At 42.1% G+C, this 48,727-nt stretch carries 42 protein-coding genes, 3 pseudogenes and 1 other annotated feature; of the genes and pseudogenes, 28 read left to right on the plus strand and 17 right to left on the minus strand.

Annotated elements, in window-relative coordinates; translation table 11 throughout:
• Nucleotides 1–125 (minus strand): annotated as a pseudogene (locus AACQ83_RS17890) (IS30 family transposase); the annotation flags it as partial.
• A gap of 860 nt (nucleotides 126–985) precedes the next feature.
• On the opposite strand from AACQ83_RS17890, the gene AACQ83_RS17895 reads away from it, so the two are divergent.
• Nucleotides 986–1,759, plus strand: coding sequence for a BPSS1780 family membrane protein (locus AACQ83_RS17895; RefSeq protein ID WP_112878977.1), 774 nt, complete (start codon nucleotides 986–988; stop codon nucleotides 1,757–1,759).
• Nucleotides 1,760–1,876: 117 nt separating this feature from the next.
• Here the strand turns inward: AACQ83_RS17895 and serS are convergent, their stop codons facing one another.
• The 5 genes from serS to lrp form a co-directional block, all read right to left on the minus strand.
• Nucleotides 1,877–3,166, minus strand: coding sequence for a serine--tRNA ligase (serS, locus tag AACQ83_RS17900; protein ID WP_112878978.1), 1,290 nt, complete (start codon nucleotides 3,164–3,166; stop codon nucleotides 1,877–1,879).
• Between the two features lie 230 nt (nucleotides 3,167–3,396).
• The gene (locus tag AACQ83_RS17905) at nucleotides 3,397–4,740 is read right to left on the minus strand and encodes a replication-associated recombination protein A (RefSeq protein ID WP_112878979.1); all 1,344 of its coding nucleotides are present in this window, start codon (nucleotides 4,738–4,740) and stop codon (nucleotides 3,397–3,399) included.
• 7 nt (nucleotides 4,741–4,747) lie between these two features.
• Nucleotides 4,748–5,359 carry an outer membrane lipoprotein chaperone LolA gene (lolA, locus tag AACQ83_RS17910; protein ID WP_112878980.1) on the minus strand — a complete coding sequence of 204 codons (612 nt, stop codon included), beginning with the start codon at nucleotides 5,357–5,359 and terminating at the stop codon, nucleotides 4,748–4,750.
• A gap of 87 nt (nucleotides 5,360–5,446) precedes the next feature.
• Nucleotides 5,447–8,824: a DNA translocase FtsK 4TM domain-containing protein gene (locus AACQ83_RS17915; RefSeq protein WP_112878981.1), complete on the minus strand. Its 3,378-nt coding sequence runs from the start codon at nucleotides 8,822–8,824 to the stop codon at nucleotides 5,447–5,449.
• Nucleotides 8,825–8,954: 130 nt separating this feature from the next.
• Nucleotides 8,955–9,449, minus strand: a complete 495-nt coding sequence (gene lrp, locus AACQ83_RS17920) for a leucine-responsive transcriptional regulator Lrp (protein ID WP_011145896.1) — start codon at nucleotides 9,447–9,449, stop codon at nucleotides 8,955–8,957.
• 498 nt (nucleotides 9,450–9,947) lie between these two features.
• Between lrp and trxB the strand changes: the two genes are divergently transcribed.
• From trxB to infA, 5 genes are all read left to right on the plus strand, one after another.
• Nucleotides 9,948–10,907: a thioredoxin-disulfide reductase gene (trxB, locus tag AACQ83_RS17925; protein ID WP_112878982.1), complete on the plus strand. Its 960-nt coding sequence runs from the start codon at nucleotides 9,948–9,950 to the stop codon at nucleotides 10,905–10,907.
• Between the two features lie 134 nt (nucleotides 10,908–11,041).
• On the plus strand, nucleotides 11,042–12,811 hold the full coding sequence (gene cydD, locus AACQ83_RS17930) for a heme ABC transporter permease/ATP-binding protein CydD (RefSeq protein WP_112878983.1): 1,770 nt from the start codon (nucleotides 11,042–11,044) through the stop codon (nucleotides 12,809–12,811).
• Between the two features lie 2 nt (nucleotides 12,812–12,813).
• Nucleotides 12,814–14,562, plus strand: coding sequence for a heme ABC transporter ATP-binding protein/permease CydC (gene cydC / locus AACQ83_RS17935; RefSeq protein WP_112878984.1), 1,749 nt, complete (start codon nucleotides 12,814–12,816; stop codon nucleotides 14,560–14,562).
• A gap of 6 nt (nucleotides 14,563–14,568) precedes the next feature.
• Nucleotides 14,569–15,261, plus strand: a complete 693-nt coding sequence (gene aat / locus AACQ83_RS17940; protein WP_112879011.1) for a leucyl/phenylalanyl-tRNA--protein transferase — start codon at nucleotides 14,569–14,571, stop codon at nucleotides 15,259–15,261.
• Nucleotides 15,262–15,417: 156 nt separating this feature from the next.
• Nucleotides 15,418–15,636, plus strand: a complete 219-nt coding sequence (gene infA / locus AACQ83_RS17945; protein ID WP_002211347.1) for a translation initiation factor IF-1 — start codon at nucleotides 15,418–15,420, stop codon at nucleotides 15,634–15,636.
• Between the two features lie 84 nt (nucleotides 15,637–15,720).
• Here infA and clpA read toward each other — a convergent pair whose 3' ends face one another.
• Nucleotides 15,721–17,997: an ATP-dependent Clp protease ATP-binding subunit ClpA gene (gene clpA / locus AACQ83_RS17950; RefSeq protein WP_112878985.1), complete on the minus strand. Its 2,277-nt coding sequence runs from the start codon at nucleotides 17,995–17,997 to the stop codon at nucleotides 15,721–15,723.
• A gap of 32 nt (nucleotides 17,998–18,029) precedes the next feature.
• Entirely contained in the window at nucleotides 18,030–18,350 is a 321-nt protein-coding gene (gene clpS, locus AACQ83_RS17955) for an ATP-dependent Clp protease adapter ClpS (RefSeq protein ID WP_112878986.1), read from the minus strand.
• 342 nt (nucleotides 18,351–18,692) lie between these two features.
• On the opposite strand from clpS, the gene cspD reads away from it, so the two are divergent.
• Nucleotides 18,693–18,914: a cold shock-like protein CspD gene (gene cspD, locus AACQ83_RS17960; protein WP_036814644.1), complete on the plus strand. Its 222-nt coding sequence runs from the start codon at nucleotides 18,693–18,695 to the stop codon at nucleotides 18,912–18,914.
• An 80-nt stretch (nucleotides 18,915–18,994) separates the two neighbouring features.
• Here the strand turns inward: cspD and macB are convergent, their stop codons facing one another.
• On the minus strand, nucleotides 18,995–20,938 hold the full coding sequence (gene macB, locus AACQ83_RS17965; protein ID WP_112878987.1) for a macrolide ABC transporter ATP-binding protein/permease MacB: 1,944 nt from the start codon (nucleotides 20,936–20,938) through the stop codon (nucleotides 18,995–18,997).
• On the minus strand, nucleotides 20,938–22,053 hold the full coding sequence (macA, locus tag AACQ83_RS17970) for a macrolide transporter subunit MacA (RefSeq protein WP_112878988.1): 1,116 nt from the start codon (nucleotides 22,051–22,053) through the stop codon (nucleotides 20,938–20,940). Before macA ends, macB begins: the two co-directional genes overlap by 1 nt.
• A gap of 313 nt (nucleotides 22,054–22,366) precedes the next feature.
• Here macA and AACQ83_RS17975 point away from each other — a divergent pair, with 313 nt between their 5' ends.
• The 5 genes from AACQ83_RS17975 to artM all read left to right on the plus strand — a co-directional run bounded on the left by AACQ83_RS17975 (nucleotide 22,367) and on the right by artM (nucleotide 26,454).
• Nucleotides 22,367–23,266, plus strand: coding sequence for a lysine exporter LysO family protein (locus tag AACQ83_RS17975; RefSeq protein WP_112878989.1), 900 nt, complete (start codon nucleotides 22,367–22,369; stop codon nucleotides 23,264–23,266).
• 306 nt (nucleotides 23,267–23,572) lie between these two features.
• Nucleotides 23,573–24,301 carry an arginine ABC transporter ATP-binding protein ArtP gene (gene artP / locus AACQ83_RS17980; protein WP_112878990.1) on the plus strand — a complete coding sequence of 243 codons (729 nt, stop codon included), beginning with the start codon at nucleotides 23,573–23,575 and terminating at the stop codon, nucleotides 24,299–24,301.
• A gap of 19 nt (nucleotides 24,302–24,320) precedes the next feature.
• The gene (gene artJ, locus AACQ83_RS17985; RefSeq protein WP_112878991.1) at nucleotides 24,321–25,055 is read left to right on the plus strand and encodes an arginine ABC transporter substrate-binding protein; all 735 of its coding nucleotides are present in this window, start codon (nucleotides 24,321–24,323) and stop codon (nucleotides 25,053–25,055) included.
• Between the two features lie 14 nt (nucleotides 25,056–25,069).
• Entirely contained in the window at nucleotides 25,070–25,786 is a 717-nt protein-coding gene (gene artQ / locus AACQ83_RS17990) for an arginine ABC transporter permease ArtQ (RefSeq protein WP_112878992.1), read from the plus strand.
• A complete protein-coding gene (gene artM / locus AACQ83_RS17995; protein ID WP_112878993.1) occupies nucleotides 25,786–26,454 on the plus strand; it encodes an arginine ABC transporter permease ArtM in 669 nt (222 codons plus the stop codon). Before artQ ends, artM begins: the two co-directional genes overlap by 1 nt.
• A gap of 52 nt (nucleotides 26,455–26,506) precedes the next feature.
• On the opposite strand, the gene rlmC is transcribed toward artM, so the two are convergent.
• From rlmC to AACQ83_RS18010, 3 genes are all read right to left on the minus strand, one after another.
• On the minus strand, nucleotides 26,507–27,640 hold the full coding sequence (gene rlmC, locus AACQ83_RS18000; protein WP_112878994.1) for a 23S rRNA (uracil(747)-C(5))-methyltransferase RlmC: 1,134 nt from the start codon (nucleotides 27,638–27,640) through the stop codon (nucleotides 26,507–26,509).
• A 24-nt stretch (nucleotides 27,641–27,664) separates the two neighbouring features.
• Nucleotides 27,665–28,177, minus strand: coding sequence for a YbjN domain-containing protein (locus tag AACQ83_RS18005; protein WP_112878995.1), 513 nt, complete (start codon nucleotides 28,175–28,177; stop codon nucleotides 27,665–27,667).
• A gap of 91 nt (nucleotides 28,178–28,268) precedes the next feature.
• Nucleotides 28,269–28,571 (minus strand): YbjC family protein, encoded by a 303-nt coding sequence (locus tag AACQ83_RS18010; RefSeq protein ID WP_112878996.1) that lies wholly within the window; start codon nucleotides 28,569–28,571, stop codon nucleotides 28,269–28,271.
• Nucleotides 28,572–28,761: 190 nt separating this feature from the next.
• On the opposite strand from AACQ83_RS18010, the gene AACQ83_RS18015 reads away from it, so the two are divergent.
• From AACQ83_RS18015 to AACQ83_RS18025, 3 genes are all read left to right on the plus strand, one after another.
• Nucleotides 28,762–29,022, plus strand: a complete 261-nt coding sequence (locus tag AACQ83_RS18015) for a GrxA family glutaredoxin (RefSeq protein ID WP_011145878.1) — start codon at nucleotides 28,762–28,764, stop codon at nucleotides 29,020–29,022.
• Between the two features lie 661 nt (nucleotides 29,023–29,683).
• Entirely contained in the window at nucleotides 29,684–30,292 is a 609-nt protein-coding gene (gene ybjG, locus AACQ83_RS18020; RefSeq protein ID WP_112879012.1) for an undecaprenyl-diphosphate phosphatase, read from the plus strand.
• Between the two features lie 907 nt (nucleotides 30,293–31,199).
• A complete protein-coding gene (locus tag AACQ83_RS18025; protein ID WP_112878997.1) occupies nucleotides 31,200–32,498 on the plus strand; it encodes an HAAAP family serine/threonine permease in 1,299 nt (432 codons plus the stop codon).
• A 77-nt stretch (nucleotides 32,499–32,575) separates the two neighbouring features.
• Here the strand turns inward: AACQ83_RS18025 and AACQ83_RS18030 are convergent, their stop codons facing one another.
• Nucleotides 32,576–33,397, minus strand: a complete 822-nt coding sequence (locus AACQ83_RS18030; protein WP_112878998.1) for a hypothetical protein — start codon at nucleotides 33,395–33,397, stop codon at nucleotides 32,576–32,578.
• A 944-nt stretch (nucleotides 33,398–34,341) separates the two neighbouring features.
• Here AACQ83_RS18030 and AACQ83_RS18035 point away from each other — a divergent pair.
• The 3 genes and pseudogenes from AACQ83_RS18035 to AACQ83_RS18045 all read left to right on the plus strand — a co-directional run.
• Complete coding sequence (locus AACQ83_RS18035; protein WP_112878999.1) at nucleotides 34,342–34,656, plus strand: Cro/Cl family transcriptional regulator; 315 nt, start codon at nucleotides 34,342–34,344, stop codon at nucleotides 34,654–34,656.
• Nucleotides 34,657–35,676: 1,020 nt separating this feature from the next.
• Nucleotides 35,677–36,015 (plus strand): hypothetical protein, encoded by a 339-nt coding sequence (locus AACQ83_RS18040; RefSeq protein ID WP_112879000.1) that lies wholly within the window; start codon nucleotides 35,677–35,679, stop codon nucleotides 36,013–36,015.
• Nucleotides 36,016–36,615: 600 nt separating this feature from the next.
• Nucleotides 36,616–36,888, plus strand: a pseudogene (locus tag AACQ83_RS18045) (helix-turn-helix domain-containing protein); the annotation flags it as partial.
• A 238-nt stretch (nucleotides 36,889–37,126) separates the two neighbouring features.
• Here the strand turns inward: AACQ83_RS18045 and AACQ83_RS18050 are convergent.
• Nucleotides 37,127–38,332 (minus strand): serine hydrolase, encoded by a 1,206-nt coding sequence (locus tag AACQ83_RS18050; protein ID WP_192881042.1) that lies wholly within the window; start codon nucleotides 38,330–38,332, stop codon nucleotides 37,127–37,129.
• A gap of 180 nt (nucleotides 38,333–38,512) precedes the next feature.
• On the opposite strand from AACQ83_RS18050, the gene AACQ83_RS18055 reads away from it, so the two are divergent.
• The gene (locus AACQ83_RS18055) at nucleotides 38,513–39,133 is read left to right on the plus strand and encodes a glutathione S-transferase family protein (RefSeq protein ID WP_112879002.1); all 621 of its coding nucleotides are present in this window, start codon (nucleotides 38,513–38,515) and stop codon (nucleotides 39,131–39,133) included.
• Nucleotides 39,134–39,139: 6 nt separating this feature from the next.
• Here AACQ83_RS18055 and AACQ83_RS18060 read toward each other — a convergent pair whose 3' ends face one another.
• Nucleotides 39,140–39,967: an SDR family oxidoreductase gene (locus tag AACQ83_RS18060; RefSeq protein WP_112879003.1), complete on the minus strand. Its 828-nt coding sequence runs from the start codon at nucleotides 39,965–39,967 to the stop codon at nucleotides 39,140–39,142.
• Between the two features lie 278 nt (nucleotides 39,968–40,245).
• On the opposite strand from AACQ83_RS18060, the gene hisL reads away from it, so the two are divergent.
• The 9 genes and pseudogenes from hisL (at nucleotide 40,246) to hisIE (ending at nucleotide 47,523) form a co-directional block, all read left to right on the plus strand.
• A complete protein-coding gene (gene hisL, locus AACQ83_RS18065) occupies nucleotides 40,246–40,296 on the plus strand; it encodes a his operon leader peptide (RefSeq protein ID WP_112879013.1) in 51 nt (16 codons plus the stop codon).
• Nucleotides 40,272–40,395 (plus strand) — a sequence feature (His leader region). (Overlaps the previous gene by 25 nt.)
• A 26-nt stretch (nucleotides 40,396–40,421) precedes the next feature.
• Nucleotides 40,422–41,321, plus strand: a complete 900-nt coding sequence (gene hisG / locus AACQ83_RS18070) for an ATP phosphoribosyltransferase (RefSeq protein WP_112879004.1) — start codon at nucleotides 40,422–40,424, stop codon at nucleotides 41,319–41,321.
• Nucleotides 41,322–41,327: 6 nt separating this feature from the next.
• Nucleotides 41,328–42,647 (plus strand): annotated as a pseudogene (gene hisD, locus AACQ83_RS18075) (histidinol dehydrogenase); the annotation flags it as partial.
• Nucleotides 42,648–43,751 (plus strand): histidinol-phosphate transaminase, encoded by a 1,104-nt coding sequence (gene hisC / locus AACQ83_RS18080; protein WP_255566990.1) that lies wholly within the window; start codon nucleotides 42,648–42,650, stop codon nucleotides 43,749–43,751.
• Nucleotides 43,751–44,818 carry a bifunctional histidinol-phosphatase/imidazoleglycerol-phosphate dehydratase HisB gene (gene hisB / locus AACQ83_RS18085; protein ID WP_112879005.1) on the plus strand — a complete coding sequence of 356 codons (1,068 nt, stop codon included), beginning with the start codon at nucleotides 43,751–43,753 and terminating at the stop codon, nucleotides 44,816–44,818. The genes hisC and hisB overlap by 1 nt, the downstream gene beginning before the upstream one ends.
• A complete protein-coding gene (hisH, locus tag AACQ83_RS18090; RefSeq protein WP_112879006.1) occupies nucleotides 44,818–45,423 on the plus strand; it encodes an imidazole glycerol phosphate synthase subunit HisH in 606 nt (201 codons plus the stop codon). Before hisB ends, hisH begins: the two co-directional genes overlap by 1 nt.
• A 5-nt stretch (nucleotides 45,424–45,428) precedes the next feature.
• The gene (gene hisA, locus AACQ83_RS18095) at nucleotides 45,429–46,166 is read left to right on the plus strand and encodes a 1-(5-phosphoribosyl)-5-[(5-phosphoribosylamino)methylideneamino]imidazole-4-carboxamide isomerase (protein ID WP_112879007.1); all 738 of its coding nucleotides are present in this window, start codon (nucleotides 45,429–45,431) and stop codon (nucleotides 46,164–46,166) included.
• Entirely contained in the window at nucleotides 46,148–46,924 is a 777-nt protein-coding gene (gene hisF / locus AACQ83_RS18100; protein WP_112879008.1) for an imidazole glycerol phosphate synthase subunit HisF, read from the plus strand. Before hisA ends, hisF begins: the two co-directional genes overlap by 19 nt.
• Nucleotides 46,918–47,523, plus strand: a complete 606-nt coding sequence (gene hisIE / locus AACQ83_RS18105; RefSeq protein ID WP_112879009.1) for a bifunctional phosphoribosyl-AMP cyclohydrolase/phosphoribosyl-ATP diphosphatase HisIE — start codon at nucleotides 46,918–46,920, stop codon at nucleotides 47,521–47,523. The genes hisF and hisIE overlap by 7 nt, the downstream gene beginning before the upstream one ends.
• Nucleotides 47,524–47,584: 61 nt before the next feature.
• Here the strand turns inward: hisIE and AACQ83_RS18110 are convergent, their stop codons facing one another.
• On the minus strand, nucleotides 47,585–47,803 hold the full coding sequence (locus AACQ83_RS18110; protein ID WP_112879010.1) for an integrase core domain-containing protein: 219 nt from the start codon (nucleotides 47,801–47,803) through the stop codon (nucleotides 47,585–47,587).
• Nucleotides 47,804–48,727: the final 924 nt, after the last annotated feature.

The raw sequence follows: 48,727 nt of genomic DNA on the forward strand, positions 1-48,727 counted from the left end.
ACCTGTTCAGGACTTAAGTCTTTCCAAATTAACCGTTTTATCCATTTTTTTACTTCCGGCGTTATTTTCACGGCTTTCTTAGCAAAATGACGACGAGCCAATACCTTCAAATGAGCCTGTTCAGGGCTGTTACTCACAGCATTATTATGTGGCATTGATTATGCCAAACCGCGATATCTTAAATACTCAAAATTAAACTTAATATAAAACAGGCATCAAAAGTGGTAAAAACAACCGTTAAAACCTTATACCGATTAAAATCAGAAGTTAAAACAATGATTTTTAATAACAGGTTTAAAATCGGCCTATCATAAATCTATCGTTGAAAAATGAAAAACAAAAATAGACTTTATTAATGCTTATATCCCATGAAAAAGGATAATAAGGATAATAAGGATAATAAGGATAATAAGGATAATAAGGATATAAATAGTTTAATCAGATAATCTATTTTCCAAAAACAACTATCTTTAATGATGTTTTCAACTACAAAAGTAAATTTTCTCATAAACCAGTTAAATAATCGATGATGAAAAATCGGCATTGAAATATAAATATTAATTAATTTATATGATAGAAACCACAATATATTACAAAGATAGCTTAGTTATTTAGGTAATGAAAAAACCACTTGTTGAAGTTAAAAAACAGACAGCAACGAATTGCTTGAAAATACATCACATCATTAGTTAATTACTCCTATTTAGTGCTTGTTGATTAATAAATTTAATATATTATACTTGCCAGCTTTTTACAGCTGACTGTAACTTTGAAGATGCAGACAGAAAAAGCGATTCAATAAATTACAAGTTAATAATTAAATTGGAAAATACATGGATAATAAGAACCTAAATTTTAATTCCAACGCTATATACCCTATGGATTTCAAGATGCATCGCGACGGCAAGGGAGTGAATCCCCGGGAGCATAGGTAACTATGTGACCGGGGTGAGCGAGTGCAGCCAACAAAGAGGCAACTTGAAAGATGACGGGTATATACAACAATCAAGAGGTATTTATCCTTGGAGGTCAATCCCTCAGTAGCGTCGAAGGTATGGGATGGATTAGTCAAGCATGGGGTCTCGTCAAACGTAAATTAGGTATGTGGATACTACTTAGTATCATTTATTTCATTATCATATCTGGTTTACAGCTTATTCCTTTCCTTGGGATATTTGCAGGGATTTTGGGTTCAGTACTAGCTGGAGGCATTATTGCTCTGTGTGAAAAACAGAGAACTACCGGAGAATTTGAACTAGGGCTGTTATTCAGCGGATTTCAGCAAAACTTTGCGTCACTACTTGGCGTTGGTGCCTTATCATTTGGCATTATGCTTCTTGGTATCATAGCAATGTTTATTCTCGGCGGTAGTGCCATGATTAACATCTTCTTAGCTAGTCAATATGGTGAAGTTCCTACTGAAATATTCCCAAGTGATCTGTCTCCATTACTTCTTGGTGTCTTTATTCTGTTTATCTTCAGCATCATTGCTGCTGCTTTAACCTGGTTTGCACCAGCGTTAATCGTTATTCACAATTTGAAATTTGGTGCTGCCGTATCAATGAGCCTGGAAGCAGTGAAGAAGAATTTATTGCCCGGTTTCCTATTCTTTATTATCTTTGCGTTAATGACGACACTTTCTATAGTGACTTTCGGCTTAGGCTTTTTAGTCACTATACCAATATTTTTCGCCAGCTATTATTCATCTTACCGTAGCATTTTCATCAGTAAGGAGAAGTCATCGACTTTAGTTAACTAAAAGATAAAGATACATTTATTATTTACTGAATTTGGTAATTTTATTTTCAGTAAATTTGTAATTAATAAAATAGACAGCAAAAAGCGCCAAATCTGGCGCTTTTCATTAATACAATAATCAACCAATATATTCCAAACCACCCATATATGGACGCAATACTTCGGGTATTTCAATACGACCATCGGCTTGCTGATAGTTTTCCATAATGGCAACCAGAGTACGGCCAACTGCCAAACCAGAGCCATTCAGGGTATGGAGTAATTGAGTTTTCTTATCTTCTTTGCCACGGAAACGTGCTTGCATACGGCGCGCCTGGAAATCCCACATATTAGAACAGGAAGAGATTTCACGATATGTGTTCTGAGCCGGTAACCACACTTCCAAATCATAAGTTTTACACGCGCTAAAACCCATATCACCGGTACACAATAAAACTTTACGATATGGCAGGTTCAGTAATTGCAGTACTTTCTCTGCATGTCCTGTCAATGCTTCCAATGCATCCATTGATTCATCAGGATGAACAATCTGAACCAACTCAACTTTATCAAACTGGTGCATACGGATCAGGCCACGAGTGTCACGGCCATAAGAACCCGCTTCTGAACGGAAGCAAGGGGTATGAGCGGTCATTTTCAATGGCAATTCATTTTCATCCAGAATGTCACCACGAACCAAGTTGGTTATCGGAACTTCAGCAGTTGGGATCAGCGCGTAATGGCTTTCCGCCTCTTCTTCCAGCGGCTTAGTATGAAAAAGATCTTCACCAAATTTCGGCAATTGACCCGTACCATATAAGGTTTCATGGTTTACCAAATAGGGAACATAAGTTTCCAAATAGCCATGCTGTTCTGTGTGAAGGTTTAGCATAAATTGCGCCAAGGCCCGATGCAGACGGGCAATTTGCCCTTTCATCACCACAAAGCGTGAACCGGTTAGTTTAACCGCAGCGGCAAAGTCCAGACCATTGGTCAATTCACCTAATGAAACATGATCTTGAATTTCAAAATCATATTTACCTGGCTCACCCCAACGGCTCACTTCCAAATTGTCGTTCTCATCTTTACCTACCGGTACAGAGTCATCTGGAATGTTAGGGATACTTAAAGCCAAATCACGGATTTCAGCTTGAAGTTTTTCCAGTTCGGCTTTCGCTGTATCCAACTTTTCACCTAACTGGTTCACTTCCTGACGTAGCGGATCAATATCTTCACCACGGGCTTTTGCTGCACCAATAGCTTTCGATCGGGAATTACGTTCTGCTTGCAGGGTTTCAGTTTCAACTTGTAAAACTTTACGGCGCTCTTCTTGTTTGCGCAGCGTATCCACGTCAAGGGTATAACCCCTGCGAGCCAGTTTTTCGGCGACTGCGTCTAGCTCATTACGCAGTATGTTTGGATCGAGCATGCTAGTCCTGTGCTTGTCGTTATTAAGTTATACCCGTTATCTTTCAAGTTGCCTCTTTGTTGGCTGCACTTACTCACCCCGGTCACATAGTTATCTATGCTCCCAGGGATTCGCTCCCTTGCCGTCGCGATGGATCTTGAAATCCATTGGGTATAGATGATGTGAATAGGCCCACACAAGTTGATGGGCCATAAGATATTTTACCTGCCAACCTTACCGCAACAATAATGTTAGCGATAGCGTTTTATCGGGCTATTTTGATCCTGTTCAGCAAGCCAGGCGAGTTTATCGCCTATTTTACCTTCTAATCCTCGGTTAGCCGGATGATAATAACGAGTTTCCCGCATCTCAGGCGGAAAATAAACTTCACCCGCAGCATAAGCATTAGGTTCGTCATGGGCATAACGATATTCCTCGCCAAGCCCCATCCCTTTCATCAATTTTGTCGGTGCATTGCGCAAATGTGCGGGAACATCATAATCAGGTTTTTCCTTCGCATCAGCCATTGCTGCTTTAAAAGCGGTATAAACAGCGTTACTTTTCGGTGCACAAGCAAGATAAACAATAGCCTGAGCAATCGCCCTTTCACCTTCTGCCGGCCCAACACGGGTAAAACAATCCCATGCAGCAATCGCTACCTGCATTCCTCTAGGATCGGCATTACCAACATCTTCGGAAGCAATAGCCAATAAACGACGGGCAACATATAACGGATCACCACCGGCAGTAATAATTCGAGCATACCAATAAAGCGCAGCGTCAGGTGCAGAACCACGAATAGATTTATGCAGTGCTGAAATCAAATCGTAATAACGATCACCTTTATTATCAAAACGCGCACTTCTCTCTCCACTGACTTCTTTCAATAGCCCCGGTGTCAAAACCCTCAGCCCCTGAGCATCGGTTTCTGCCACATCCGCCATCATTTCAAGCAGATTCAGTGAGCGACGAGCATCACCTGCAACCAGTTCCGCCACCATACGACGGGTGTTTTCGGGCAAAACGATATTCTGTCCACGATAACCACGCTCTTTATCATTCATGGCCTGCTCAAGAACCTGCTCAATCTCTTCTGTTGTCAATGACTTAAGTAGATAGACACGCACTCGTGAAAGTAATGCGGAATTCAGTTCAAAAGAGGGATTTTCTGTCGTCGCACCAATAAAGGTGATCGTGCCATCTTCAATGTGTGGCAGAAAAGCATCCTGTTGGCTTTTGTTAAAACGATGTACTTCATCAACAAACAGGATAGTTCTACGCCCTGAATTCCGGTTCTGACGCGCTTTTTCAATCGATTCACGTATCTCTTTGATACCGGAAGTGACCGCAGATATCCGTTCAACATCAGCCTGAGCATAATGCCCAATAATTTCAGCTAATGTTGTTTTGCCCGTCCCCGGTGGCCCCCATAAAATCATGGAGTGCAGTTGTCCAGCCCGGATAGCCCTTGGCAGAGGTTTTCCTTCAGCGAGTAAATGCCGCTGCCCGATATATTGCTCTAATGTCATCGGCCGCATACGCGCGGCCAATGGCTGAAATTCATTTTGAGAAAAATTGAGTGACAGGTTGTTCACTTAAACCTCACTGGCGCTGATCATCCAGCGTAACGCCTTTCGGTAGCGTAAAACTGAACTTTGCCGCATCCACATGGGTATTTTGCTGCCCTTTTAATTGATAAGCACTCTTTTGTCCATCCTGCTCAATAGCAGAAAATTTTTGGATAGTGCCATCCATCGTAACGGTAATCGAGAAACGTTTCAGATTACCAGTGACATTATTCGGCGTCAGTTCAAAATCATTCCCTTGCTGGCTAATTTTATATTGGGACCAATCTTTAGCATCGTTACGAGTAATTAACATAAACGGCGTGTTACCTGTGGCATCTTTCAACCAATTAGCCGTTACCTGCTCAACAAATGGATTATAAAACCACAATGTTTTACCATCCGATACCAAGACACTTTCATCAGGTGATGTCATATGCCAGTTGAATAGGTTTGGACGTTTCACCCACAATTGCCCCTCGCCTTCCTGAATTGTTGCCCCATCATCACTAGTGACGGTTTGAGTAAAGCTGGCATGAAAACTATTTACTTTACCCAAACGTTCCTGCAAATTCTGGCTGGCATTTGCCCATGCCACATTGATATTCATGCCAACCATTAAACAACCAATCAATATCAGCTTTTTCATGTAAGAGATACCTTTCTCAACGTTATTACTTCTTTCTCAACGTTATTACCTGAGTGATTTACTATCAGAGTTTTCAATATTCAATAATTAGTGCTCATGTGGCGGTGGGGCTAATACTTCACGATTACCATTATGACCCGGAGCACTGACAATCTGTTGTGCCTCCATCTGTTCCACAATACGCGCCGCTCGGTTATAACCAATACGGAATTGACGCTGGACGCCAGAAATCGAAACTCGTCGTTTTTCCGTCACGAATTGAACTGCCTGATCAAACAGGGCATCCAACTCTTCGTCGCTATCAAGACCCAAGCCACCTTCAGCATCATCACCACCACTGAGAATGCTGTCAACATACTCTGGACGACCGCGAGCTTTCCAATCATTAACCACTTTATGAACTTCCTGATCCCGAACAAATGCACCGTGAACACGCACCGGAATCGAGGAGTTTGGCGCCAGATAAAGCATATCCCCCATGCCTAACAAAGATTCAGCGCCGCCTTGATCAAGGATGGTGCGGGAATCAATTTTGCTGGAAACCGTAAAGGCAATACGAGTCGGAATATTGGCTTTAATCAGACCGGTAATAATATCGACAGATGGACGTTGAGTCGCCAGAACCAGATGGATACCAGCAGCTCGAGCTTTCTGCGCTAATCGGGCAATCAGCTCTTCGACTTTTTTGCCGACGGTCATTATTAAGTCAGCAAATTCATCGACCATAACAACAATATACGGTTCTTTTTTCAGCACCGGATGAGTAGCATCCATGCTGTCACCCGGCTTCCAGAATGGATGAGGAATTGGGCGTCCCATCTCTTCTGCCTGCTTAACCTTTTCGTTATAACCCGCCAGATTACGCACACCCAATGCAGACATCAGTTTATAACGGCGTTCCATTTCACCGACACACCAGCGCAGTGCATTAGCAGCATCTTTCATATCGGTAACAACTTCGGTTAACAGATGCGGAATACCTTCATAAACCGACAACTCCAACATTTTCGGGTCAATCATAATAAAGCGGACATCCTCTGGTTTTGCTTTATAGAGGATACTGAGGATCATAGCGTTGACACCAACAGATTTACCCGAACCGGTTGTACCCGCCACCAGCAAGTGCGGCATTTTACCTAAATCAGCGACAACCGGCTGGCCGCCAATATCTTTACCCAACACAATTGTCAGTGGTGACGGATTATCGCGGAATTTTTCACAATCCAATACTTCACGCAAATAGACCGTCTGGCGCTTTTTATTCGGCAATTCCAAGCCAACATAAGGTTTACCCGGAATCACTTCAACAATACGCACAGCGACCGCTGATAGAGAACGTGCTAAATCTCTTGATAAGTTGGAAATACGTGAGGCTTTAACACCCGGAGCTAAATCCAGTTCAAACCGGGTAATCACCGGACCGGGTGAAAAACCCACAACATCAGCTTTAACTCGATAATCACTCAGACGCACTTCAATCAAACGGGACGTTTGCTCAAGGGCAAACATATCAACGGGTTCCTCTTCTGCTAAAGGACTGATTAGCAGATCGAGCGAAGGCATTGGTGTCGTTGGTTTTGGCAACGGTTGATCGTTACGAACTAAAAACGGATGGAATAAGCTATCTTGCTGCGGTTGCTGCGGTTGCTGCGGTTGCTGCGGTTGCTGCGGTTGCTGCGGTTGCTGCGGTTGCTGCGGTTGCTGCGGTTGCTGCGGTTGCTGCGGTTGCTGCGGTTGCTGCACAACATTGTGTACAGGTGCTGGCGCAAAAGCAATTTCTGTGGGTCGTTCTGATTGATTTTCCGGTGCTGATTGAACAGAAGGCATAAATAACGGCTCTGCCGGCTCTTTTTCAACTAAATCTTCAACCGGTGAAAAGTTATTTAAAATCGATAAACTCTCCAGAGCAGAAAGCTCTTTTTTCTCCTGGTGACCTTGCTCCTGATAACGCTTATATTGCGGCTGCTCAACTGTCTGTTTGACAGTCTCTGTCGCTGTTTGAACCCGTTTTTCCACCGAAGGCTCATTTTCCAGCTCAAATAGATTCTGTCTTATCTGAGGCTGGATTGGAGTCTGTTCTTCTGTATCCGCCGTAATACGATAACGCTCGCGCTGTTGTTCAAGAAACTGCTGACTCAGCAACGCTTCTTGCTGTTTATCAGACTCAATATCATCATCCGTTCCACCTACTTGCTGTTTAGCCTCCTCTTCACGCTGTTGTTCTGCAAGACGTTGTGAAGGCACTTTAATGCCATACAATTCACGGCGAGTTGGAATACGAACAGGATTAGGACGAGGTAGTTCTGGCCCGATTCCTTGTTTTACTTGAGAGTTACCCGTTATAACCGTTGCAGCAGTTGACGCTACAACATTTTTTGACTCTGTTTCAGGCATGAAAGTGAAGGTATCACCGCTGTCCTGGCTATTTTCGATGGATTCAAATGTTGGCGTTGCTTCACGATTAAATTCAGATATAGGCTCAAAACGGTACTCAGCAGGCGTTTCAAATACATAACGAACAAGTTCGTCATTATTCTTTTCACTCTCTTCTACTAATGACTGAGGGCGTGCAATATCATCGGATGTATTAACCAGAATTTCAGGTTCAGCATCAATATCAGCCATATTAGTGGTAGGAATATCTATTGGCTGTTCTTGTTCGATTTCTGCTTTCACCGATTCTGGTTCGTCCAGTTCAGCTTTTGCTAATTCTACGGCTGAAGGTGCTGTAAATAGTACATCATCATGATCAATATCAGCCGCTGTAAATTCAGATTCTGTTTTATCATCGGCGGGATCTTCCCTCTCAATAGCCGTTTCACCGTATGGCATATATTCCTGTTCATTACGGCTACGATTGGTAATAAATCCTATTGCTCCCAGAATTACTGCTCCCGTTTTTTCAGCAATGGTTAACCATGACCAACCAGTAAATAACGTCAACCCAATTGCCCAAATACACAGCAAGACCAAAGTTGCACCTAATTCATTAAACCAGGGCAACATCGCACTACTAAACAGACTGCCAATAATACCGCCGGAAGCAAAGTAATGGAGATCGTCAACATTCAGTGCCGCTAATCCACATGAAGTCAAAACGATTGCCAATGCACCAATAACGCGCAAAGCCAACGCAAAGAAATCAACATACTCTCGGTCATCATGTTGCTTAAAAGCAGTCCAGCAACCCAATATCATCACTGGCGGGATGACATAAGCTAGAATGCCAAATGCAGAAAACAGCGTATCGGCCAGCCATGCACCCACACCACCACCCAAATTATGCACTGGCTCATGCCATGCAGTCTGAGACCAACTGGGATCAGAAGGGTTAAAACTGACAAGTGCGACCAGCAGATAAACCGCTAGGATAACAATGACAAGCAACACAGCTTCTAACAGCCTGCGCCCACTACTCAGTCTCTTTAATTTAATATCTTTATCTTCTGTATATTCCTGGCTCAAGAAAGGCTCTCCAGGTTTCCTGTTAATTTAACGGAACAACGCCGAGATAGCTCAGCGTTGAAACTGTATGCATAAACAGGAGTGTACCTAAGTTTTTCCAGTTTTGCACCTGTACATTTTTGGTAAGATTTTAGCGAGTCTTAATGACCAAACGATTGCTCTGCTTAACTTCTTCCATCACAACATATGTGCGGGTGTCATTAACACCTGGCAAACGCAACAAAGTTTCGCCTAGCAACTTACGATAAGCTGACATGTCTGGTACGCGAGTTTTCAATAGATAGTCGAAATCACCGGAAACTAAGTGGCATTCCTGAATCTCTTCCAATTTTTGTACAGCAGCGTTGAATTGTTCAAAAACATCTGGAGCACCACGGTTTAAGGTAATTTCAACAAATACCAGCAAAGATGCATCCAAATAGTGAGGATTCAGCAATGCCGTGTATCCAGTAATAAACCCTTGGCGTTCCAGACGACGAACACGCTCCAGACACGGGGTTGGAGACAAACCTACCCGTTTAGACAGTTCTACATTAGAAATTCGCCCATCTTTCTGTAGCTCATTTAGGATATTACGATCTATGCGATCAAGATCTTTTCCCGGACGTTTTTTATTATCTATCATTTTGTTGATCTCTCTTTATTTTCCTACACCCATAACATTTTCCCCTATCTCTTGAGTTTGAGTTGGAAAAGATGTCTTAAAGTTAAAGCCTCGCTCTATCAGCGTAAAGCAACTCACAGGCCATTTTTTTAATGCTACACTAGAGGGAATTATCCGCATGTCGATTTTTATAGAAACGAATTTAGCGAGGTGGATAATTATCTCTTACAGTGATGTTTTCGCAAATGCACAGCCGATTGTCAAAGTAAATGAGCAAAAATCAGAACAACCTGTGGAACAAATTTTCAGTTAATCGTTTCGATAGTCTATCATTAATTGAAAACGAGCAAATAAAATCCAAACAGCACTAAAAGGACACTTTTCTCAGGTTAAAATCATTGTTAGTTAATATCTATCGGTAAAATCGTTAGTAACATGAGTCTTTTAACTTTTTTTACCCTCCTATTTCTCCTACAATCGTTCGATATTCGATAGGTGATAAATGGAAATGAGGTATTCATGAGCGCCGCCAAACACCACAAACTCATTATTCTTGGCTCCGGTCCAGCAGGCTATACCGCTGCGGTTTATGCTGCCCGAGCAAATTTAAATCCGGTTCTTATTACCGGGGTTGAAAAAGGCGGTCAATTGACTACAACCACCGAGGTCGAAAACTGGCCAGGCGATCCTGAAGATTTGACCGGCCCAGGGTTAATGGAGCGCATGCACCAACATGCTGAAAAATTCCAAACTAAAATCATTTCTGACCATATTCAAAAAGTTGATCTGCAAAACCGGCCTTTACGCCTTTATGGTGATGAACAAGAATATACCTGTGACGCACTGATTATCGCAACAGGTGCTTCTGCCCGTTACTTAGGTTTACCTTCTGAAGAGACATTCAAAGGGCGTGGTATTTCAGCCTGTGCAACTTGTGATGGTTTCTTTTATCGTAACCAGAAAGTCGCCGTTGTTGGCGGTGGTAATACTGCGGTAGAAGAGGCCTTATATCTGGCAAATATTGCAGCGGAAGTTCATCTAATTCATCGCCGTGATACCTTCCGTTCAGAGAAGATCTTGATTAATCGCCTGATGGATAAAGTCAAAAATGGCAATATCATCCTGCACACCGATCGTATTCTGGATGAAGTACTCGGTGATGATATGGGTGTTACCGGTGTTCGCCTACGCGATACCCAAAGTGGCGCTACAGAAGAATTGGCGGTTACCGGCACCTTCATTGCTATCGGCCATACTCCCAATACCACTATCTTTGAAGGCCAATTAGAACTGGATAATGGTTACATCAAAGTTCAATCCGGTTTACAGGGTAACGCCACTCAGACCTCTATTCCCAGTGTATTCGCCGCCGGTGATGTCATGGATCATACCTACCGACAGGCAATTACGTCCGCCGGTACAGGTTGTATGGCAGCCCTTGACGCAGAACGTTTCCTGGATGGGCTAGCCGCTAAATAAATTCTTTTTCTTTCAAGGCGCTATTTCGGTAGCGCTTTTTAACATGTAACATATCAGCAGGATGTTGACACATAGGATATGTCCAGCCTTTTGGTACACCATTACTCTCACCTGTTAAATTAGAATTTTTCCTTATGGACAAAACAAGACAGTATGAATTGGTTCGCTGGCTGAAACAGCAAAGTGCCCCGGCCCAACGCTGGCTCCGCCTGTCCATGTTATTTGGCTTAATCAATGGATTATTGATTATTGCTCAAGCCTGGCTACTGGCCTCAATTCTGCAAGCTTTAATCATGGATAATCTTCCACGCGAGCACATTACGAACGAATTTTGGTTGCTAGCAGCCACCTTTGTGTTACGAGCTATCATCAGTGCCATTCGGGAACGAATCGGTTTTATCTGTGGCAAAGTCGTGCGTCAGAAAATCCGCGCTATGGTATTAGATAAGCTGGAACAACTTGGCCCAATGTGGGTTAAGGGTAAACCAGCCGGTAGCTGGGCAACCATTATTCTTGAGCAGATAGAAGATATGCAGGATTATTATTCCCGCTATCTGCCACAGATGTCTCTCGCCGTCATAATCCCTATTCTTATTCTGATCACCCTATTCCCTGTTAACTGGGCTGCCGGGCTAATTTTATTCGCTACTGCTCCCCTGATCCCGCTATTTATGGCGCTGGTTGGTTTAGGCGCCGCAGACGCTAATCGGCGTAATTTTGTCGCACTAGGGCGGTTAAGCGGTAATTTTCTTGATAGGTTACGTGGGTTAGAAACGTTGCGCTTGTTTTATCGCGGCAAAGTAGAAACACAACAAATCAACGAATCCACCGAAAACTTCCGTTGCAGAACGATGGAAGTGCTGAGATTAGCGTTCCTTTCCTCTGCGGTGCTGGAGTTCTTTGCAGCCATTTCTATTGCCGTTGTCGCTGTTTATTTCGGTTTCTCCTATTTGGGGGAGCTTAATTTTGGCAGTTACGGGATGGGTGTTACCCTGTTTGCCGGTTTTCTGGTGTTAACCCTCGCCCCAGAATTTTTTCAGCCATTACGCGATCTGGGTACTTATTATCACGCTAAAGCACAGGCGATTGGGGCCGCCGAAGCATTAGTGACTTTATTGAGCAGTGATGGTGAATATGCACCTGCCGGTGGTGATAAAACACTTCCCCCCCAAGATCCGTTGACCATCATTGCTAATAATCTGGAAATTTTGGCCCACGACGGCAACCGGCTTGCTGGCCCGTTGAATTTTACTATAGAGAAAAATCAACGGGTGGCATTAATTGGTCAAAGTGGAGCAGGTAAAAGTTCCCTCTTGAATTTACTGTTAGGGTTCCTGCCCTATCGTGGTTCAATACAAATTAATGGCACCGAACTGTGTGAGTTGGATCAACAGAGATGGCGTAATCAACTGAGCTGGGTTGGACAAAATCCACATCTGCCTGAGCAGACTTTGCTTGATAATATTCGTCTGAACCAACCTAATGCCAATCAACAACAAATCCATCAGGTTATGGAACAAGCATACGTCATCGAATTTATTCACGATTTACCCGATAGGCTGAATACCATCATCGGTGATAATGCAGCACGATTATCCGTTGGTCAGGCCCAACGTATCGCTGTTGCCCGTGCCCTATTGAAACCTTGCCGGTTATTATTACTGGATGAGCCTGGCGCCAGCCTGGATGCGCATAGCGAACAACAGGTGATGGAAACACTCAATCAGGCATCTCATCATCAGACGACCCTGTTAGTTACCCATCAATTGGAAGAAACGCTGGAATATGATCAGATTTGGGTCATGGAAAAGGGGTTGATTATTGAACAGGGAGATTACCAGTCGCTAAGCCAATCTCAAGGGGTATTCACCCGCCTGTTATCCCATCGAAGTAAGGAGCTGTAATTATGCGGGTATTGCTTCCTTTTCTGGCGCTCTATCGCCGTCATTGGTTTCTTATCAGTTTAGGCATGGTTCTGACCATTGTTACACTACTCGCCAGCATAAGTTTACTGACCCTCTCTGGCTGGTTCCTTGCAGGCGCAGCACTAGCAGGTCTTGCCGGTTATACATTCAACTATATGCTACCGGCGGCCGGTGTCCGTGGCTCAGCCATTCTTCGAACTGCCGGGCGCTATGCTGAACGGTTGGTTAGCCATGATGCCACTTTCCGGGTATTGGCACATTTACGGGTTTTTGCCTTTCAGAAAATCTTGCCACTTTCACCGGGAGGAATAGCTCGTTTTCGCCAAGGAGAATTATTAAACCGACTAGTTGCTGATGTTGAAACATTGGATCATCTCTATTTACGGGTGATTTCGCCGATATTATCAGCTCTTATCGTTATCATGGTCCTCACTTTCGGCCTTGGCTTTCTGGATCTCACATTAGCCTATATCCTTGGCGGTATTATGCTGGCTCTGTTGATCCTGCTGCCATCAGTATTTTATAACGCAGGTAAATCCGTTGGCCACAATCTGACTATTCTGCGTGGTCAATACCGCACCCAACTCACAGCGGCATTGCAAGGACAAGCCGAATTGATGGTATTCGGTGCTGCTGGCCGTTTCCGCAAGTCAATGGCTGATATTGAGTCACGTTGGTTAAGACGTCAGCAACAGCAAGCGAATCTAACCGGCTTGTCACAGGCAGTTATGATTTTTGCCACCGGTATGACTGTCACATTGATCTTATGGCTGGCAGCTAACGGCGTGGGGGGAAACAAACAACCGGGGGCATTAATCGCACTGTTCGTCTTCTGTTCTCTTGCCGCATTTGAAACTCTGGGTCCCGTCACTGTTGCATTTCAACATCTAGGACAGGTCGTTACCTCTGCAACCCGGGTTTCTCAATTGATGCAACAAGAACCGGAAGTAACCTTTCCTACATCAGGGCCGGAAAGTTCAGCTCAAGCCAGTATTGATATCAAAAATATCAGTTTCACTTATCCTGATCAGCCAATGGCCGTCCTGAAAAATGTTTCTCTCTGCTTGAAAGCAGGGGAACATGTCGCGCTGTTAGGCAAAACCGGTTGTGGTAAATCTACCTTGCTACAATTATTGACCCGGGCCTGGGATATTGATTCAGGCTCAATCTGTCTGAATCAGCATTCTATTACTGCTTATGACGAATCAACTCTGCGCAGTATGATATCGGTTGTTTCACAACGTGTTCATGTGTTCAGTCATACTTTACGACAGAATTTATTACTGGCAAAACCAAATGCAACCGATAATGAACTAGAAATTGTGCTGAAACAGGTAGGTTTAAGCAATCTACTGGAAACCAATGAGGGACTAAACTGCTGGATGGGCGAAGGCGGTCGTCAGTTGTCAGGCGGTGAACAGCGCCGCTTGGGAATTGCCAGAGCGTTACTGCACTCGGCGCCACTGATGTTACTGGATGAACCTACGGAAGGACTCGATGCGGATACTGAACAACAAATTCTATCTCTATTGCATCAGCATTGTCAGCATAAGTCACTGATTATTGTCACCCACCGCCTGTACGGGCTTGACCATATGGACCGTATTTACGTCATGGATGGCGGCACTATTATTGAACAAGGGCAGCATAATGAATTACTGGCTCAGCAAGGTCGCTATTATCAGTTTTATCAGCGACCACATCAGATTCGTCTTAAACCGGGGCAGTAACACATGATGCCAATAATTCAACTGGATGCTGATTCATATGATTTCCCTCACCCGAAAGAAGCATTAACGGAGCCTAACGGCCTACTGGCAGTCGGGGGAGATTTATCCGCTAAGCGATTAAATGCAGCCTACCATCAAGGTATTTTCCCTTGGTTTTTACCCAGTGAAATGCCACTTTGGTGGTCCCCCGATCCGCGTGCGGTAATCATTCCGGGTGAATTGCATATCGGCCGAACCCTACGCCGGTTTCTGCGCAATCCCCCATACCATATTACGGTGAATCATGCTTTTGAACAGGTGGTTCATTTCTGTGCTCAACGGCAGGAAGGAACATGGATAGGCAAGGATATTCAACAAGGTTATAAAAAATTATATCAGATAGGACAAGCGCATTCAGTAGAAGTCTGGCACAATGAGCGGATTGTTGGTGGTTTGTACGGTGTCAGCGTTGGCACACTATTCTGCGGTGAGTCTATGTTCAGCAGAATGGAGAATGCATCCAAATGTGCGTTCATTGCCTTCTATCACCATTTTCTGCGACACGGTGGTGAACTACTGGATTGCCAAGTGCTTAACCATCACACAGCTTCACTGGGTGCAAAAGAGATCCCCAGGGAAGAATTTATTCAGTATCTTTATCAATTCAGAAATCGGTCATTAAAACCTGGTTGCTGGTTACAACAAGTACTGGAATTATAATCAACATTTGACCGATTCATGTTGCTGATAACATAAATATCACTATGCACTATTTGCAAAATAACGGGTTAAAATACAACATTCCTTTACATAATGAGGGTTTTTCGGCATTATCTTGCCCGTTAAAAACGATGGTTATTAAACTTAGAGGATTAGATGGCCAAAGAAGACAATATTGAAATGCAAGGTACTGTGCTAGACACACTACCAAACACTATGTTCCGCGTTGAATTAGAAAACGGGCACGTAGTCACTGCTCACATTTCAGGTAAAATGCGTAAAAACTATATTCGCATCCTGACAGGCGACAAGGTTACAGTTGAGCTGACCCCATATGACCTGAGCAAAGGCCGTATCGTCTTCCGTAGCCGCTGATTCATTACCGTTTTCAGATATTACACCACAGGTAGCAACTTTGTATTTAACAACTTTGTATTCACCTGTGGTGTCGCTCTTCTATTAGTGCACTACATCTTCCGGCTTCTGCTTATAAGCATTGCTGAAATCGTAAGTCAGTATGCGTTTTGCCTTATCCAAGCCGATACTCACCGAACCACCGTGAACTAATGAGCCGAATAGGAGTTCATTTGCCAACGGTTTTTTCAAGCTATCCTGAATAACCCGCGCCATTGGACGAGCACCCATTGCTTTATCATAGCCTTTATCACATAACCATTGACGAGCATCCGCACTGACCTCCAGCGAAACGCCTTTTTCATCCAATTGTGCTTGCAAGGCGACAATGAACTTATCAACTACCTGTTGAATGACTTCAATAGAAAGCGTATTAAACCAGATGATACCATCAAGACGGTTACGGAATTCCGGTGTAAACACTTTCTTAATTTCTTCCATTGCATCGGAGTTGTTATCCTGCTGCTTAAATCCAATGGATTTGCGCTGTGTTTCACGTACACCCGCATTCGTTGTCATGACTAAAATGACGTTACGAAAATCCGCTTTGCGCCCGTTGTTATCAGTCAGAGTACCGTTATCCATGACTTGCAATAACAGGTTAAATACATCTGGATGTGCTTTTTCAATCTCATCAAGCAGCAATACTGAATGAGGATGTTTAATCACAGCATCCGTAAGCAATCCTCCTTGATCAAAACCAACATATCCCGGTGGTGCACCAATTAAACGACTTACTGTATGGCGCTCCATATATTCTGACATATCAAAACGCAATAATTTGATATTCAACACCTTAGCAAGCTGTACGGTGACTTCCGTTTTCCCTACGCCTGTCGGACCTGCAAGTAGGAAAGAACCCACCGGTTTATTATCCTGCCCCAACCCTGCACGACTCATCTTAATAGCTTCGGTCAATGCCGCAATCGCGGTATCCTGACCGAATACCAACATTTTCAGCCGCTCATCCAGCGTTCTTAGGACATCTTTATCACTGGCAGAAACGGTTTTTTCAGGAATCCGGGCAATCCGGGCAACGACGAATTCAATATCCGACACATTAATCGTTTTTTTACGGCGACTAATCGGCACCAGACGAGTACGCGCCCCAGCTTCATCGATCACATCGATCGCCTTATCCGGTAAGTGGCGATCAGTAATGTATTTCACCGATAAATCAACCGCAGCACGGATAGCTTTCGTGGTATAACGTACATCATGGTGCGCCTCATATTTTGGCCGCAACCCTCTAATAATCTGTACTGTCTCTTCGGGTGAAGGCTCAACAATATCAATCTTCTGAAAACGACGCGCTAATGCCCGATCTTTTTCAAAAATATTACTGAATTCATGATAGGTCGTAGAACCAATCACTCTGATACGTCCACTGGATAACAATGGCTTAATCAGATTAGCCGCATCGACCTGCCCCCCTGACGCAGCCCCCGCACCGATAATGGTATGGATTTCATCTATAAATAGAATACTTTTTCTATCCTGCTCAAGGGTTTTTAACAATGCTTTGAAGCGCTTCTCAAAATCGCCACGATATTTAGTTCCCGCTAGCAATGAACCAATATCCAACGAATAAATCGTACAATCTGCCATCACTTCCGGTACATCTTTTTGCACAATCCGCCACGCCAGCCCTTCTGCAATAGCTGTCTTACCAACCCCCGATTCTCCGACCAACAATGGGTTGTTTTTTCGACGGCGGCACAATATCTGAATTGTTCTTTCTAACTCATCCTGGCGGCCAATCAATGGATCAATCTGTCCTCTTTGAGCGAGTTGATTAAGATTAGTTGTAAAATTTTCCAACCGATCCTCTCCTGTAAGCTGCTCTTCTGCTGATTGCGTGCCTGTCTCCTGATGATCCGATTCCGAGTCCTCTTTTTGAGTTCCGTGAGAAATGAAATTAACCACGTCCAGACGACTCACATCATGTTTACGCAGCAAATAAGCCGCTTGAGACTCCTGTTCGCTAAAAACAGCCACCAGCACATTAGCACCAGAAACCTCTGAACGCCCAGAGGATTGAACATGAAATACCGCGCGCTGAAGAACACGTTGGAAGCTCAACGTTGGCTGAGTCTCCCGCTCATCATTTTCAGGTAACAACGGTGTCGTTTGTGAAATAAAATTCTCCAGCTCCTTACGCAATTGAGCCAGATTGACCTTGCAGGCTTCCAATGCTTCACGCGCTGATGAATTACTTAACAACGCCAGCAATAAGTGCTCCACGGTCATAAACTCGTGTCTGTTATCCCGTGCTTTAGCAAAGGCGATATTAAGACTAAGTTCAAGCTCTTGGTTGAGCATAAGCACCTCCCCCTAAAAATCAGTATACCTGGTCAAACTTTTTCCAGCGTACAAAGTAATGGATGCCCATACTCCCTGGCATACATATTTACCTGGGCTGCTTTAGTTTCTGCCACCTCAGCAGTATAAACCCCACAAACAGCCTTCCCTTGATAATGGACATCCAACATTAATTGCGTTGCCCGTTCAATATCATAAGAAAAGAACTTTCGTAATACGTCAACTACAAACTCCATCGGAGTGTAATCATCATTGTTAAGAATGACCTGATACATTGACGGCGGTTGCAGTTTTTGTTGTCGCTCATCCTTAATAGATTCCTTACTTTTCAAATTGTTATGATACTCGCTCATTATTTTCCCAACGGATTAATCTCTAAAACCAGCCACTGCCAGCAAATAAATTATGTTGCCATTTATCTTATCATTATCTGGGCAACTCCTTTTACCACAGACTATTCCCCTATGAAAACTCGGCATAAAAGTGCATGAACGAAACTCATATCGTTATCTATATCAAACTTTAGTCATTCAAAACAACCAGACATTTGTTCTGTGCTTGACGAGAATTTGATTTTTACTACAGTATGTTTTGTGAACAAACATAGATAATGCCACTGTTTACATGTGATTGTTTACGACTGTTATATTAATGGCTCATCTCAACCGAAATCATTAGACGAGGGATGTAAAAGTATGGAGACAGGTACTGTTAAGTGGTTCAATAATGCTAAGGGTTTTGGGTTTATTTGCCCGGCAAGCGGCGGAGAAGATATATTCGCTCATTACTCAACCATTCAGATGGACGGTTACCGGACGCTGAAAGCGGGCCAAAAGGTGAATTTCAGCGTTCACCAAGGACCAAAGGGAAATCATGCCAGTATTATTGTTCCTCTTGAAAACGAACCCAAAGGCTAAATAGCCTGGCCTGTGGGTCATAACCAGGTATTATTTTCATACGCCGCAGGCAATTACCTGCGGCGTCATATTATTTCCGCTTATTCTCTTGCCAACGCTTCGATTGGATCAAGACGAGCAGCATTACGGGCCGGCAGAAACCCAAATATCACCCCAATTGCGGTAGAACAGGCGAAAGCACTGAGTAAAGCAACAGGCTGGAAAACAAAGCTCCAGCCAGGGAGCGCTAATTGAGCGATAAATGCAATCATATAAGAGAGTGCAATGCCCAAAACGCCACCAACCAGACAAACCAAAATAGCTTCTATCAGAAACTGTTGCATCACATCACTGGTTCTTGCGCCTACTGCCATACGGATGCCGATCTCTCTTGTACGTTCAGTTACTGAAACCAACATAATATTCATGACGCCAATACCACCAACTATCAGTGAAATCACCGCCACCATCGTCAAAAACAGTTGTAAAGTATGGGCCGTTTTTTCCGCTGCTTTTACCATCATGTCCACGTTATAGGTGAAAACATCCTTTTTGCCGTGGCGCAAAGTGAGCAATTGAACTATCTTCTTTTCTATATCCTTAGAGTTATAATCATCCTTTATTCTGACAGTAATTGAATCCAGATAATTTCGGTTCATCAGACGGCTGGTCATCGTGCTATGAGGCAACCAGACATGTAATGATTTGCTACTGCCAAATGCAGCTCTCTTATCAGATATCACTCCCACAATTGTGGCCGGCATATTACCCACCAAAATCACCTCCCCAATCACATTTTTCTGGTGAGGAAACAATTTACGCTGAGTATTTTTATCAATAACCACAACTTGCCCCTGACGGCGTATCATATCCAATGAGAACCCCATTCCCTGAGCAAAGCGCAGAGCATAAACCTGAAAAAACTCATCACCAACGCCAGTCACTCTTGAAGCAACATCAATGTTCCCTTTACGAAGGCGCATTTGCCCCTCAATTTCTGGTGAAACCGCCAGAATATAGGGCTGCGCTTTAATCGCGTCTGAATCCTCTATTTTTAGCGCTTGCATACTGACCGGATCATCAAGGCCAAAATCTTCTCCCGGATAAATATCAATAGTATTCGTCGCAATCTCTTTAATATCGGATAATACCGATGCCCGAGCCGCATCTCCGATAACCAAAATAGTCACGACAGAAGCAATACCAATGATAATCCCCAACATAGTCAGTAAAGTGCGCATCTTGTTGGCAACCATCGCTCGCCATGCCATAAATAAAGCTTCATTAAACCGCCCAAGGGTCTGGCGTATTGAAGATATTTTTGATGTTGACGACGGGACCTTAGTGACTTTTTTGCTTATTTTCGTACCAGAATCACTCATAATATGACCATCCTTGATCTCGATAATGCGCTGTGCCTGCGCCGCGATTTTCGGATCATGAGTGACAATAATGACGGTATGCCCCTGTTCACACAGTTGTTTGAGGATCGCCATCACCTCTTCGCCGGAATGGCTATCCAACGCTCCCGTTGGTTCGTCGGCTAAAATGACTTGCCCTCCGTTCATCAACGCTCTGGCGATACTAACCCTCTGCTGCTGTCCACCAGAAAGCTGCCCCGGACGATAGCAGGTTCTCTCTTCAAGCCCCAAACGACCAAGTAATTCTATGGCTCTCTGGCGACGTACCGCTTTAGAGGCTCCTGAGTAGATAGCAGGAATTTCCACATTCTGTTCAGCGGTCAAATGAGTTAGCAAATGATAACGCTGAAAAATAAAGCCAAAATGTTCCCGCCTTAGTGCTGCCAATTCATCATCACTCAGTTCAGCAACATTCTGTCCTGCGACCCGGTATTCACCCTGACTGGGTTTATCAAGACAACCAAGAATATTCATCAGTGTCGATTTACCCGAACCTGACGCGCCGATAATGGCAACCATCTCACCGGCATGAATAGACAAGGTGACATCATCCAGTACTTTTACCTGCTGCTCACCAGCGGGATAGCTGCGCTCTATACCTTTCAGCTCAAGTAACGCATCCATTACTCATCCTCGACTTCTTCACTACGACCAGTGATCACCTGCTCATGTTCTTTCAGGCCAGATAGAATCTGTACATTTACATCATTGCGCACACCAATGGTCACTTCTCGTTTCTCTTCTTTATCGCCATTCAAGATATCCACCTCATAGCGAGTTGGCGTAATCTGTTTACCCAGAGCAGAGATCGGGATCATTAACACATCACGATGGGAATCAAGCTGAATTTTCACTTGGGCGGTCATTTGCAAACGCAAAAGTTGCTGAGGATTAGCCACCTCAAAGCGGGCATAGAAGAAAATGGCATCATTAATCTTTTCTGGCGTCGGCAAAATATCTTTCAACACCCCTGGAAAATTTTTATCCGGTGCGCCTAATACAGTAAAAGAAGCTTTCTGGCCCGGTTTCAGGTAAATAACATCGGCCTCTGACACTTCCGCTTTTACCAACATCGTTCCCAGATCAGCCAGTGTCAGAATAGTCGGGGCTTCCTGTGCCGCAATGACTGTTTGCCCCTGAAGGGTTTTGATATTGACAACGATACCATCCATTGGCGCGGTAATCCGGGTATATTGCAAATTAGTCTGAGCAGTATCAAGGCTGGCCTGATTTTTACTGATTTGCGCCAGCAAAGTTTCTACCTTCGCTCTTTTTACTTCAACGTCCGTTTTAGCCTGATCCAATTCCTGGAGTGAGACAGCCTGTACTTTTGCCAGATTGTTCTGACGCTGTAATGTCACCTGCGCCAATTCCAATTGTGCCTTGGCTTCTATCAAATAAGCACTCAATTCTTTGATCGTGGCTTCAACTTCTTTGACCTGGTTTTGCGCAGGTTTAGGATCAATCAATGCCAATAACTGGCCTTCTGTCACCTTATCACCCACTTCAACATACAAATTCTGCAACTGACCACTTACCTGTGCGCCCACATCCACTTTTCTGACCGCATCCAATTTCCCCGTTGCCAGTACATTTTTTTCCAAATCGCCTTTAATGATAGAGACTGTCTGATATTTAATCGCTTCTGGCCTATACAGAAAATATCCCAGAACCAATGTGATAACGGTCACAATAGCTAACAATACAACCCATCGACGTTTCGAACGAATAAAATTCATTTAAATATCACCATATTAAGCATTGGATTCAGAAAAATAGTAAAAACTTATTTCTTGCAATACCACGAAAACCTGAGATTTCCACTCATTCCAGATAGATACCGTTCCCTTTACGTTTTATATCCACTGAAAGTTATTAATAACACACCCACCTTAAGAATAAAAAATTCTTTGAGCAACAATACATTTCACTCTATCCTGGCTATTCTCTTAATGTAAAAAAATTGTTATCTTTTATTTTTATAGTCTTTACAATCGATTTTTATACTGAATTTGGATAAAAAGACGTTAATCGTTTTAAAGGATGTTAATTATGTACTCTGGGCTGCTGATCATTCTTTTGCCATTAACGTTAGGCTATCTTATCCATTTGAATAATAAAGTATTGTTAAATGCAGTTCATCACCTTCTTAACGCGATGGTCTATATCATCCTGTTTTTAATGGGGATCAGCCTGGCTTTGTTGGACGATTTAGGCCGTAACCTCTTCTCTATCTTTCAATACGCGATAACATTTTTTTTATGTATTTTTACAGCTAATATGCTGGCGTTATTCCTGCTTGAAAAGCGCGATCCTTGGATTATCAGCCCGCATAAACAGGAAAAACCCCCTTCCCGTTTACATATGGTTTTTGAATCACTGAAATTATGTGGCATGCTGATTTTAGGTTTCCTATTTGGGCTCACTGGCTGGTCATGGCTGCACTTCTCCAATCATGCCAGTGAAATCGCCTTAATCGTTTTACTGTTACTCGTCGGTATTCAATTACGTAACAACGGTATGAGCCTGAAACAGATATTGCTAAACCGCCGTGGTGCTATTATTGCGATTATCATTGCTGTCAGCGCGCTTATCGGCGGTACAATTGCGGCACTTATTCTCGGACTTCCAGTGAAAACAGGTTTAGCATTAGCTTCTGGTTACGGCTGGTATTCCCTTTCTGGCATCTTACTTTCCGACGCTTACGGGCCGGTAATCGGCAGTGCCGCATTCTTTAATGATCTGGTACGCGAACTGGTGGCAATTATGCTCATTCCAGTTCTAATCAATCGATATCGCTCAAGCGCTCTAGGATTAAGCGGGGCGACCTCGATGGATTTCACCTTGCCAGTATTACAACGGTGTGGTGGCGTCAGTATTGTTCCAGCAGCAATAGTTCACGGTTTTGTGCTAAGTTTGCTCGCACCCTTACTGATGGCATTCTTTACTTAACCAAAAGTTGAGCCACAATTAATACTTGATGTCATAAATAACGGTTCGGACGCTTCATTCATCATAAGTCGTCCGCTGCCGCTGCTTATCCTAATATGCTTACTCGTTGTGGTCGATCCATCTTTCCACGGCATGGAAATAGAATAAATAATCTTTTGTTGATAAATCACACAAATAGCAGCCAGAACGCGTTAATGATACATGTAATTGAAATATCAATTAATAATATTCTGTACATAAGATATTGCATAATTATGCTAACGAGTTTAGCATCAAACCAAATCACTGACTATTCAGAATTAAAGCATGAGTATTCAATTAAAAAGCATTGATTGCTATTACGGCGTCCAGCAGGCACTGTTTGATATTAATCTTGAGTGTTCTCCAGGGGAAACGATGGTTTTGCTAGGGCCAAGTGGCGCCGGTAAAAGTACGCTGTTGCGAGTATTAAACCTGCTGGAAATACCACGATCCGGCCAGTTGCATATAGCTAATCATCAATTCGATTTCGAACAAACACCAGGAACCAAGGAGATTCGTTCTCTACGCCAGAATGTAGGTATGGTTTTTCAGCAATATCACTTATGGCCTCATCTTACTGTTATGGATAACCTGATCGAAGCACCTTGTCGCGTACTCGGTTTATCCAAGCAACAGGCGCAGGAAAAAGCGGATAAGCTCCTTTCCCGCTTGCGCTTAGAGGATTTCGCTGGCCGATTTCCACAACACTTATCCGGCGGGCAACAGCAACGGGTCGCTATTGCACGAGCATTGATGATGGAACCCCAGGTTTTATTATTTGATGAACCCACAGCAGCGCTGGATCCAGAAATCACAGCACAGGTTGTCAATATCATCCATGAATTATCCGCTACGGGCATTACGCAGATTATCGTTACCCATGAAGTGGAAATCGCCCGTAAGGCCGCAAGCCGTGTCGTATATATGGAAAACGGCCGCATTATAGAACAAGGTGATATCAGCCATTTTACACAACCACAAACCAAAGCCTTTGCTAATTATCTGTCACACTAACTATTAATAGGATATAGCGATGAAAAAACTACTTTTTGCAGCCCTCTTAGGCACAGTAGCTTTATCTGCAACCGCCACGGAAAAAGAGACCATTCGTTTTGCCACAGAAGCCACTTACCCTCCGTTTGAGTTCATCGATGCAAATAATAAAATTCAGGGTTTTGATGTCGATTTGGCCAATGCCATCTGTGAGAAAATTAATGCCACATGTACCTTTACTAACCAATCCTTTGACAGCCTGATCCCTAGCCTGAAATTTCGTCGCTTCGACGCTTTAGCCGCCGGTATTGATATCACACCCGAGCGCCGAAAACAGGTTGATTTTACTAACACTTATTACGATAACTCCGCAGTTTTCATCTCCGTTAAAGGCAAAGTCTCCAGTACCGCAGAGCTGAAAGGCAAACTTGTGGGTATTCAGAATGGGACAACTCACCAGAAGTATCTGATGGAACAACGAAAAGAGATTAAAACCGTTCCTTATGACAGCTATCAAAATGCCATTCTGGATCTGAAAAATGGCCGTCTGGACGCCGTTTTCGGTGACACTGCCGTTGTTAACGAGTGGCTGAAAAAGAATGAAAACTTAAGTACCGTAGGTAACAAAGTCACTGACAAAAATTACTTTGGTATCGGCTTAGGCATTGCAGTTCGTAAGGGTAACAAAGATCTACAAGATAAGCTGAATAAAGCACTCGCTGACATCAAACGAGATGGCACTTATGACATCATTTATAAAAAATGGTTTAAATAAGTAGCCGAATCTCTATGAATGAATTCCAATCTCTAACAAGCGCCGCCTGCATCACCGTCGGCCTTGCCGTGTCTGCATTAGTGCTTGGTCTGATTTTAGCTATGCTATTTGCTGCTTGGGAATCAGCCCGTTGGAAACCCTTCGCCATACTTGGCACCTGTTGGGTCACTCTGTTCAGAGGATTGCCAGAAATTTTGGTCGTGCTATTCGTTTACTTCGGCGCATCACAACTTCTCATGACACTGGCTGATGGCTTTGACATTAATCTTATCTTCTGGCACTCCAGAATTCAGATAGATATTCAAGACTTTTATGTCAGCCCATTCCTTTGTGGTGTCATTGCACTTTCCCTACTCTACTCTGCCTATGCATCCCAGACACTCCGTGGTGCGATAAAAGCCATTCCGGCCGGCCAATGGGAAGCCGGTCAAGCATTAGGTCTTGGTCGCGCTGAAATATTTTTCCGCCTGATCATGCCTCAAATGTGGCGACATGCTCTACCAGGGCTCGGTAACCAATGGTTAGTTTTGTTGAAAGATACCGCGCTGGTATCGCTTATCAGTGTGAATGATCTCATGCAGCAAACCAAAAGTATTGCCACACGCACTCAGGAACCCTTTACCTGGTATATGATTGTGGCGCTTATCTATCTGGCTATCACTCTGATCAGTCAGTTTATTCTGAAAAAAATTGAGATGCATACCACTCGCTTTGATCGGAGCACTCCCTGATGCTTGAGTATATTCAACAAATTTTACCGGGTCTGCAAACCAGTCTGAGCCTGACCGTCACAGCGCTTTTTGTTGCTTTCATGATGTCCGTCTTGTTCACTATGGTTCTGACCATGAAACTGCCAGTACTGACACAACTGGTAAAAACCTACATTACTCTGTTTACCGGTACGCCTTTGTTGGTACAGTTCTTCCTGATTTATTACGGGCCTGGGCAGTTTCCATCCATAAAAGCGTACCCGTGGCTTTGGCAATTACTGTCTGAGCCCTGGCTGTGCGCAATGGTAACGCTAGCGCTTAACAGTGCGGCATATTCTACTCTGCTATTCTATGGCGCAGTAAAGGCCATTCCTGCTGGCCAATGGCAATCCTGTCAAGCATTGGGAATGTCTAAAGCACAATCTATGCGAATCTTGTTGCCCTACGCTTTTAAGCGGGCGTTATCTTCCTATTCCAACGAAGTTGTACTAATTTTCAAGAGTACTTCTCTCGCAAGTACCATTACTTTGCTGGAAGTAATGGGATACAGCCAGCTTCTATTTGGCCGCAATTATGATGTGATGGTTTTTATTGCCGCAGGGGTGATTTATCTATGCGTTAACGGCATCCTGACTTTACTAATGCGGATGATTGAACGCCGTGCACTCGCTTTTGAGCGCCATAACTGAACAGGGTTGGGTGTTCTTACTGGAACCCCATCCCCACACATTCTTTCGTTATTCAATCGTAATTTAACTTCAATAACGTTAAAACTTCGTAATGTTCGGTATGAGGAAACATATCAAACAATTGTGTCTTTTCTATACGATAGTTAACCAGTACAGCAATATCTTTCGCCATTGTCTGAGCATTACAGCTTGAATAAAGAATATAATCCGGCGCCATTTTACTGAGATAATCGCACAACACCTTACCAATTCCCCGGCGAGGTGGGTTTACCAAAACCAATTGCGGAATTTTATCTTTTGCTACAGCAAAATGTGTTGAGTCCAAAGCTTGAAACTCGATGTTTTCCAAACCCAGTGTTTTCGCCGAATCGCGGGCACAATCAATGGCTTCTGAGCTGATTTCAATGCCGGTTAAACAGGTATTTTTATCTGCGCAATGCAGACCAAAACCCCCAACACCACAGAATAGATCCCACATGCTACTGATTTTCAGTTCACGAACCCAACGCCCTGCTGTTGCATACAATTCAGAAGCCATTTTCGGGTTAGTCTGGAAAAAGCTATGTGGACGGATGTAAAGAGGAATGCCATTGAACTGTTCTTTCAGCGCCTTTTGTTCAGTAAACAGAATCTCTTTTTCCCCCTCCAAAATCGCCATATGGATTGGCTGAATATTGGCAGAGATCACCGTAAGCTGTGGCAATCGCTCACACAACCGGGGTAAAGCACGCTCCAGTTGAGCAATTTTTGTTTCAGAACGCAGTACAAAACGTAACATCATTTCACCGCTATGACGGCTTTCTGTCAGCAACAAATATTTCAGTTCACCCCGTTTACGAGCAATGTTATACGGCGTCAAGCCGGCACAAGCAATGAACGATTTAACAACATCGAATACAGGCTGAAAATGCGCTGGATAGAGGGGACAATGACACAGATCAACCGCCGTGCCATCACGATGCAACATGCCTAACAATGGGCGTTCTACACTGCCACTGACGACCATTTTAGCTTTATTACGAAAGGCATCTTGTTGGCTGGCAATTGGAGGTAACCATTGCTTCACAATAGCTTGAGGTAATAACTGCTTTAAATTCTGCTGCTTATCTTCTAACTGCTGAGAATAGGGTTTTTCGAGCCACTGACAAGAGTGACAGTGCCCCGCAGAATAATGCGTACATTGCATGGTTGGATGACCGTGTTGAAAATATTAGTGCAAAGTAAAAGTCGGCACCTTAACAGAAGCTTGTGATTCCTCTTCCTCTTCAATGTCACTCTCGATTTCGATATCACGATTAATATACAACAAATTATTACTGTGAATTTCAAAAATCACCCCCGCAATCTGCTCTTCGCTTTGTTGCAAGAAATGAGAAAACTGGGAAAAAGTCAGCCCGGCTGAAACAAGGAAAGATTGACACACCACCAATTTCGGTAGATTTTCATCCTGAATATCAAGAAAAGCCTTGATTGTCAACGAACTGGCATTAATCTGGCTTAGATTAGCCATCAAAGGAATAATGGCGGTTGGTTTAACTTCAGCCAACGCAGAAAACAAGATTACATTGTCCAACAGATCAATTTTAGCATCAAATAAACCATCAATATTCTGCATATGAGGTAGATGCAGCGCCTGGCATGAATCGCACTCAAAGTAGGAAATTTTGAGCTGATCCAACCACTCACGCAATACTGATAAGTCAGGAATGACAAGTGAACTCATCTAACAACCCCATACAACGGAAAATGAAAAAGCGCTATAGCTTACGAAATAATTCTTTATCGCGCCATCACCAATAACTGATAAATTATTTTTACTTACCGTTATCACTACCTTCTACCTTATTTTTGCTCTCTTTTTTATGATCAACTCCCAAAAAAGAGAGGCCATACACTGCACGCCAAATGATATTAACCGCAGCAGGAACCAAACAACCTATGCCGATGAAAATCATAACAACATGTGCTTCTGGCGTCATTAGTAAATCTGTTAAGATGACAATATCATTAATAGTCAAATATGACAGGATTAAGCATAAAATTCCGACAATTTCTAGCAGGATAACCTGTTTTGGCATATCTGCCAAAGAACTCATATTGCCTTGATGACTTTTCATCGCATCCTCTCTTAACAACCTGATGCTACATTATACTACCGGAAACACTGTTACCAAAATTGGTATGATGAATTAAAACAAAAGGCAATTTCTGCTTTTTTTTACCGATCGATACAGGCATAGTAGCTATCAAATAAGCATGAGTAACGCATCAAACCGCATTATTTTAATATAACCAAGAGGAGTTTATATGTTTACTGTGATTTTCGGTCGTCCTGGCTGCCCGTACTGTGTCCGCGCGAAAGAGCTGGCGGAACGACTGAAAGAGCAGCGTGATGACTTTGACTTCCGTTATGTTGATATTCACGCAGAAGGTATCACTAAAGCTGATCTGGAAAAAACAGTTGGTAAACCCGTAGAAACCGTCCCGCAAATTTTTGTTGATGAGAAACATATCGGTGGCTGCACTGACTTCGAAGCGTACGTAAAAGAACACCAATTGCTACAATAATCGAACTTCCCGTTTTACTTTCGCTGCGGTAAAAACCGCCATTGATTATTCGTCACAATGGACTCGGTTGATTTGTGCAAAAAATGTTATTTTCATCAAATTGAAAAAAATCTGTTTTTTTTCTTATCACGAAGAACTTTTTTGCCAAACCGTAGTCTGAATTAATGCCACTGCTTTTCTTTGATATCCCCATATTGAGGAACCCGATAGTTAATCCATTTTGGTTCAAGACTATCGGGTTTTTTTATTGTCTGAAGAGTATACCGTTCATAAACACATATACCCTATAGATTTCAAGATGCATCGCGACGGCAAGGGAGCGAGTCCTCAGGAGCATAGATAACTATGTGACCGGGGTGAGTGAGTGCAGCCAACAAAGAGGCAACTTGAAAGATGACGGATATAACCGATTCTACAGATGATCAACCTATCAACCACCGATACTATCAACGCGCTGATCTAGATATTATCATCATATATATCAATGAATTGATTAGTTTTTGTCAGGATGACTGCCAGATATTCCCTTGGTGGAAATATAAACCAAAAATAAATAACACCAACAATTAAGATAATTACGCTTTACTCTCAGGTCAGCCAACTTTACCCTCTTGCGTCCGACTGTCGTGATGTACATAAGTGACTATATGTGAGGCCCGATTTGTTAGAACAAATAAATCATGATCTGTTTACCTTTTTCAATGCTACGCCTGAATCATCACCAGCCATGATTGCAATAGCGACGTTTATTGCAAAATACCTGGTTCTTATTTTCCCTCTAATATTGGCTAGTTTCTGGTTCTGGAGTTCAGAGCGTACTCGCCCTTATCATCGGGTTATCGTCAGTAAAACCACCGTTGCCTTCTGTTTTGCTATGCTAACTTCATACTGTATCGGTTTACTCTGCCCTCACGACCGCCCTTTTGCAGAAGGTTTTGGTTATAACTTTCTTCCTCACGCGCCAACAACCTCATTCCCAAGTCATCATGGAACAACCGTCTTCACTTTCGCTTTATCCTTTTTATTCTGGTATAGGATTTGGCCGGGCTTATGCATGATGGCGATTGCACTGGCAATTGCATGGGCCAGAGTCTATTTAGGCGTTCACTGGCCGATGGATATGGTCGGGGCATTTATCGTCAGCCTAATGGGATGCACTTTTGCACAAATAATATGGAGCCTGTCTGGTGAACGTTTACAAAAAAGATTGAACAGTCTGTACCAACATTGCTGCGCTTTTCCTATCCGTAAAGGCTGGATAAAAAGCTAGCAACATAAATGCAACTTAGTGACTTGAGATAAACGAACGCTATTTCAACCAAAGTCTTTTTATTAGAAATTATTGGCTAATTTTACATACCAAAATGGACATGAGTTAACCAGCAGGGTAATATCCTGTACCCTATTTAGCATTTATTTGCGCTTAAATTCAACTCAACGATTTTCATATAAATCAATAAATCTATATAAATCACTATGTAAATAGATATATAACGAAAGAGATTATTAAAACTTGATCAAAGAATGGCTAGCACATCTTTCATTCATATTATTGATGCTATTAATCTATTATTCTGGTTTTATCTATATCTTTCACAAAGATACAAACATTACATAAGAGATATCTATTTTAAAATCTGGTAAAAAAATTGATATTTATCAATTTATTAACCATTTACTCTATTTGCCATTTTCATTCATTAATATGTAAACGAATAGACAAGAAATAACAAAAACATAAGAGAATAATAAGAGTTGAGTCATGGGCAAATTGAGGCTATAATTTGAACTCATTAAAATTTGCAATATTTAGACAACAATTACACTAAATCTCGTAATATGATGGCTTTTCGAGATATATTCCGCATTTGAGACTATGATCACGGTACTATTCACTAAAAATCGCTATCTTGCCGCTATCAAAAGTCTGGTCTTAAAATTTCCAGACTTTCTTTCAAAAAAGAAAGTAAAGCGAAAATTTCGGCTTGTTAATTTAAAGTCCAATTTTCGACCAAGATGTTAATGTGGTAATAAAAACGTTTAAATAAACACCAGAGATATTTGAAAAATTTATTTTTTATAAAGAAAGAGTTAGGCCACATGTATTTGCATTTATTGCATACTTGCGGCATTGTAATTTCATTTTTTAATTTACCGCGTTATTCTCGGAGATAACTATGGATATGACTCAAACAGGTACGATAGCATCGCAGGCGACCAGCCCAAGCGATTATAAAACCTGGCGTAAATCAGATACAGTATGGATGCTTGGCCTATATGGTACTGCGATTGGTGCCGGTGTATTATTCTTACCCATCAATGCCGGTATTGGTGGCCTACTACCTCTTTTGGTGATGGCGCTACTAGCTTTCCCAATGACTTTCTTCGCCCACCGCGGGATGTGTCGTTTCGTTCTATCCGGTAAAAACCCTGGCGAAGATATTACCGAAGTCGTAGAAGAACACTTTGGCAGCCTGGCAGGTAAACTTATCACCCTGCTCTACTTCTTCGCTATCTACCCGATTCTCTTAGTTTACAGCGTTGCTATTACCAACACCGTAGACAGCTTTATTGTTCACCAATTACATCTGCCATCACCCCCCCGTGCCCTGCTGGCTCTGATCCTAATCATTGGTGTAATGACCATCATCCGTTTCGGTGAACAGGCTATTGTTAAGGCAATGAGCGTGCTGGTATTCCCATTTGTTGCCGTTTTGATGCTACTGGCGTTTTATCTGATCCCTAACTGGAATACCGCAATCTTCGAAAACATCAGCGTTTCTGCATCGAGTGCAAGTCATGGGCTGCTCATCACTCTATGGCTAGCGATCCCAGTAATGGTGTTCTCCTTCAACCACTCGCCAATTATCTCGGCGTTTGCTGTGGCAAAACGTGGAGAATATGGTGAAAATGCTGAGAAAAAATGCTCCCGCATTCTGGCTTACGCCCATATCATGATGGTTGTAACCGTGATGTTCTTCGTATTCAGCTGCGTATTGAGCCTGTCTCCAGAAAATCTGGCAGAAGCCAAAGCACAAAATATTTCTATTCTGTCTTATCTGGCTAACCACTTTAATACACCAGTGATTGCCTACATCGCTCCGTTTATTGCATTCATAGCAATTACCAAATCTTTCCTTGGCCATTATCTGGGTGCGCGTGAAGGTTTTAATGGTATCGTGGTTAAGACATTGCGTGACCAAGGTAAAACTATTGAGCCTAAAAAGCTGAATCGTATCACGTCCATTTTCATGTTAGTAACGACTTGGATTGTCGCTACTCTGAATCCAAGTATTTTGGAAATGATCGAAAGATTAGGTGGTCCTATTATCGCAATGTTGCTGTTCCTTATGCCAATGTATGCAATCAGCAAAGTTCCTGCAATGCGCAAATATAGCGGCAAGCTGAGTAATCTGTTTATCGTCTTTATGGGGTTAGTTGCTATCTCTGCTGTCCTCTACTCACTGTTTGCATAATAAATATTTGGTTGCTGTTCTCTTCAAGCGGGCAGCAACCGAATAATGACATGAGCTAGCTAGCGGAAAAATTTAAACTACACGACCCACTTCACCCAATCCCCCTGCTGTTCATCATATTGCCATAAATCGTCTTCGTTGAAATATCCCCGTTCGTCTATTGGTACCTCCTGCTGCTCTTCTTCGTCCCATTGTTGCCACAACTTATCTGTCAGGATATAAGGCGTCTTGGTCGCAATCTCTCCAGTAAAAGGAAACCTATTGCCAGTCTCCTCAAGACGGATAAACTTAGCATCGGTAGAAATATTAGAGATAACTACAGCCTCAGTTGCTGAAGGAAAGAGAATATAACCATTAATCAGTGGGAAATATCGTGGCAAACCCGGCTTATACGGTGGTGGAATGATATCAACGGCGTTCCACATAAGAATATAATCTAACCCCTCATCGTTATTAGGCCCCATTGGATAACCTTGGTAAAAATAACGATTATGAATTGAATAATTATCCGTCAATACATATGCAATATAAAAATAGTAACTAATCAGATCGACTTCTTCTGTTCTAAACGTACCGAATATTGAATGTAAAGGAAATGTTCCCATGCCACCAAGGAGACCAAGAACCTCATACTGTTCATCATGACCATATTGATCAATATATTTCCCCGTCTTGATTTTCGACACCTGCATATCTGTCAAAATATTATCTCGTCCATTACTTGGATTGAATCTATATCGACCATAAAGAAAGTGCAGACTATCCTCATAAATGTAAGTAAATTGCTCCTGATTAAGCTTATGGAGAGGATTAGGTTTATCCGTCCACCGTTTGTCATCACCTAAATTATTGCGATTTCCAAAACGGATAGAAAGCGCTAACGGATCAAGATATGACATATAACCACCTTTTCATCATAGAATAATGAGCCTATACGCCCATTAAAAAACGATAATTATTTTCCCAACAACGGTTTAACACTATATTGTCATGCCAATTTATAACTGCCTCTCCAGTATTACCTTAAATGTGTTACTGCTAAAGCACTATACCCGTTATCTTTCAAGTTGTCTCTTTGTTGGCTGCACTCGCTCACCCCGGTCACATAGTTACCTATGCTCCCGGGGATTCACTCCCTTGCCGTCGCGATCCATCTTGAAATCCATAGGGTATATTTCTAATAACATTAATTTATTGATAAATATAAAATTATTCTAATACAATTTAACCTTAATATTGAAATAGTTAGTGACATTTCTATTTTATACACTATTGAGTTTTTTAAATAATAGACGAACACTTCATAAAGAAAAATTTTTTTTATAAAAAACACATACAATATCTCATTCACATTAATATTTATATAAATTTCAAATAAATAAATTAACCATATTTACTTACAACAATCAAAAATATAATTAAAAATTTTAATTATCAAACTAATCATTCAAAATAAATAAATTTTCAATTATATTTTAATTTAATCTAATTATATACGATATAAAAAATCCCAGTTATTTTATATTTATCACATCAACAATTTATTTTCTATTTTTTAATAAAATGACTCTATATATCAGGCAATTACATTATTTTTTCAAATTTATTTGACAACCTATAAATGGCACCTATAGTTATATGTGTTAGAGAAAATGTTATATGCCAATTAAAAACGTTAACTGTCCTATATTTTTAGCGCAAAAAAAATTTCTTATGTAGATTGCTTTTATAGTAGAAGTACCAACCACCTTATATTTCTCAAACGGACGGTTTTCCGTTCTTTATTCTGAGATAATATAGGCTTATTTATCAATTAATTAAATTATATTTTGGAGTTTATATTATGATTAATGACATGCATCCTTCTTTAATTAAAGATAATAATATAGTAGATGACGTAATGCTACGTAGCTGTAAAATCATTGCAATGAAAGTTATGCCAGACAAAGTTATGCAAGTTATGGTGACTGTATTAATGCATGATGGCACATGTGAAGAAATGCTTTTGAAATGGAATCTGCTAGACAATAGAGGCATGGCGATTTATAAAGTCCTGATGGAAGCGCTTTGCGCTAAGAAAGATGTGAAAATAAGCACCGTAGGAAAAGTTGGTCCTCTCGGCTGCGATTACATTAATTGCGTAGAAATCTCTATGTAAAATAATCGCTTGTTGAAATGCTTGAGCCAAATAATAGATTCCTAATAGAAATTCAATCTTACTGAAGCGATCTCATCAATCGCCAAATACAGTACTGTTGTGATAGGAGTTTGGCAAAACATTTCTCTGGTATAATGAAGCTGACTTTTATAACGGCACATTCTACCCTATCTAAGGCAGAGCGTAATATTAACGTTCTGCCTACCATAGTTAAATTTAATAAAAAAACAAACTCATAAAAATAACAGAAAACAAACTTTCAATAAATTAAAATTAATTAACTTAGTTATCTGTTTTACACAAAAATATCAATATATTATTATTAAAATTTAATTTCACTAAAAAAATTTCTTTCAGAAATTATTCTAATAATAGCACATACTATCCATTCAATCTTTAAAAACAGGGTAGGACAACATCTCTTTATTTCACCCCGTAAATACTTAACAACATACGTAATTACATCAATAATATTTACACATTGTAATTGTTAATAAAATATTATACACTTAGGTATTATTAAATCCAAAATAGATTTAAGTAAATTAATTTCAATGATTGCAATCATATATATCCATGCGAAATACTATAGGATAAGAATAATTTCATAATGTTTTATTTAAATATCAACTAGAAAATTAAAATTTAAATCATTCACCACATACTGCCAGTACGCTTCAATTCCTGCCGCCCCTTCCATACCCATACTCTATTAATAAGAATATCCTGCATAAATAATGCCCACCGGAACAGATTGTAATTTCTCCATTTCAACGGTAGTAAATAAATATCAATATTATTTTTTGATTAGAGTGATGCATTTGATTATTATAACCATTTAGAGGAAATATATTATTGGCGACTTTTTAACAGCATCAATAATTATATAATACAGATAAACTTTTAATATAGATTACAATTACAAATTACCTTATATTTCTTCGGCGGACAAATGACTTCTCCGTACATTTTAGTAAAAATTTCTATTTTTCAATTACGTTAAATTAAAAGGTTAACACGATGAACTATACAAATCCTTCTTCTAATGAAGCGGTAACAGAAAATAAACCTGAACAGACTTCTCCAAACCCTAATTACTATTTCGCTGTTGGTACAGTAACTTCAGTTCAGGCTGCACCTGATCAAAACCAATTGCAAGTGACTGTCACTATGCAATTCCCTAACGGCAAATTTAACTATCTGTTATGGTGGAATGCTCAGGACTACAGAGGTTCAGCACTGTATCATCTTCTTCTGAACGCTTGCAGTAATAACAAACGTGTAAATATAACTTCTTCATCAGCGGTTTCTCCTGGTGGTTACAATTATATCTACAACGCAACATTATTGGCTTCTTAATATAAAGTCATAAATTGCTAAATAGCTCCACCTAATTCCTTATTGTTACAATAGAAATTGAGTGTAGTATTTCTCTGGTAGAACTAAGCTGATGTTGAGTAAAGCTAAAAATATTTTCTACCAGTTACTCCCTTCTCCAGGCAGAACCTTAATCACAAGGTTCTGCCTGTTCTAACAACACCGCTTTAAATTCACGATAATTAATAAATAATATCTTATTTCAATAATGCTATTTCGGTGTCATTAATCTATATTCAATGAATTTAAAAACCATTTCAAATAGAAAATAAAAACTTACAAGAGTAATAAAAAAAACAATAATAGACCTAAAATTAACTCTAATAAATTTATTAATCATATATTTAACACACCCGATAACAACATATTAAAACAATTGTATTAAATCTATTTCTGAACATTGATATTTTAATTTTTTACAAATTAATTTCCTATCTAATATTACCTATAAAATAATAAAAACCCAATTAAACCCCATTTTCTTGACAAATATCAATAACGCTTACTACTATTAATCTGTATTCTATTCAGAAATGGCTATTTAACAGGATTCTCTACTAGCTATGAACTCCGATATGAAGGTATCTTAACGCCCAGTTCGGTGCGGTCCGTTTTGCGTATAACAAGGCGCTGCACATTAAAAAACACGTTTATAAGCGTTACGGCGTAAATTTAAACCCGCGTAAAGACCTAAATCCTTTGCTGGCAGCGGCAAAAAAATCCCGTCAATATGCCTGGCTTAAAGAATATGATTCTATTGCCTTACAGCAGGCTGTGATTAACCTGAATACCGCATTTGATAACTTCTTTAATCCGAAGTTGAAAGCGCGTTTCCCGGCATTTAAAAGTAAGCACGTTTACGGCGGGGAGCAGTCACAACTGAGATCGAATTATGGGCTTACTGGCAAGATAAACCTGATGGTGTCTTGTTATTCAAAGGCCGGTATAACGGATCTGCTATAAAAAATAGCAAATGTTGCTCTCTAGATGGAAAAAAATAAGTGTAAAACGTGCGCGGCAAAATACCGCGCCCTAAATCAGAAAGAATATAAATCCACCCAACCTGCCACATAAACCTTATATTGACGTCAAATCAACCAAAAATCGCCTTAAACCAACCACTAACTTTCATCACAATCAAATCCCAAATACGGCTAAAAAAGTTACCTTCCTCTACCGCCTCTTTAACCACCAAAGGACGTTGTTCAATGACCTTATCCCCTAATTGGAAGTTAATCACACCAACAACCTGATTTTTCGTCAAAGGCGCTGTTAATGGAGTCTGATTTAATGTGTAACTGGCTTTCAGATTTTTTAACTGCCCACGAGGAATAGTGATCGCCGCATCTTTTTCTACGCCGAGAGCAACATCTGAACGCTTGCCATACCAAACCTTTTCTGAAACAAACGGCTCGCTAACTTTAATAGGTGTTACCGTTTCATAAAAACGGAATCCCCATGCAAGTAATTTTTCACTTTCAGCAAAACGAACCCGATCACTTGGTGCGCCTAACACCACAGAAATCAGCCGCATAGATCCCTCTGTCGCTGAAGCAACCAGATTATAACCGGCACCGCTGGTATATCCTGTTTTCACACCATCGACATTCATATTTTTATTCCACAACAATCGGTTACGGTTAAGCTGTTGGATTTTATTGAAGGTAAATGTTTTCTCTTTATGCAGAGCATACTCATCAGGAACATCACGGATCATCGCCTGACTCAATACCGCCATATCACGAGCAGTACTGAATTGGCCTTCAGCATCCAATCCATGAACCGTACGAAAATGGGTGTTAGTCAACCCAAGCGCTTTTGCATAATTGTTCATCAGACTAACAAATACATCCTGACTGCCCGCCACATAATCAGCCAAAGCGATGCTGGCATCATTACCAGATTGAATAACAACACCACGATTCAGATCGATCACTTTTACCCTGTCACCGGGTTTAAGAAACATAAGCGAAGAACCTTTCAGTATGGGATTTCCCGTTGCCCAAGCATCTTTTCCCACAGTAACGACATCTTCCGACGTAATTTTTCCTGCTTTTATCGCCTGACCGACAACATAACTGGTCATAATTTTTGTCAGACTGGCTGGATCAAGCCGCTCATCGGGATTACCCTCAGCCAGAATTTTACCGCTGTCATAATCCATTAACACATAAGCTCTAGCGTCCACGGGTGGAACAACAGGTTCATCCGATGCATAAACACGGGCACTTACCATTGATGCCACTATCAGCACCGCAATCACACATTTCATCGTCATCGCCAGACTTTTCTTCATCATCGTTCCCCTTTACTTAATAAGAAAAAATGTCAAATTCTTATTAATATAAAATGTTGTACGACAAGAAACCAACGTAAACAGTGTAAAGATTGTGCCGATCATGGGTTTTCATTTAACCTGATAGAGGTTATTGGTAACAAATAGACGATTTTCTTATCATCCCGATTCAAGGAGAAGCTCATGCTAACCATTTGGGGCCGTAAAAACTCTTCCAATGTAAAAAAAGTGCTCTGGTGTCTGAAAGAACTCGGTGTACCGTATAATCAAGTAGATATTGGCGGTAAATTTGGCAAACTGGATGACCCGCAATATTTGAAAATGAATCCGAATGGAAAAATCCCTTGTTTACAGGAGGGCGATTTTATTTTGTGGGAATCCAACTCAATTGTTCGTTATCTTGCCGCAAAATTTGGTAAAGATATACTTTATCCACAAGATCTACAGGAAAAAGCGAATGCGGATAAATGGATGGATTGGGTTGGTTCACATCTGTTTCCTTATATCAGACAACTCATGATAGGTTTTATTCGCACACCGGAAGCAGAGCGGGATCAAAAGCAAATAGAACAGACCCTGGCTGAAATCGAGAAACTTATGAAAATGGTTGAGAATACTCTGGCAGAACAGAAATATCTTTCTGGCGATAAATTTGGCATGGCGGATATTGCATTAGGGCCTATGATTTATCCTTGGCTTAATATTCCAATCAAACGTCCATCTCTGCCAAATATTGAACGCTGGTATCAGTTAATGGCAGAAAGACCAGCGTTCAAAGAAATTGTCATGATTGAGTTAAGTTGAGAAAAATCAGCTCATTGGCATCCATCTGGGATCGGGATATTGATACTTAAATCCTAATTCCTGACAAATACGGCTGCCATCAACAATTCTACTTCCCACCTGAGTTTCCTCTCTGGAAAACTCAGGTGGAACTAAATCAAGCTGATTACTGGCCTTAGGGTAAAATTCAACTTTGGTTGGGTGAACAGGCGCACATAAATTATAAATATGCCCACCGTCAGTCCTCTGAATTAATAAATTAATGGCTGAAATAACATCATCCTGATGAACTAAATTGACCGGCTGATTACCCCCTTTAACTCCCTTTTTCCCCGCCAGAAAACGCCCGGCATGACGACCACTGCCTACCAAACCGGCTAAACGCAAAATATCAACAGAAATATTTGGCAGTTTGTGCAACCAATTCTCTAATTCAACCAATGCCTGAGCGGAAAGTGTTTCAGGGCAAAAAGGCGCATCTTCATTGAGATTGCCAGCCACAAAACCATAAACAGAAGTAGAACTGGTGAAAATAATCCTTGGCACAGAGTATGAGAGAGCCGTATCGACAATTAACTGAACTGCCCTAACATAGTTATAACTGCCACCCGCAGTGTGGCTTGCCGGTAAAGTAATAATCATCACATCAGCTACCATCAGTTGCTCTAAATCATCAAGCGCGCAATTGATCTGAGGTTCCAGTTGTAACAAATAACATTCGATACCAGACATACGTGCTGCCTCTACACCATCCGGCGTCGTTTTACTGCCAACAACCTGCATACCACTACGACTCAATGCTTTGGCTAGTGGCATCCCCAACCAACCCAGACCGATAATGGAAACTTTTTTCATCACCACTCCTGCTATGCCTGATATTACTTTGATTATGCAAACAATCCGAACATTAAGCCACTGTTATTATTGATCCTATATTTCTCCCATAGGAGGGAATATTTCAAGTAAAAACAAAACATTATTATGAGATAAATTTATTGTTAAAAAAATAGATTGCTTTTAAGCCGTCAAATCGTATAGGTTGAATAGCAAGCAAAAAATTTAACCTCTGTTGGTCAGTGAATAAAAGTAACCGGCAGTAAACAGTCCGCAATCATAAACAAAGAGAAACCATTATGATCCGCATTCAATTTAGCCATTACCATCATCATCATCATCCTGATTAGTCTTTCAGGCAATTGTGTGCTGGAAGACGTTTAGCGGGTCTTCCGGTGGCATGAATGCGATAAAAACCCTCGGAAGGATCCTTCCGAGGGTTTTTTTATGTTTCCGATTTTAAGTGGGGATGAAAATGTTAGATAAATCACATTTACGTATCGCAATGCAGAAATCAGGCCGATTAAGCGAAGATTCACGAGAATTACTGGCTCGCTGTGGCATTAAAATCAATCTGCAACAACAGCGCCTAATTGCATTCGCAGAAAATATGCCCATTGATATCTTGCGGGTACGCGATGACGATATTCCAGGGTTGGTTATGGATGGCGTTGTCGATCTGGGTATTATCGGTGAAAATGTGCTGGAAGAAGCGCTATTAAGCCGTCGCTCTCAGGGAGAAGATCCTCGTTATTTCACCTTACGCCGCCTTGATTTCGGTACTTGTCGCCTTTCACTGGCCGCGCCTCTAGACTACAACTATACTGGCGTCGAATGTTTACAAAATGCCCGTATCGCAACCTCTTACCCTCACCTACTAAAACGTTATCTCGATCAGAAAAAAATCCACTTTAAATCCTGTCTGCTAAATGGCTCAGTTGAAGTTGCTCCCCGCGCCGGGTTAGCCGATGCCATCTGTGATCTGGTTTCAACTGGCGCAACACTGGAAGCGAATGGTCTGCGGGAAGTAGAAATTATCTACCGTTCCAAGGCCTGTCTTATTCAACGTGATGGAGAAATGCCCGCCGATAAACAGCAATTGATTGAGAAACTGTTGACCCGCATTCAAGGGGTAATTCAGGCCCGTGAATCCAAATACATCATGTTGCACGCACCAAGTGCAAAACTTGAAGAAGTGATTGCTCTGCTACCAGGGGCGGAACGTCCAACGATTTTACCGCTGGCGGGGGATCAGAACCGCGTTGCCATGCATATGGTAAGCAGTGAAACACTGTTTTGGGAAACGATGGAGAAGCTTAAATCCCTTGGCGCCAGCTCCATTTTAGTCTTGCCGATTGAAAAAATGATGGAGTAAACGAAAATGACTGACCGTTTCGATACCCTGATCCATTGGCAGGAATGCCATGATGACCAGCAAAACGCTTTACTAACACGCCCTGCTATTTCAGCTTCCGTAGAAATCTCCCATACAGTGGAACACATTCTGCATGCGGTAAAAGAATATGGCGATCACACTCTGCGTGAATTCAGCCGCCGTTTCGACAAAACGGTTATTAAAAATATCCGTATTTCGCCGGAAAAGATCGCTGCCGCGGAAAACAGCCTGAATGACGACATTAAACAGGCAATGAAACAGGCAATGAATAATATTCGCGTTTTCCACGAAGCTCAGAAGCCTATAAAGATCGAAGTAGAAACCCAACCTGGGGTCTATTGTCAACAAGTAACACGGCCTATCGATTCTGTCGGGCTCTATATCCCCGGAGGTTCTGCACCATTACTTTCTACCGTTTTGATGCTCGGAATACCTGCTCAAATAGCGGGTTGCCATAAAGTTGTACTTTGTTCCCCGCCACCGATTGCCAATGAAATTCTCTATGCAGCCACACTGTGTGGAATTACGGAAATATTCCAGATTGGTGGTGCTCAAGCCATTGCCGCTATGGCATTTGGAACAGAATCCGTACCCAAAGTAGATAAAATCTTTGGTCCAGGTAACGCTTATGTCACTGAGGCCAAAAGACAAGTTAGTCAGCGCGTAGATGGTGCCGCCATCGATATGCCTGCCGGCCCATCGGAACTGCTTATTATCGCCGATGCGGGAGCAAACCCCATCTTTGTGGCTGCCGATTTACTCTCACAAGCAGAACATGGTCCTGACTCACAAGTGATATTGGTTACACCTGATGAAGCGTTAGCCAGAAAAGTGATAGCGGAAATCGAAAAACAGCTTACCCTGCTTTCCCGCAATCAAATTGCCACCAAGGCATTAGCGCACAGCCGAATTATTGTGACAACAAGCCTGCAACAGTGTGTGAAAATCAGCAACCGCTATGGCCCAGAGCACCTGATTATTCAAACTCGTCAACCAGAACAACTGGTTGAAAAAATCACTAGCGCCGGTTCCATTTTTCTCGGTGACTGGTCGCCGGAATCTGCGGGAGATTACGCATCAGGAACCAATCACGTATTACCAACTTATGGCTACACCTCAACCTATTCCAGCCTTGGTCTGGCAGATTTCTTAAAGCGTATGACAATTCAACAACTGACGCCGCAAGGGCTGCTGAACCTATCTCAGACCATTGAAACACTGGCGCAAGCAGAACAACTGACCGCTCATAAAAACGCTGTCACTTTACGTGTGGCGGCGCTGAATATTGCCGGTCAAGGAGTGAATATGAATAACATTTTTGACGCCAACCGGTTGGCACGAGAAAATATCCGCAAATTAACCCCTTATATGTCTGCTCGTCGCCTTGGCGGCAAAGGTGATGTTTGGTTAAACGCCAATGAATACCCACTAGCACCTGATTTCCAATGCACTCAGCAAACATTGAACCGCTATCCTGACTGCCAGCCCGCCTCGGTTATCCGCCGTTATGCCGCCTATGCCGGTTTACAACCCGAGCAAGTATTAGCCTGTCGTGGTGCTGATGAATCCATTGAACTTCTAATCCGCGTATTTTGTGAACCCGGACAAGATGTGGTTCTGTTTTGCCCTCCGACTTATGGTATGTACAGTGTCAGCGCTGAAGCTTTTGGTGTCGAACAAAAGAAAATTGCTGCACTAGAAAATTGGCAACTGGATATCGAAGCGATCGAAAATAACCTTGACCGGGTAAAATTGATCTATATCTGTAGCCCTAATAACCCAACAGGAAACTCAATTAATCCTGATTCATTGCGTAAAATTCTGGAACTGACCGCCAATCGCGCAATTGTCACTATCGATGAAGCCTATATTGAATTTTGCCCGGAAAATAGTATCGCAGGCTGGCTAAAAAACTATCCAAATTTAGTCATTTTGCGAACCCTCTCGAAAGCTTTTGCTTTAGCCGGTCTGCGCTGTGGATTTACTCTCGCATCTGTGGATATCATCACTCTGTTGTTAAAAGTGATTGCACCTTACCCGCTTTCCACTCCTGTTGCAGATATTGCAGCACAGGCACTGACAGCAGAAGGCATCGCAATTATGCAAAAACGTGTCGTTGAGATCAGGGAAAACCGCAATGACTTACAACAGGCGCTGAATAAATTAGCCATCGTTGAAAAAGTATTCCCCAGTGAAACCAACTATATATTGGTGAAATTCTATGACGCAGAAACTGTTTTCAGAACATTATGGCATCAGGGCATCATCCTGCGCGACCAGCGCAAACAGCCCGGTTTAGAGGGTTGCCTGCGGATCACCATCGGCAGCCGTAAAGAGTGTGAGCGAGTGGTTGAAGCCATCAGCGCCCTTTCCACTGTAAATGAACAACCAAAGGAGACAGCAAACTGATGAACCAGAAACTCCTTTTTATTGATCGGGATGGTACACTGATCACTGAACCGCCAACAGATTTTCAAGTTGATCGTCTGGATAAACTGGTACTGGAAACCGAGGTTATTCCTGCTCTGCTTGCCCTGCAAAAATCGGGGTTCAAACTGATTATGATCACCAATCAGGATGGTCTTGGCACAGATAGTTTTCCATTAGAACAATTTGAACCGCCACATAACCTGATGATGCAGATTTTCAATTCTCAAGGTATCCATTTTGATGAAGTTTTAATCTGCCCTCACAAACCAGAAGAGAACTGTCATTGCCGTAAGCCAAAAATAAAACTAGTGGAAAAATATCTGGCAGAAAGCATGATGGATACCGCTAACAGCTATGTGATTGGTGACCGGGAAACCGATCTGCAACTGGCAAAAAATATGGGCATTCAGGGGTTACGTTATCATCCGAAAAACCTTAGCTGGTCCGCCATCAGCGAACGACTAACCCGTCAAGACCGTCACGCTCATGTTCAACGTGTCACTAAAGAGACATCCATCAACATTGACGTTTGGCTTGATCATGAAGGTGGCAGCGATATCAATACCGGTGTCGGGTTCTTTGACCATATGTTGGATCAAATTGCTACTCACGGTGGTTTCCGCATGCATGTTCAGGTTAAAGGCGATCTCTGTATTGATGATCACCACACCGTTGAGGATACCGGTCTGGCATTAGGGGAAGCATTGAAACTGGCTTTAGGAGATAAACGGGGTATCTGCCGTTTTGGTTTTGTGTTGCCAATGGATGAATGCCTTGCCCGCTGTGCTCTCGATATCTCCGGTCGCCCTCATCTGGAATATAAAGCTGAATTCAAACACCAGCGGGTAGGTGATCTGAGTACTGAAATGATTGAGCACTTCTTTCGTTCACTCTCTTATGCAATGGCCTGTACACTGCATCTGAAAACGAAAGGCAGCAACGATCATCACAGAGCAGAGAGCCTGTTTAAAGCTTTTGGCCGAACACTACGTCAGGCGATTCGGGTAGAAGGCGATACATTGCCTAGTTCCAAAGGAGTTCTGTGATGAAAGTCGTCATTCTCGATACTGGCTGCGCTAACTTGTCATCGGTAGCTTATGCTATCCGAAAATTAGGTTATCAACCTGAAATCAGTCAGGAAGTAGCAACGATCCTGGCAGCAGATAAATTACTTTTGCCTGGCGTCGGCACTGCCAGTGCTGCAATGGATCAATTGAAACAACGGGAACTTATATCGTTAATTAAAGTACTCAGCCAACCTGTGTTAGGTATTTGCCTTGGCATGCAGCTATTCGCTGCCACCAGCGAAGAAAGCGATAATGTTACAGGTGATAATATCTCCCTACTCGAAGTTATTGCTTCCCCCGTCCAAAAAATGGCTAATCACGGGCTTCCATTGCCACACATGGGCTGGAATCAAGTTCTGCCAAAAGCCGGACACCCGCTATTCCGTGGTATTGAAGACAATGCCTATTTTTATTTTGTCCATAGCTACGCGATCCCACTGAATGCCTACACCATTGCGCAAACTGAATATGGCAATACTTTCAGCAGCGCAATCGCCAAAGATAACTTCTTTGGCGTGCAGTTTCACCCTGAACGTTCCGGTGCTGCCGGAGCCAGACTATTAAAGAATTTTCTGGAGATGTAAGCACAATGATCATACCCGCATTAGATTTGATTGATGGCAAAGTAGTACGGTTACATCAGGGGGATTATGCTCGGCAACGGGATTATCAACACGATCCTCTGTCCCACTTCCAACAATATGAACAACAGGGAGCAAAACGGCTTCATCTGGTCGATCTAACCGGCGCTAAAGATCCATCCGCCCGCCAGATCCCTCTACTGCGCAAATTACTTGCCGCGGTTTCTATACCTGTTCAGGTTGGCGGCGGCATCCGTACAGAAGAAGATGTGAAAACATTGCTTGATGCAGGCGCCAACCGAATAGTGCTCGGCTCTATCGCCATAAAGCAACCGGCACTAGTTACCCAATGGTTTAAACGTTATGGCGCGGAAAATATTGTGCTGGCGCTGGATGTCCGTATCAATGATACCGGCATAAAACAGGTTGCCATTAATGGCTGGCAGGAGAATTCCTCTGTCACTCTGGAACAGGTTATTGAGCAATATCTGCCTTGCGGGTTGAAATATGTACTGTGTACAGATATCTCCCGCGACGGCACTCTCATCGGCTCAAATGTCGAATTATATCGGGCAATTTGCCAATGTTATCCACTAATCGCGTTTCAGGCTTCGGGGGGCATCGGCACGTTAAATGATATCGCTTCTCTGCCTGCCAGCGGTGTAGCCGGGGTTATTATTGGTCGCGCATTACTTGATGAGAAATTTACCCTGACGGAGGCAATTCAATGCTGGCAAAACGCATAATCCCTTGCCTTGATGTTCGTGACGGGCAAGTAGTTAAAGGCATTCAATTTCGTCATCACGAAATTATCGGCGATATTGTGCCACTCGCTCAACGTTATGCAACAGAAGGCGCAGATGAACTGGTTTTCTACGATATCACTGCTTCATCTGATGGACGGGTAGTCGATAAAAGTTGGGTTGCCAAAGTTGCGGAAGTGATCGATATTCCTTTTTGCGTTGCCGGTGGCATTAAAACCGTCGAAGATGCAGGGCAAATTCTCTCATTTGGGGCAGATAAAATCTCTATCAACTCCCCTGCACTGGCCGATCCAACCTTAATTACCCGTCTGGCCGACCGTTATGGCGTTCAATGCATTGTCGTAGGGATTGACACTTGGTTTGATGAAGGCACTGGTCGCTATCAAGTTTATCAGTTTACCGGTGACGAAAAACGCACAACAGCCACCCAATGGCAAACCCTCAATTGGGTAAAAGAAGCGCAACGACGTGGCGCAGGTGAAATCGTACTCAATATGATGAATCAGGATGGTGTCCGCAATGGCTACGATCTGACTCAACTAAAACAGGTACGGGACGTTTGTCACGTTCCTCTCATTGCCTCTGGCGGCGCAGGCGCACCAGAACACTTTCTTGATGCCTTTAAACAGGCAAATGTCGATGGTGCATTAGCAGCATCTGTATTCCATAAACAGATTATTAATATTGGTGAATTAAAACAGTACCTTTCACAACACGGCGTGGAGATAAGAACTTGCTGACCGCACAACAAATCGAAAAACTGGATTGGGAAAAAGTCGCTTATATGATGCCGGTTATTGTGCAACATGCTATATCCGGCGATGTCCTAATGATGGGCTATATGAATAAAGAAGCACTGAATGTCACTATCAGTTCAGGTAAAATCACCTTGTTTTCCCGCAGTAAACAACGTCTATGGACTAAAGGTGAAAACTCCGGCCATTTTCTTAATTTGGTCAATATCTATCCTGATTGTGACAATGATGCCCTGTTAGCACTCGCAGATCCAATTGGTCCTACCTGCCACTTTGGTACATACAGTTGCTTTGCTCCGGCACAAACTGAATGGGGATTTCTCTATCAGCTTGAAAAATTACTGGCAAGTCGCAAAACAGCCGACCCTGACCACTCATATACAGCGAAGTTATATGCCAGCGGTACTAAACGAATCGCTCAGAAAGTAGGTGAAGAAGGGTTGGAAACTGCTTTGGCAGCGGCAGTTAATAATAAAGAGGAACTAACGAATGAAGCAGCAGATCTGATGTATCACCTAATGGTTCTACTACAGGATCAAGAGCTGGATCTTAGCTGTGTTATTCGTCGATTACGACAAAGATGAGTCAGGGGTCTGGTTGATTTCAGATCCTGAGCGATCTCTGACTTCGACAGACAGAGCATTTTTACGTTTTCATTTTTTCGACAAGAATCTCATTAGGCGTTTTACCTTTCAAGTCACCGTGTGGTCTGTAATAGTTGTAAAACGCCCCCCATTCAGCCAATTTGGCTGCTAAATCTACGTCCTCTTTAAATATGCATAATTGGTAAAACTCTTGTTTATCGGTGAGATGGGAATGTTCAACTTTCCCATTCAGATTGAGACTAACTGGTCTGAGATACACATGTTCAAGCCCGGCCCTAAGTCTTCACAATGCCAATGGAGTTTAGACTGAAACTCATGATCATTACCCGTACGGATCATTTTGATTCTGAAAGGAAATTTTTAGACGACATAATTAATAAAATCAATGGCACATGCTTAGTTATGTTTTTTATAGACTTTTAGTACCCCAATACGCATTACATCATCAATGGTTGTGCATTGGAATCTGCGTACCTTATTTCCATTCTTATCTTTGAAATTGAGGCTCTGTGAGGGCCTATTCAGGCCGTAACGATATAGAACACTGTAGATTCCTGATAGGGAGACTTTCAAGCCATGATATCGAGCTAAGCAACAAACTATTTTGTCAAAAAAAATGTACAGCATAAAATTTCACCTTATATAATATGTAAAACAAGAAAAACAGGGTTTCCGGGCACGGTTTGCCATTAATTGACCCTTTTTCTAACTTCCTGTTCTATTTTCCTGTTCATATTAACCTCAACTAACACATATCAAATATACATAAAACTGTCAGTCTAAGTCTAAAAAGTCATAAGGGTATTTCTTCAAATCCACTCCATCCATTGGAATAAGGATATTCATTGAATTATTCAATCTTTAAGCTTCCTATAATCAGAGTATTTAGTACCTCATAGATTCCACAATAGAACTTATAGCCACGGTAGGAATTTTAGAACTATTGTTTAGTGTCCATATTGTTTTCGATTACTGTACTTATAATTAAAACTTAACCTTGAGTGCCCTTACAATTGCGTCATTATCATCTTGATTACGTGACTGCTCCCCGCCGTAAAGAGGGTGTCGCAAAAGGTCGGCATTGAAAATAACCCCACAGAAATTTATTGCCTGTTATTGGGACTGGCAACCCATGACAGGCTAAAAATAGCCCATAATATCAGGGCAACTGCCCTTGATAAGT

The organism is Photorhabdus sp. S10-54, from assembly GCF_963878145.1.
GTDB classification, from domain to species: Bacteria; Pseudomonadota; Gammaproteobacteria; order Enterobacterales; family Enterobacteriaceae; genus Photorhabdus; species Photorhabdus kayaii.

Coding starts and splice junctions, on each gene's coding strand:
- lolA (WP_112878980.1), bottom strand. CDS start 5,359: ATGAAAAAGCTGATATTGATTGGTTGTTTAATGGTTGGCATGAATATC.
- AACQ83_RS18040 (WP_112879000.1), top strand. CDS start 35,677: ATGAACTATACAAATCCTTCTTCTAATGAAGCGGTAACAGAAAATAAA.
- cydC (WP_112878984.1), top strand. CDS start 12,814: ATGCGGGTATTGCTTCCTTTTCTGGCGCTCTATCGCCGTCATTGGTTT.
- AACQ83_RS18010 (WP_112878996.1), bottom strand. CDS start 28,571: ATGAAAAGTCATCAAGGCAATATGAGTTCTTTGGCAGATATGCCAAAA.
- cspD (WP_036814644.1), top strand. CDS start 18,693: ATGGAGACAGGTACTGTTAAGTGGTTCAATAATGCTAAGGGTTTTGGG.
- trxB (WP_112878982.1), top strand. CDS start 9,948: ATGAGCGCCGCCAAACACCACAAACTCATTATTCTTGGCTCCGGTCCA.
- AACQ83_RS18015 (WP_011145878.1), top strand. CDS start 28,762: ATGTTTACTGTGATTTTCGGTCGTCCTGGCTGCCCGTACTGTGTCCGC.
- hisF (WP_112879008.1), top strand. CDS start 46,148: ATGCTGGCAAAACGCATAATCCCTTGCCTTGATGTTCGTGACGGGCAA.
- aat (WP_112879011.1), top strand. CDS start 14,569: ATGCCAATAATTCAACTGGATGCTGATTCATATGATTTCCCTCACCCG.
- AACQ83_RS18025 (WP_112878997.1), top strand. CDS start 31,200: ATGGATATGACTCAAACAGGTACGATAGCATCGCAGGCGACCAGCCCA.
- AACQ83_RS18005 (WP_112878995.1), bottom strand. CDS start 28,177: ATGAGTTCACTTGTCATTCCTGACTTATCAGTATTGCGTGAGTGGTTG.
- AACQ83_RS18055 (WP_112879002.1), top strand. CDS start 38,513: ATGCTAACCATTTGGGGCCGTAAAAACTCTTCCAATGTAAAAAAAGTG.
- artM (WP_112878993.1), top strand. CDS start 25,786: ATGCTTGAGTATATTCAACAAATTTTACCGGGTCTGCAAACCAGTCTG.
- rlmC (WP_112878994.1), bottom strand. CDS start 27,640: ATGCAATGTACGCATTATTCTGCGGGGCACTGTCACTCTTGTCAGTGG.
- clpS (WP_112878986.1), bottom strand. CDS start 18,350: ATGAGCGAGTATCATAACAATTTGAAAAGTAAGGAATCTATTAAGGAT.
- clpA (WP_112878985.1), bottom strand. CDS start 17,997: ATGCTCAACCAAGAGCTTGAACTTAGTCTTAATATCGCCTTTGCTAAA.
- AACQ83_RS18035 (WP_112878999.1), top strand. CDS start 34,342: ATGATTAATGACATGCATCCTTCTTTAATTAAAGATAATAATATAGTA.
- artQ (WP_112878992.1), top strand. CDS start 25,070: ATGAATGAATTCCAATCTCTAACAAGCGCCGCCTGCATCACCGTCGGC.
- hisB (WP_112879005.1), top strand. CDS start 43,751: ATGAACCAGAAACTCCTTTTTATTGATCGGGATGGTACACTGATCACT.
- artP (WP_112878990.1), top strand. CDS start 23,573: ATGAGTATTCAATTAAAAAGCATTGATTGCTATTACGGCGTCCAGCAG.
- AACQ83_RS18050 (WP_192881042.1), bottom strand. CDS start 38,332: ATGATGAAGAAAAGTCTGGCGATGACGATGAAATGTGTGATTGCGGTG.
- AACQ83_RS17975 (WP_112878989.1), top strand. CDS start 22,367: ATGTACTCTGGGCTGCTGATCATTCTTTTGCCATTAACGTTAGGCTAT.
- hisG (WP_112879004.1), top strand. CDS start 40,422: ATGTTAGATAAATCACATTTACGTATCGCAATGCAGAAATCAGGCCGA.
- AACQ83_RS18060 (WP_112879003.1), bottom strand. CDS start 39,967: ATGAAAAAAGTTTCCATTATCGGTCTGGGTTGGTTGGGGATGCCACTA.
- serS (WP_112878978.1), bottom strand. CDS start 3,166: ATGCTCGATCCAAACATACTGCGTAATGAGCTAGACGCAGTCGCCGAA.
- infA (WP_002211347.1), top strand. CDS start 15,418: ATGGCCAAAGAAGACAATATTGAAATGCAAGGTACTGTGCTAGACACA.
- AACQ83_RS17895 (WP_112878977.1), top strand. CDS start 986: ATGACGGGTATATACAACAATCAAGAGGTATTTATCCTTGGAGGTCAA.
- hisA (WP_112879007.1), top strand. CDS start 45,429: ATGATCATACCCGCATTAGATTTGATTGATGGCAAAGTAGTACGGTTA.
- hisC (WP_255566990.1), top strand. CDS start 42,648: ATGAATAACATTTTTGACGCCAACCGGTTGGCACGAGAAAATATCCGC.
- artJ (WP_112878991.1), top strand. CDS start 24,321: ATGAAAAAACTACTTTTTGCAGCCCTCTTAGGCACAGTAGCTTTATCT.
- macA (WP_112878988.1), bottom strand. CDS start 22,053: ATGAATTTTATTCGTTCGAAACGTCGATGGGTTGTATTGTTAGCTATT.
- lrp (WP_011145896.1), bottom strand. CDS start 9,449: ATGATAGATAATAAAAAACGTCCGGGAAAAGATCTTGATCGCATAGAT.
- AACQ83_RS18030 (WP_112878998.1), bottom strand. CDS start 33,397: ATGTCATATCTTGATCCGTTAGCGCTTTCTATCCGTTTTGGAAATCGC.
- hisH (WP_112879006.1), top strand. CDS start 44,818: ATGAAAGTCGTCATTCTCGATACTGGCTGCGCTAACTTGTCATCGGTA.
- cydD (WP_112878983.1), top strand. CDS start 11,042: ATGGACAAAACAAGACAGTATGAATTGGTTCGCTGGCTGAAACAGCAA.
- macB (WP_112878987.1), bottom strand. CDS start 20,938: ATGGATGCGTTACTTGAGCTGAAAGGTATAGAGCGCAGCTATCCCGCT.